Genomic DNA, 55,462 nt, shown 5'->3' with positions numbered 1-55,462 from the left:
AAAGATCAACAAACGGGGAAAAGATTCAAAAAAATCCCCCGACAATGTTGCCGGAGGATTTGTGTATAAGAGACAGCCCTGTGGGAGAGGGCCGGGGTGAGGGCATCAGGCCGCAGAGGAACTACTGCCCGTAATAGGCATTCGCTCCGTGTTTCCGCAGATAGTGCTTATCCAGCAGTTCAGACTGCATATCCGGCAGTTGCGGTGCCAGCTGGCGGGAGAACAGGCCCATGTAGGCGCACTCTTCCAGTACGACCGCGTTGTGTACCGCATCGTGCGCGTCTTTGCCCCAGGCAAAGGGACCGTGGGAGTGAACCAGTACAGCCGGAACCTGCATCGGGTTCAGGTCGCGCTCTTCGAAGGTTTTGATGATCACTTCGCCGGTTTCGTACTCGTACTCACCGTTAATCTCCGCAGTCGTCATCAGGCGCGTGCAGGGAATGGTGCCGTAGAAATAATCCGCATGGGTGGTGCCCCAGGCGGGCAGATCCAGACCGGCCTGCGACCAGATGGTGGCGTGGCGGGAATGGGTATGCACAATACCGCCAATCTCCGGGAAGCGACGATACAGCGCCAGATGCGTCGGCGTATCGGAAGAGGGCTTTTTGCTGCCTTCCACCACTTTGCCGCTGGCGATATCCACCACCACCATATCCTCGGCTTGCATCACGTCATACTCGACGCCGGAGGGTTTAATCACCATCAGTTTGCGGGTCTCATCGACCGCGCTGACGTTGCCCCAGGTGAAGGTCACCAGCCCGTGAGCGGGCAGCGCCAGGTTTGCCGCCAGTACTTCGGCTTTCAATTGTTCTAACATGCGAATCCTCCTTCCTGCATACGGGCTTCAATCCAGCGACGGGCCTGGATGATCTCCAGCACCGGCTCTTTGGCTTTTTCGGTCCACATTTCAATCAGAAATGCGCCGCGATAATTGAGATCCTGTAGCGTGCTGAAGACGTTAACGAAATCGACGCAGCCCTCGCCAAAGGGGACATCGCGGAACTGGCCTGGGCTGGTTTCCGTCACTGGCTGGGTATCTTTCAGGTGAATGGCGGCGATACGGTCGATACCGAGCGCCAGTTCGGCAGGGACATCATTGCCCCAGGCGCTGAGGTTGCCCACGTCCGGGTAGACGGTGAACCACGGAGACGCGAGCATCTCGTCCCACTTTTTCCATTTGCTGATGGAGTTCATAAACGCGGTATCCATGATCTCTACCGCCAGCATGACCTGTGCGCCAGCGGCCTGTTGCACCGCCCAGGCCAGACCTTCGGCAAAGCGTTGCTGGGTACCGGCGTCATGCTCTTCGTAATAGACGTCGTAACCGGCGAGCTGGATAGTACGAATACCCAAATCACGCGCCAGCCTGATGGCTTTGGTCATGATATCCCGCGCCCGTTCGCGCACGGCTTCATCGCGGCTGCCGAACGGGAAGCGGCGATGAGCGGACAGGCACATCGATGGGATCGCGACATTGGTTTCCAGCATCGCTTCTACGAGCGAGGCGCGCTGGGCGGTGCTCCATTCGAGTCTTGAGAGGCGCTCGTCGGTTTCGTCAACGGACATCTCCACGAAGTCGAACCCGCAGCTTTTAGCCAGAACCAGACGCTCCGGCCAGGATAAGTCTTTCGGTAGCGCTTTTTCATAAATACCTAATGGGTGATTACGCATGATCAGGCTCCCCAGATGTCGCGAATGCGGGCATGGAATTCCTCTGCGACCTGCTGCGGGTGAGCCGCGCCAGAAAGGGCGCGTCCGGCAATAAAGGCCTTCACGTTGATCTCTTTGAACAGCGGCAGGTCGGCCGGGGTGATGCCTCCGGTGACGGACAGCTCCAGACCGATATCCGACAGCGCTTTCATCCGCGCCAGATCCACTTCGCCCCACTGCTGACCGCTGGCCTGCGCGTCGCGACCACGGTGATAAATCGCCTGGCGAACGCCGGTGCTGTACCAGTCGCGGGCATCGTCGAACGTCCAGTTACCAAAGAGTTCGATCTGGATTTCACCCCCACGGGCTGCGGCAACCGCATGACCTTTTTCGATGGTCGCCAGCGGCGCGGCACAGATAATGGTCATCCAGTTGGCGCCTGCTTCCAGCGCCTGCTGAGCCAGGGTTTCTCCGGCGTCGGCGACTTTCCAGTCGGCCACGATGATTTTCTCCGGGCACTGCGCGCGCAGGGCGCGGACGGCATTCAGCCCTTCGCTCAGGCACAGAATGGTCCCTGCTTCCACGATATCGACGTGGTCCTGTAATAACGCAACATCGCGCTGGGCGGCGGCAAGGTCGGTGTGGTCGAGCGCCAGTTGCAGTAGTGGTCGGCTCATAAAGCGTGCTCCTTAATACGGGCGTGAAAGCCCTGAAGTGCGGCAATTAAAATCTGGTAACGGTGATATTTGCGCTGGTAGGCGGCATGGGCGTTCATGTCCGGCGTCAGGGTGTGCATCTCGTAATTGAGGGTCTGCTGGGCGTCGGTGAAGGTCTGATAAACGCCGGTGCCGACCAGTGCCGCGATGGCCGCGCCAAAGCAGCCGGTCTCTTCCACCTGCGGCAGTTCAACGGGCAGACCACTGACGTCCGCCAGCATCTGCATCCATACGCGGGAATGCGCCGGGCCGCCGGTGACGCGCAGGGCGCGGACCTCGGTAAAGCGCTCGCGCATGCGGTTGAGGTGCGTCATATGGCTGAACACCACCCCTTCGTAGACCGCCTGTAACAGATGCGCCCGGGTGTGCAGCGCCTGCATACCGTAGAAGCCGCTGGTCATGTCGAGTCCGGCGTTACTGCCGTACAGGAACGGCAGAAAGAAGACATCGCTGGCGGCTTTGGGCAGGCTGTCGACCAGCTGGTTTATCTCGGTAAAGCTGATGTCGCCCCACTGCGCGGTCAGCCATTCGAGGTTGCCGGAAGAGGTCGGGCTGGCTTCGTGCACGATGTACTGCCCGTCGTTGACGTAGCGCCCGTAGACGTATGGATGCGATTCGTTATCGCGCAGCCCATCGGCGATGCCGCTGGTGACCGCCCAGGTCCCCATCACGGCGTTAAGGGTGTACTCATCATCAAGTCCGGCGCAGAGAGCGGTAGAAACCACATCAAACAGACCGCCCACGACGGGGGTTCCCGCCGCGAGACCGGTAATGGCGGCTGCCTGAGAGGTGATTTCACCGCTAATTTGCGCTGAACCCACAATGGACGGCAGCGCAGCGTCGATTTCGCTGATGCCAAGCCACTGCGTCAGGCAGGGATCGTACTGCCCGGTGGTCATATGGTAGAGGTTGGATTCAGAGATATTGCTCTCTTCGCACCCCTTCACGCCGGTGAGGCACCAGCGCAGATAATCGTGGCCCATCATTACGCAGCCAATTTGCGCGTAACGCTGCGGCTCGTTCTCTTTAACCCAGCGCAGCAGCGAGGCCGGGTGCCCGGTCCATAAAGTCTGGCGCGTTAACGGGTAGAGTTTTTGTGGAATGCCATCCTGCTGCCAGCACTTCACAATGTTCATTGCGCGGCGGTCGGAGGACAGGATAGCGGTACTCAGCGGCTGGTCGTTTTTATCGAGTAAAAACAGCCCTTTGCCCTGAGCGGAAATCCCGACGCCTTTGATTTGTTCGCCGCGAATACCGGTACGTTGCAGCAGACGGGCAATGGTTGCCGCGCAGTGCTGCCATAGCTCCGCCATATCGCGCTCTGCCCAGCCCGGCTGCGGGCTGAGCGTACGCACCGACTGGCGTTCAATGTCGAATTCTTTACCCTGGCTGTTATACAGGCCTGCTTTCAGATAAGTACCGCCACAATCGATACCCAACCAGAAGGTCTCTCTTTCACTCATCTTTTTTTCCTGGTGTTGCCCCTCTCCTGAGTGGGTGAGGGGCCTAACTTGCTTTTGCTCCCTCTCCCGGTGGGAGAGGGCTGGGGTGGGGGCATCAGGCCGCACGTTTGGTCGCATTAACCGCACCAACAGACGACGCTTTGGCATCACACTTGGACGGCAGCAGCAGCGCCATCAGCGCGGCAATCGCCAGTGAAATCGCCAGGCAGTAGACGCCCGCATCTTTGCTGTACAGGGTGATCAACACGCCGACGGCATACGGGCCGCAGAAGCCGCCGAGGTTACCCAGGGCGTTAATCACACCGCGCGCGCCACCGGCCATTTCGGCACTAAACAGACGGGCTGGAATGGTCCAGAACACACCGGCTGCGGATTGCAGGAAGAAGCCGCAACCGACCAGCGCGGCATAGGACAGCCAGACGCTCTCTTTGAGTACGACCGAGAGGAACATGCAGGTCGCAAAACCAATCAGCGGCAGGGAGACGAACAGCTTACGTTTACCGGTGCGGTCAGACAGGGAAGAGAACAGGAACATGCCGGCAATCGCGCCAACATAGGGCAGGATGGCGAGCATCCCGACCTGACCCATATTGGTGTGAGTCAGCTCTTTCAGGATGGTTGGCAGCCACAGGGTGTAGCCGTAAATCCCGGTCTGGTAGAAGAAGTTCAGGGCGATCAGCTGCCACATGGTGCGGTCGGAGAGCACGGCGCTCAGCGAGGCGTTAACCACGGTTTTACCGGCGATGGCCTGCTGTTCGGCAGCCAGGGTTTCCACCAGGTATTTCTTCTCTGCTTCTGAAATCCAGCGCGCTTCCTGTGGGCGGTCATAGATGGTCAGCGCCCATAGCACCAGTACGACGATGGACATCAGACCTTCAATGATAAACAGCCAGCGCCAGTCCAGAGCGGTGATTATCCAGCCGGACAGCGGTGCGGTGATAATCCCGGCAATGGGCACGAACATAATCACGATGGCATTAGCGCGACCACGCTCAGCATCCGGGAACCAGTTACTGATCATGGTGAGCACCACCGGCAGCATGCCGCCTTCTGCCACACCGAGCAGGAAACGTAGCGCCAGCAGTTGATAATGGTTGGTGACAAGCCCGGTGAGTACGGAGATTACCGCCCATGCCACCAGTGACCAGCCAATGAATTTCTTGCCGCTGCCGTGGACGGCAATTTTGCCGCCAGGCACCTGTAAGAAGAGATAACCAAGGAAGAAAATACCGCCAGCCAGACCCGCCATAGTGGCGGTGATGCCTAACTCCTGATCCATCCCGCCGGGCATGGCAAAAGCGATATTAACGCGGTCCATATAAGAAATAATACAGGTGATAAGAATTGGCGGTATAATTCTTAACCAGCGTTGGCGCGGAATATCCGCAGATGTAGCGTAAGAGGAAGTGTTCATATTAATCTCTCGTTAAAAGTAACTGACTTTGCGATTAAAGTGACGCTTTATAGTTATTGTGTGGCTTTGTTTAACGCGTTAATGCCATCGCGTAATATGGCTATGCGATGATTCGCATCAGCATTAGCATCAATTTCCAGTAATTTAATACCGGCAAACTGTAGTTTTGCTGAGTCAGCCACATTAAATAATTCTTTTGCGCTTTCTATCGTTAACAAGCTTGCAGGGCAGAACGGCGCGAATGGCGTGTGCAGGTCAGTCCATTCGCCATACGGCCCCTCGGTTGCGGTGCCGGAGAACATCAGCGCCCCCAGTTTGCCCGCGGCTTTTACCGCCTGGGTGTGCGTCAGCGGCAGGGTGGTGTTTCGCCCTTCAATGGCGGAGCGCGCCCAGTTAATGCACACATCAATGTTGTAACCAGCAAGGCTCTCCAGCACGTTTTCCAGCGGCAGGAAACCTTTGCGCGGCGCGGGTTGGTTCATTGCATCGCAGTGTTCAAGCACCAGCGAGCATGACCAGTCCCAGCCGGCAATTTCTTTTACCGAGCGGGCGAAAGCATCGGTCGCCTGAGCCACGTTGCTATTACCTGCCAGTGGGGCCGCCTGCAGTTCAAGAGAGATAACCTTGCCAGCAAAGCGTTTGTTTACTGCATTGATTTTATTCAGTAAATGACGATGAAATTCGACGCAGGCCAGCCGTTGTTCTTCATCGCTGGAGGCCAGGCCAAAGGCGCCATTACCCCCGCCACGGCGGCGCATGGTTTCCGGGATAGCGGTGACCACCATCTCCCACTCCTGCGGCGTGTTCTGGAACAGCCACTCATCGCCATAAGGGTGAAAATTCTCGTGGCAGGGCTGTTCCAGCCCGCGGATGTGGGGCGTGTCCGCGAGTAAGCGCCAGAATTCCGTCTCTTCCTGTTCGCTTTTTTGGTGAAATGAAGGCGCACAAGGGTATGCGCCGATAATATAGCCGGCGTCATTTCTTTCCATTTTCAACTCCTTTTATTTATCGGTAAGCGATAAATAATTACGGATTAATTCAAAGCGGAAATCGCAACTTTAACCACTATTTTACGAATTGCAGTTTCCCGATGTTTATTACAGGCAGGGCGATGAACATCCTGCGGGAAAAATACGGCGTAGTTACCTGGCACCATTTCAATTAAGGATTCATTTTCACTGTCGTGATAAAAAATAATATCCCGTTGTTCCAGTAACTCTTCACTCACTACATTGTTTCCGGTATCGATAGCGACACCGATTTGCTCTTCGCCGGAATGTAAAAACTGAATATCCAGGTAACGGCGATGTACTTCCGGGCGCAGTTCATCGTGCGGACGGGTGGTCAGGTCAAGGATCTGTGCAAAGATGGTACGACCCTCAATTTCGACCACCCCCGGCTCCAGCTTGCTGAAGTCGGTGGTACGCAGAAAATCGAGCGCTTTCTCAATGGCCGCTGGATAGCGGCAGGCATTGGGTTGAGAAATGTGTCCATAAATCATGATGGCACTCCTTATAGCGACTTAATTTTCGCCCACACGCTGTCATCAACGGTAATGCCGTTGCGGCGGTTTTCTTCCAGCAGACGGGTAAATTCGTGGCCCGGCAGACGGATTGGCGCATCTTCATCGGCGCGTTCAGCGGTGGTGATGTAATCCATAATGCGTTGCAGCTTGGCATCACGGGTCGCGCCGTCGATCAGTTTGTCCACTTCGATGGCGATAAACACCTGCGAAATGTTGAACTCATCGCTGTTGTCTTCGGTAACGGCGGCCACGGAAGAGCCATCGGAAAGCAGGGTGGCAATCATGTCCAGCACGATGGACAGACCGGAGCCTTTCCAGTAGCCCATTGGCAGAATGCGACGGTTTTTCTCAATCGGTGCCGGGTCTTTGGTCAGGTTGCCTTCGTCGTCGAAACCACCGTCAACCGGCAGCTGACGACCCGCCAGGCGGTTCACTTCCAGCATGCCGTAGGAGAACATCGACATCGACATATCGACCATGGTGATCGGTGTCGACGGGATAGCAACGATCAGCGGGTTGGTGCCGATGCGGCACTCTTTCGCGCCCCACGGCGGCATAACGGCAATGGAGTTGGTCCAGCAGATGCCTATGTAGCCTTTTTCCGCCGCCTGCCAGCCATAGCTGCCGCCGCGCATCCAGTGGTTAGCGTTACGCACCGCCACCAGGCCAATACCGTGGTCGGAAGCCAGTTCAATCGCCCGATCCATCATTTTTTTCGCGGTCAGGTTGCCGATAGAACGCTGGGCATCCCACTGCTCAATCGCCCCCAGTGAGGTGATGCGTTTTGGCAGCGCCTCCGGGATGATGTCGCCGTTTTCCAGTTGCTGAATAAAGCGTGGGAAACGGTTTACGCCATGTGAATAGACGCCGGACTCGGTGGTACGGGCAAACATCTCCGCACAGGCGTCGGCGGTCTCTGCCGCTACACCGCGCGCCAGCAGGACACGGTTAAACTCATTTTTAAGGTCCGCAAAACTCAATAACATACCCTTTCTCCATTACGGCTTTTTTTCGTTTCATATAGTGAAATAACGTTCCACTAAATGATGTTGGGTTGCAAAAACGCGCCGACAGGAGCGGTGCGTTTTTGATGCATATTCGTGTTATTCCCGGTGACCGGGATGGCTGCTAACAACCTGTGAAAGGTTCTCCTGGTGTTGGCGCTGAGAACATTGTGCAACCTTTAAATTTCACTATGCGAAATCTGATTTCAAATATAACGATCATGATTTAACAAATCAATTGCTGCATAGTTTTTTGAATTTCAATAAAATCAATTAATTACAAAATTTCTGTTCAGATCGTGAAGTGAAACACACTTTGCGCTACCATCAGGTCGCCACAAAATGGAGAACGAAAGCGATGAACACAAAAGAGAGTGAAAACACGCAGGAGAAAGAGAGGCCGGCAGGAAGCCAGAGCTTGTTTCGCGGTTTGATGTTGATTGAAATATTGAGCAATTACCCGAACGGTTGCCCGCTTGCCCATCTGTCTGAACTTGCCGGGCTGAACAAAAGTACCGTGCACCGTTTGCTCCAGGGGCTGCAATCCTGTGGCTACGTTACCCCTGCGCCTGCTGCCGGAAGTTACCGCCTGACCACCAAATTTATCGCCGTTGGGCAAAAAGCCCTGACGTCGCTGAATATTATTCACGTTGCGGCCCCGCATCTGGAAGCCCTGAATATCGCCACAGGGGAGACCATCAACTTCTCCAGCCGTGAAGACGATCATGCCATCCTGATCTACAAGCTGGAGCCGACCACGGGCATGCTGCGTACCCGCGCCTATATTGGTCAGCATATGCCGCTGTACTGCTCGGCGATGGGTAAGATCTATATGGCGTTTGGTCAGCAGGAGTATGTGAAAGAGTACTGGGAGACGCATCAGGAGCAGATCCAGCCGCTGACCCGTAATACCATCACCGGACTGCCTGCGATGTATGACGAGCTGGCGCAGATACGCGAAGGCATTATGGCGATGGACCGCGAGGAGAACGAACTGGGCGTCTCCTGTATTGCGGTGCCGGTGTTTGATATTCACCATCGCGTGCCTTACGCCATTTCTATTTCGCTCTCCACTTCACGCCTGAAACAGATTGGCGAGAAAAACCTGCTCAAGCCGCTGCGCGATACCGCTCAGGCTATCTCTGAAGAGCTGGGCTTTACCCTGCGGGTGTAGGCAGAAGGCCAGATGTGCCTGGGCAAGTGACAGATCTGGCAACAATCCCGGCCAGGATCAAAGCATGAACGGTGCATTTTCTGGCACTCTGACGGCATTCAACGTCGGCGGAGTGGAAGATGAACCGTTTTATTATCGCGGATTCAGCCAAATGTATTGGCTGCCGTACCTGTGAAGTCGCCTGTGTGGTGTCGCACCAGCAAAACCAGGATTGCGCAGCCCTTTCCCCTGGCGCCTTCAGCGCCCGCATCCGGGTGGTGAAAACCGGGTCATTAACCACGGCGGTGACCTGCCATCATTGTGAAGATGCTCCCTGCGCCAACGTCTGCCCGGTGAGCGCCATCAGCCGGGTTAATGGTGCGGTTCAGGTTGAGCAATCTCTCTGTATTGGCTGTAAAAGCTGCATGATGGCCTGTCCGTTTGGGGCCATGGAAGTGACGCTGGAAAATGCCCGCGTTCAGGCGCTGAAATGCGATCTGTGCCTGCACCGTGAGAATGGACCAGCCTGTGTGGAAGCCTGCCCGACCAGCGCCCTGAACTGTATCGATCCCGTTAAACTGCGCCAGCAGCGACTGGAGAGCTACTTACTGTAAGTTATTGAAGTTCCATGTCACTGTCATGCTGTAGCGCCACTCGCGCTGGCGGCTGTCTGTGGGGACATCTCCCGTCGGACGCGCCGCTTCAAACGTCAGACTGTAGTGGCGATTATCGCCCAGCATCACGCCTGCGGCGACGGAGCTTAAGCGTTGATGGCGATAGCCGGGCTGGTTAAACCCGCTGCGTGCGGTGTCTGCCAGTACATAGGGCTGTACCGTTGCCAGCCATTGGCTCTCTTTTCGACTGTGCAAATAACGCAGCTCAACCTGACCACCATAGCCGTAATCCCCTTGCGCCTCGCCATCCTGATAGCCGCGACCAAAGCGTTGGGCACCGAAGCTTACTCGTTCTGCTTCAGGTAAATCATTATCTGACCATACCCCTTCCAGCGCACCGGAAAGGCGGACGTTTTCCGTAACCAGCCATGCGCCGTCGAGCTGGCCTTTCCAGCGGGTGAAATCGACATCGGTGCCCTGGGTTGGCGAGGCGTTTGCCCCCAGAGCATCCAGCCCCTGACGAACAGAAATACCACCGCCGAGGCGGGTGCCTGAATCCTCAAATGCCCGGATACCGTTGATGCCAAACTCCAGGGCCGGATAGCGTACCCGCTGGTTTTGCTCCGGCAACTCCTGGGTCTGACCAAATCCCCGGGCCCGCAGGCGGTAGTCGTTGCGTCGGTCGGTGTAATCCATGCCGCCAAAGAGGTTGACCTGTTTTTGCCGGGTCAGCAGCAGGGGATAGTTCAGACTCACGCCGCCGTTGTACTGGGTGGTTTTTTGCCGGGCATCCACCGAGATGCCATTAGGCAGGTAGAGTAAAGGGTCGTAGCTCTTTGGATCGTCGCGATAATAACTGCCTTTAAGCTGCACGCTCAGGCCTTCATCATTCACAAACTGCTGATAATTCATCCCGAAGTAATGCTTATCTGCGCCGTCACCCAGTGGGACAAAGGTCGCCACCCCGAGCTGATCGCCATAGCTGGTCAGGTTGCTCAGGGAGCCATTGACCAGCGCCAGACTCTGCCCGCGACGGGTGTCCAGCGTGGAGGAGATATCCCAGATATGCGGCTGTTGCGCGTTGACGCTCATGACTGCCGCGCCGTAGATATTCTTCGGCAGCTGGGCGCTAACGTCCACTTTGCTGCCTGGCGTGCGGGTCATTAACTGGCTGTAGCGATCAAAAAGCGCCTGTGACAGCGGCCGTGCCGCCATGATTTTTTCGGCAAGGCGTTTAAGACGCGCGGCAATCATGGCGTTATTACTGTTGATTTCACTGCGCGCCACATAACCTTCCACGAGGATAATTTTGATGGTTCCGTTGTGAAAATTATCGTCCGGTAGCCAGGCGTAAGAGAGAGGATAACCATCGGCCCGGTAGCGGGCGGTAATATCATTTGCCAGATTAATGATGGTTTTTAGCGGTACGGTTTTGCCGGCATAAGGGCGAAACGGCTGGAGCAGGGATTTCAGCGGATAGACGGTGCCGCCGATAAACTGAATATGTTTGACCTGCACCGGGGTGTCCGGCGTGAGCGCAGTGTCGGGTTTGGCTACCGTCACTTTGGGGGCAGGTAGCTGTCGGGTATCCGGTTCTTGTATCGTTCGCGAGGGCTTCGCCGGGTTAGCAGAGTCAACAATCGCCGGGAGGGTATCGGCGCGGGCAAGCGTCAGTACGCTGATGCAAAGCAGCACGGAGCAGAGTGGCAGTTTCATCGCTCAGTCCCTTTTTATTTTTCTGTCACCCGTCAGAGGGTGAAAACTGTTGCTGTGAAAACGTGCCCCCTGGCGGGGGCACAAAAGAAGGACTAATTATTAGGTTTTAGGATCCCGCCAACCGTGCTGGTCAGCCCGCTGAGCGGGTGGGTGTTTCCACTGGTGCTGGATGTGTTATTGGTTACTGAAGCATTGAGGTCGGCCGTCAGGGTGTTGACGGTTGCCCCTACGTTGGCGAGCAGTCCGCTTTTACTGGCATCGACGCTGGCATTGGCGGAAATACCGCCGTTACTGGTTGTGCCGCTACCCGTCGAGGTCGAGGCCGGTTTTACCAGTCCGCCCACATCGGTCACCGTCTGCCCCAGGGTTTGCACAACCTGACCGACGCCTGCGAGGTTCGGATTCGACGAACTTACATTGCTACCCACGCCGCTGACGCCATTGCCGACGGTAGTCAGCAGGTTATTCACCGGTGTACCCAGCCCGGTGGTGCTCCCCACGCCCTGGGTCAACTTCTCAACGCCTCCGGTGGTGTTGTTCACCAGCGTCGTTGCCCCCGTCGTCAGTTTACTGACCCCCTCGCTGGCAACCGCGGTGGTTAATGCATTCCCGGTGGTGCTGACCACCTGGCCGGTTCTGTCAACAATGGTGCCTGCAAGGTTGGTGACCGGCGCAAGGCCGGTGTTGGCGGTTGTGCTGGCAAGGTTGGTGCCAACGCCGGAGACGGTGTTCCCCAGCGCGGTTACCGAGGAGGTGACTCCCTGCACCGTGGTGCCCACGCCGTTGGGATTGTTCGAATCGCCAAGCCCGGTGCTGACGCCCGTTCCGGCGGTATTCAGTACGGTACCCAGCCCGCTGACGGTGGTTGCGACCGTGGAAGTGACCGGGTTATCGCTGGGTAGCTGGCTACCGAGGCCGTCCAGGGTGCCACCCACGCTTGATACCGCAGTGCCTGCATCGCTTACCAGAGTGCCGACTGCGGAGTTAGAGGTCGTGGTATCAACGCCGTCTGTTCCGCTGGTGCCGCCATCCGAACCACCGCCGTTGCTCCCGCCACTGCCGCCACCGCCTGTGCTGCCATCGGAACCGTTGCCTGCCGTCTGACCGTCCGCGCCTGACGTTTGCCCGTCTTTCAGTTTGGAATATGAGCCGCCGCTACTGCCGCTGCAGGCCGCTAAGGAGAATGCAAGAATAACCGCCACCGCGATTGTACTCAGGTGGTTAATTTTACAGGTAGCCATGATAATACCCTCTGAAATAAAACGCCGCCTGGCGTAATAATCAGTGTAAGAGGCTTTTGGATTCCCGGAGTGGATTGTTGGTGGTTATTTAATGATTTACTAAAAAATATGATTATTCCTAATTTCGTGTTATTTTGAAATTAAATAACCATTTAAAAACAATAAATTAAAACTATATTTAACAGTTTAGCTATGCTAAATGGTTAATAGTTGGTGTGGCTTTGGTTAACTTGATAATATATTTTTAAATCCACTGGAAAATATTAAAAAGTATGCATCTGAATATATCTATATTAAAACAGCAGGCTAATTAATTAACTATTTAATTAGTGTGGTTATTGTTTGGTATAAAAAGGCCTTCATGGCGAAGGCCTGATAATAGGCTACGGGTTTTCGCGCCAGGCGTTTTCAATTTCTTCCGCGAGAATTTTGACTCCGGCTTCGATTTTGTCCGGATCCGGAACATAGTTCATGCGCATACACTGGTGAGTATGCGGCCAGGGCTTATCGAGACCCGGGAAGAAGTAATCCCCCGGCACCATTAATACCCCACGTTTTTTCAGGCGCTGATAAAGCAGCTCGGTGCTGATGGGCAAATCTTTAAACCACAGCCAGAGGAAAATCGCCCCTTCCGGTTTATGGATCAGACAGCGCTCCGGCGACAAATAGCGGCGAATAGTGGCGATGGTTTCCTGCACGCGCTGGTAGTAGAAGGGTTTAATCACCGTTTCCGACAGGCGCAGCAGATCGTTACGCTTAATCATTTCGCACATCATGGCAGGCCCAATGCCGCCAGGGGCAAGACTGATAATGCCGTTCATATTACGGATAGCCGAAATCACTTTGTCGTTGGCGATAATAATGCCGCAGCGGCTGCCCGGCAGGCCCAGTTTCGACAAGCTCATGCAGAGGATGATATTCGGATTCCATAACGGACGCGCTTCGCTAAAGATGATTCCGGGGAAAGGCACGCCGTAGGCATTGTCGATGACCAGCGGAATCCCGTGCTGATTGGCCAGCGCATCGAGCTTAATCAACTCCTCGTCGGTGATGACGTTGCCGGTGGGGTTGGTCGGGCGTGAGACGCAAATCATTCCGGTCTCTTCGCCGATATGCAGATGCTCGAAATCGACATGGTATTTGAACTGGCCTTCCGGCAGCAGCTCAATATTCGGCCGGGCCGAGACAAACAGATCTTCTTCCAGGCCGGAATCGGCATAGCCAATGTACTCCGGCGCCAGCGGGAAGAGCACCTTACGGGTGCTTCCGTCGGCACGACGGCCTGCAAACAGATTGAATAAGTAGAAAAACGCGCTCTGGCTGCCGTTTGTCAGTGCGATATTCTGCGGTTCAATATCCCAGCCCAGCTCGTCACGCAGCATGCCTGCGAGCAACGTCAGCAGCTCAGTTTTGCCCTGCGGGCCGTCATAATTACATAGCGCATCAGTGGCTTTGCCGGTTTCCAGCATCTCAGTCAGTAAGTTCTGGAAGTAGTCGGTCATCGCCGGGATTTGTGCCGGATTACCGCCGCCGAGCATGATGGCGCCAGGGGTGCGTAAGCCGTCATTAAGATCTTCCATCAGGCGCGTGATGCCTGCATGGCGGGTGAATTTGTCGCCGAAAAGTGAAAATGTCATAGCAGCTGTTCTGTCGGTCTGATTTTAAAAATGGCTAACCATAGCGCTACATACTCTGCGGTGCAAATGCGATGAGATTGGCGTTGCTGGTGTTTTATGTTGTTAGTTTTATTTATGTTGGTTTTATATATCAGAGGAGGGAGTGTGTCGCCTGAGGAGAGACAGGCGACAGCAACCTTAGCGGCGGCCTGCCCAGACGACCATCACCTTATCATCGCCCTGTTCACGGATAAAACCGTACCCCTGTTGCAGGCTCAGCGTGGTGTGTTTGCCTGCGCCAATAGCCGGGTGGCGGGCACGAAATTGCCCCAGCGTTTGCCAGTGCTCCAGTGTTTGCGCCGACTGACCCTTGATGTCCTGCCAGTTCATTTGCGAACGCGTACCCTGAAGCGGGTCGGAGCCGGTTGGGCCGAACGGTCGACGGGTCTCGTCGCCGTAGTAAATCTGTACCGCGCCCGGCGCCAGCATCAGCAGCTGCGCTGCCTGCTGGTCGCCCTCGCGAAACAGACGCGTATCGTGGGAGGAGAGATAGCTGAGGACATTAAAGCTTTGCAGTTTTTCTGCCATCTGTTGCCAGACCAGATCCATATTCGCCAGGCAGTTGACCGCGCCTGCAGCCTGCTCCTGATAGTCGAAGTTGATCATCGCATCGAAGCCATGATTGTAGTAATCGCTGCGCATTACGCCGTGGCCCCAGGATTCACCGGTCATCCAGAAAGGGGCATCATCGAGTTTTTTCTGCGGATTGGCCTTTTTCCACTCGGCCAGGGCGGCGGTGGCCTGGGTTTTTAGCTGCTGCCAGGCGGCAAGCTCAACGTGCTTTGCGGTATCAACGCGAAAGCCGTCAATGCCGTAGTCCCTCACCCACTGGCTCAGCCAGTGAGTGAGGTAATCACGGGGCGTAAAGCCCGGGATTTCCCGCGCGGCGGTATCGGGTTTGTGGCGATAGAAAACCGGTAAGCCGGAGGCCGTGGTGGATTCGGTTTTGAGATCGGGCAGGAACGCCAGCGACATCGTTAAATCGTCAAAGCCAGGATTGTCATACTCGCCAATATCGGTGCGGATCCAGTTCTTCCCCCACCAGTTTTGCCAGGCGCTTTTATCGCTAAAGTTAATCAGATCGTTAAAGCTATGCCAGCTTTGCCCAGGACCGGGCCGCCAGTCGGTCCAGCGCTCACCGAGGATTTTTTTCCGTTCTTCCCCTTGTACATACAGCGCGCCAAACTGGTACTCCTGCATATCCGCAAGCGTCGCGTAGCCGGTGTGGTTCATCACCACGTCAAAGAGAATACGGATGCCGCGTTGATGGGCTTCATCGACCAGTTGACGTAAATCCGCGTCGTTGCCCATATTGGCATCCAGCCGTGTCCAGTCCTGGGTGTAGTAGCCGTGATAGGCGTAGTGGGGAAAATCGCCTTTTGTTCCACCGCCCACCCAGCCGTGGATCTGCTCCAGCGGGGAGCTTATCCACAGCGCATTGACTCCAAGCTGTTGCAGATAGTCGAGCTTGCTGGTGAGGCCTTTGAGATCGCCGCCGTGGAAGGTGCCAATTTCCTGCATGCCGTCTTTATGCCGCCCGTAGCTGTTGTCGTTTGTCGGGTCGCCATTAACAAAGCGGTCCGTCAGCACAAAGTAGAGAGTGGCGTTTTGACAGTTGAAGGGAGCGGCGGCCGTGGTTTGTGCACGCTCAATCAGCAACAGCCCGTCGCTGTTCGCCGCCGGTTGCAGGGTAATTTTGCCGTTCTGTACGGTTGCGGTGTTCTGGCTATAGAAATCCCGTACCTGACTACCTTCCGGGAAGGCATGGCTGACGTCGAGGGTGAGTGGTTGACCGTCCCACGTTGGGCACTGGCGCATCACATTGGCGGCTTTCTCCGCCGTCTCGCTTTTCACCGACAGCATCTGGTTGAGTTTGATCTCCCCACTGGGCTGCCAGCACTGTTGGCCACTCTGCAACGTCAGAGGCCAGGTTCCTTTTTGCAGTCGTGATTCACTCTTCCAGACGCCGCTGCCCGCATCCTCAAAGGCAGCAAGGCCTGGTGCAGACCAGTTGGCGCTGGCCGCAGCGGGTAACAGCAGGAGTAAAAGGGCGCGAAATTGCATCTGAATGCTTCCCGTATCGTCAGTTTCCTGCATCTTGCCATCGGCTGCATGCCGGCAACTCCTCCCGTGCGCGTTATCGCCAGGGAGGAGGCGTAAGGGTGAGTGATATTGCGCAAATTTTGTGCGGAATTTGCGATAATCGCCACAAATTTGCACTGTCGTTTTCGCTTTGTAGCAGGTTGCAGATGACAGCTTTTAAGAATTGGCTTATTTCTGTACGTGCTCTCAGAGGCTATTTTTGTTATGATTTGAGATTCCGCTCTCAAAATTGTGAAAAAAATAAGGTGTTGGAATGTTTATATCCGACCAGGAGACTTAATGATATCGACTCCCTTGCGACGACTTGGGGCTTCGATACTCATGTTTCTCACCATCATGTTTTCAGGTGAGGCGCTTGCACAAACGCACAGCAAAACAGTGAGTAAGAAGGCCCAAATCTCAAAGACGACCGGTACAAAACAGGCAATCAGTAAACAAGAGTATTCTCGCAATAGTGTAAATGGCAGTTCACTTCCTGATTTGCGAAAATACCCTTCCGGAGCACCAAGAAAGAAAGCGTTTCTCCGGACGGTTATGCCTTACATTACCCGTCAAAATGCAGCCATCACTGCCGATCGTAACTGGATGATGGAACGTCAATACAGCCAGCAGTGGTCAACTGCCGATCGTGCGCGTCTGAAGGATATTGCCAAACGCTACAAAGTGAGCTGGGCTGGCAATACCCGTCGTATTCCGTGGAATACGTTAATGGAGCGTGTGGACATTATCCCCGACAGCATGGTTGCCACCATGGCTGCAGCGGAAAGTGGCTGGGGCACCTCTACGCTGGCGCGTAACAATAACAACCTGTTTGGCATGAGATGCGGGAAAGGGCGTTGTACCAACGGCCCTGGCAAAGTGAAAGGTTATTCGCACTTTGAATCCGTTGAGGAGTCCGTGGGCGCGTACGTGGTGAACCTGAACACGCACCCGGCGTACTCTTCCTTCCGTAAGTCCCGTGCGCAGTTGCGTAAAGCGGATCAGGAAGTGACGGCCAGCAATATGATCCATAAGCTGAAGGGTTACTCCACCAAGGGTGCAAGCTATAACAACTATCTGTTTGCTATGTATCAGGACAACCGGCAGTTAATCGCTTCGCATATGTAATCCAGTCAACGCCTTCCAGCCGGAAGGCGTTTTTCATGGCTTAATTGCTGACATCCCCCGGCGGCAATAACACTTCCCCATGACGTTCGCGGTACTCCTTCGGCGTGCTGTCATACTCCTTGCGGAACACGGAGTAGAAATATTGCAGTGACGGGTAGCCGCACATCTGCGAGATCTCATTGATGGATAATGATGTGGAAACCAGCAGACTGCGGGCTTTTTCCAGCTTCTCGGCGTGGATCACCGCATGAATAGTTTCGCCCACTTCCTCTTTAAAGCGCTTTTCCAGATTGGAACGTGAAATACCAACGGCATCCAGTACCTGATCAACCTTGATACCTTTGCAGGCGTGGTTGCGAATGTAATGCATGGCCTGAATCACCGCCGGGTCGTTCAGGGAACGGTAATCCGTTGAGCGCCTAGCCACCACGCGTACCGGCGGCACCAGCAGGCGCTGGAGCGGCATGGATTCATTATCCAGCAGCCGATGCAGCAGTTTTGCCGCCTGATAGCCCATCTGCCGCGTGCCCTGCGCAACGGACGAAAGGGCAACCCGCGAGAGATAGCGGGTGAGTTCTTCGTTATCAATACCAATCACGCAGAGCTTTTCCGGCACCGGAATATGCAGGTGATCGCAGACCTGCAATACATGGCGTGCGCGGGCATCGGTGACCGCGATAATGCCCGTTTGCGGGGGCAGAGTTTGCAACCAGTCCGCCAGCCGGTTCTGCGCATGCTGCCAGTTCTCAGGCGCGGTGGTCAGCCCCTGATAAACCACGCCGCGGTATTTCTCCTGGGCGACAAGCTGGCAGAATGCATACTCACGCTCTGCGGCCCAGCGCTTGCCGCTGGACGCGGGCAGGCCATAGAACGCAAAACGGTTCACCCCTTTCTCTTTGAGATGCAAAAAGGCCTGCTCGACCAGCGCGAAATTGTCGGTAGCGATATAGTGCACCGGAGGGTAACGCCCTGGAGTATGGTAGGAGCCGCCGACGCCGACGATAGGCACATCCACATCGGCAAGCAGGCGTTCTATTTCCGGATCGTCGTAGTCAGCAATGACGCCATCGCCGAGCCACTCTTTGATGTTTTCAATGCGGGTGCGGAAATCTTCCTCGATAAAAATATCCCATTCTGATTGTGACGCCTGCAAATATTCCCCAACGCCTTCAACGACCTGGCGGTCATAGGCTTTGTTGGCATTGAATAACAACGTAATGCGGTGGCGCTTTTCAAACATGTCGATTCCGTCGTGAATGAATAATCAGTCCTGATTATCATATTCATCACACTGCCGGAGAAAAATCTTCCGGCAGTGTGACCGTTATTGCGATCATGCCCGGCGTTTGGTGGCCGAATCCATCCACACTGCCAGCAGCAAAATCGCGCCTTTAACAATGTATTGCCAGAACGTCGGCACATCCATCATGCTCATGCCGTTATCCAGCGAGGCCATGATAAAGGCCCCCATCACCGCCCCGGCGACGCTACCAATGCCGCCTGCCAGGCTGGTGCCGCCAATCACGCAGGCGGCAATGGCGTCCAGTTCCGCAATGTTGCCTGCGGAGGGAGACCCCGCCCCCAGGCGTGAGCTGAGGATCAACCCGGCAATCGCCACCATCAGGCCATTAATGGCAAAGACCGCCAGTTTGGTCCGTTCCACATTAATGCCGGAAAGCCGGGCCGCCTCAATATTGCCGCCAATCGCGTAGATGCGACGACCAAAGGCCGTGCGTGTGGCCATAAACATGCCCGCCAGCAGCAGGAAGACGAGGATCAGAACCGGAGTGGGCACCCCACGGTAATCGTTTAACAACCAGATAGCCCCCAACGCCAGCACCGCAATCAGCGCCTGACGGCCGACGACGGACGTGGAGGCGGGGGTGGCCAGTCCGAGCGACTGACGACGCATCCGTCCACGCCACTGCCACAGAACAAAGGCCACCAGACCCAGCGCCCCAACGCCAAAACCAATGCTGTCAGGAAGATAACTTTGGCCAATCTGCGACATCGCATTGCTGGTGGGCGACACCGTTGTGCCGTTGGTGATGCCGATCAGCACGCCGCGAAACGCCAGCATCCCTGCGAGGGTGACAATAAACGACGGCACTTTGCGATAGGCGACCCACCAGCCGTTCCACGCGCCTAACAGCAGGCCCAGCACCAGCGTCACCACAATCGTCAACGGCAGTGGCCAGCCCAGCCAGACGTCAAAAATAGCCGCCGCGCCGCCTAACAGGCCCATCATCGAACCAACGGAAAGGTCAATTTCCGCAGAGATAATGACAAAGACCATCCCCACCGCGAGGATGCCGGTGATCGCCGTCTGCCGCAGCAGGTTGGAGACATTGCGCGCGCTTAAGTAAGCGCCATCTGTCATCCAGGTGAAGAACATCATGATCACGGCAATGGCGGCAATCATGACAAAAACCTGCAAATTCAGGGATTTTAGCCCTGCGAATGCCCCTGGCTGCGGGGCGGATAGTTTCATTTCAGACGGGTTGCTTTTCGACATGATGTTCGCTCCTCAGCGCCGCTTCCATGACCTGCTCCTGGGTTAGTTGATGATTGATAAGGGAGGCTTTGAGCTTGCCTTCATGCATCACCAGGATGCGATCGCTCAGTCCCAGCACTTCGGGTAATTCCGACGAGATGACGATAACGGCAATACCCTGCTGGACCAGTTGATTGATTAACTTGTAGATTTCGTACTTCGCGCCGATATCAATGCCGCGCGTGGGCTCATCGAGGATCAAAATGCGCGGGTTGAGCAGCAGGCAGCGAGCGAGAATGGCTTTTTGTTGATTCCCCCCGCTCAGACGACCAATCGCCAGCTCGGGAGAGGAGGTTTTAACCTTCAGCCGCTGTAGCGACTGCAAAATACAGTGCTGCTCGGCGGCATCATCCAGCGCGCTGAGCTTGCCGGTAAACTGACCCAACGACGCCAGAGTGATATTTTTACCGACCGCCATCACCGGGACAATGCCATCTTTTTTGCGATCTTCCGGCACCATGGCGATGCCATTGGCAATCGCCTGCTGACAGTTGTTGATCTGCACCTGCTTGCCGTCGAGGTAAATTTGCCCCTCCCAGCGCCCCGGCCAGACGCCAAACAGGCACTGGACTGCCTCCGTCCGGCCCGCGCCGACCAGCCCGGCGATACCGAGGATTTCACCGCGTTTCAGGGAAAATGAGACGTCATTAACCCGTTTGATATGGCGATTAACCGGGTGCCAGGCGGTCAGATGCTCGACCCGCAGGATCTCCTCTCCGCTGGTGTGCGGCTCGTTTGGGTAAAGCGCCGTCAGCTCGCGACCGACCATCATAGTGATAATGTCATCCTCGCTCATACCGGCAGCGTCGCGGGTGCCAATGTGCTGCCCGTCGCGGATAACGCAGATAACGTCGGATATCGCTTTGACTTCATTGAGCTTGTGGGAAATGTAAATGCAGGCAATACCGTGATTTTGCAGATCGCGAATAATGTCCAGCAGCACGGCGGTCTCTTGTTCAGTCAGGGAGGCGGTGGGCTCGTCGAGGATCAACAAGCGCACTTGTTTATTCAGCGCCTTGGCAATTTCCACCAGTTGCTGCTGACCAAGACCCAAATCGCCCACCCGGGTGTCAGGGGAGATATTCAGGCTGACCTGGGCAAGTAATTTTTCGCACCTCAGCGTCATGGTGTCGTAATCCATTACGCCGTGGCGGGTAATTTCGGTCCCCAGAAAGATGTTTTCCAGCACCGTCAGGTGTTTTACCAGCGCCAGCTCCTGGTGGATGATGGCAATCCCTTTGCGTTCAGTGTCGCGAATATGGGCGGCCTGTAGCGTTTCGCCCGCAAACACAATGTCACCGTCGTAGCTGCCCCAGGGGTAAATACCGCAGAGAACCTTCATCAATGTGGATTTACCGGAACCGTTCTCGCCGCACAGGGACATAACCTCTCCCGCGTTAAGCCGCAGGCTGACGTTATCCACGGCTTTGACCACGCCAAAGGCCTTGGTGATGTTCTTCATTTCGAGTAAATAAGGCATAACGTGCTCCACGTAATCGGGGTATTCACAGTGCCTGAAGAGAGAATCCGGTATGCCTCCAGCGGGAGGCATACCTGAGGCTTACAGCTGGTCTTTCTGATGGAATCCGTCTTTGATAACCGTGACGTCGATGTTGTCTTTGGTCACTTCAATCGGCGTCAGCAAACGGGAAGGGACATCTTTCAGGCCATTGTTGAGGGTGGCGTCAGCTTTGGGCTCCTTGCCATTTCCCAGTTCAACAGCGATTTCGGCAGCGGTGTTGGCAAGCTGGGTGATTGGCTTGTACACCGTCATGGTCTGGCTGCCGTTAATCAGGCGTTTGATCCCGGCAAGGTCGGCATCCTGGCCCGAAATGGCCACTTTCCCGGCGAGACCCTGCGCACTCAGGGCCTGAATAGCCCCGCCCGCGGTGGCGTCGTTAGAGGCAACCACTGCATCAATCTTGTTGTTATTGGCGGTCAGGGCGTTTTCCATGATTTTCAGCGCATTTTCCGGCAGCCAGCCATCGACCCACTGATCGCCGACAATTTTTATTTTCCCACTGTCAATGTAGGGTTTTAATACTTTCATTTGGCCTGCGCGGAACAGCTTGGCGTTATTATCAACCGGGGAACCACCCATCAGGAAGTAATTACCCTGAGGGGCTTTGTTGACCAGGCTTTGCGCCTGTAATTCACCGACTTTTTCATTGTCAAAAGAGATATAAAAATCGATGTCGGCATTATTGATCATGCGATCGTAAGCCAGCACTTTAATCCCTTCCTGCTTTGCTTCTTTTACAACATTACTTAATACCTGACCGTTGTAAGGAATAATGACCAGCACATCAACGCCGCGATTTATCATATTTTCGATTTGCGACATTTGTGTTTCTTCATTCCCGTTAGCAGACTGCACAAACACCGTCGCGCCCAGTGATTCGGCCTTTTTCACGAAAATATCACGGTCTTTCTGCCAGCGCTCAAGGCGTAAGTCATCGATCGCCATACCAATTTTTACTTCTTTCGCATGACCCGCCATGCTGACAAGCAGCAATGAAGCACAGAGAGTAAGGCAAAGGTTCTTTATCTTCATAATAATAATACCTTTTGTAGGGTGATAACGTTGAGATAAAAGAAACATGCACTGCGTTGAACGTTGCAAATTTTTAACATGTCAGGCGGGGCTGGCAATTGCTGGTTTTTATCCGGCTATTATGTTTTTTGGTTTATTTGTGGAAGTTTGACCGTGATCTGATTTTAAAATAAGCGGAATCGGTTTTGCGCCAGCGAGAATAAATAGCAGAAGAAGTAATAAGCGTTGTTTTGGGATGTAGCGCACATTTGGGTATTCTCTTAATGGCAGAGTGAAATAACGTAATTGAGCAAGGCATCGAGAAAATCCAGTATTGATTCGAGAGTGAAACTTTGCCGCACACCTGATTATGGAGCTCAATATGCAAGCTTATTTCGACCAGCTCGAACGCGTTCGTTACGAAGGCCCGAAAACCACTAATCCCTTAGCATTTCGCCATTACAACCCGGATGAACTGGTGCTGGGTAAACGAATGGAAGACCACCTGCGTTTTGCCGCCTGCTACTGGCACACGTTCTGCTGGAATGGCGCGGATATGTTTGGCGTTGGCTCCTTCGACAGGCCATGGCAGAAGCCGGGCGATGCGCTTGAACTGGCCAAACGTAAGGCGGATGTCGCGTTTGAATTTTTCCATAAACTGAACGTGCCTTACTACTGCTTCCACGATGTGGATGTCTCGCCGGAAGGGGCTTCGCTCAAAGAGTACCTGAACAACTTTGCCCGTATGGAAGAGGTGCTGGCAGAAAAGCAGCAGCAGAGCGGCGTGAAACTGCTTTGGGGTACGGCGAACTGCTTTACCAACCCACGCTACGGCGCAGGCGCTGCCACTAACCCGGATCCGGACGTGTTCAGTTGGGCTGCCACCCAGGTGGTGACGGCGATGAACGCGACCCACAAACTGGGCGGCGAAAACTATGTGCTGTGGGGCGGGCGCGAAGGGTATGAAACCCTGCTCAACACCGACCTGCGCCAGGAGCGCGAACAGATCGGCCGCTTTATGCAGATGGTGGTTGAGCATAAACATAAAATCGGTTTCCAGGGGACGCTGCTGATTGAGCCAAAACCGCAGGAGCCGACCAAACACCAGTATGATTATGACGTGGCGACCGTGTACGGTTTCTTAAAACAGTTTGGCCTCGAAAAAGAGATCAAAGTGAATATTGAAGCTAACCACGCCACCCTGGCGGGCCACTCCTTCCATCATGAAATTGCCTCCGCCATTGCGCTGGGGATTTTCGGCTCGGTCGATGCCAACCGTGGCGATCCGCAGTTGGGCTGGGATACCGACCAGTTCCCGATTAGCGTCGAAGAGAATGCGCTGGTGATGTATGAAATCATCAAAGCGGGGGGCTTTACCACCGGCGGACTGAACTTTGACGCCAAAGTCCGTCGCCAGAGCACCGATAAATACGACTTGTTCTATGGCCATATCGGCGCGATGGACACCATGGCGCTGGCGCTGAAAGTCGCTGCCCGAATGACCGAAGAGGGCGAGCTGGATAAACGAGTTGCCCGACGTTATGCGGGCTGGAATGGTGAACTGGGCCAGCAAATTCTCCAGGGTCAGCTCACACTTGCTGAACTGGCGAAGTATGCTGAACAGCAAAATCTGGCGCCTTCTCATCAGAGTGGTCACCAGGAGCTGCTGGAAAACCTGGTCAATCACTACCTGTTCGACAAGTAATCGTTTATCACGCGCCTGTTTGCCCGGTCGGCAGCGCGCTACCGGGCATTTTCATTGAAAGGAGTTACCACTATGTATATCGGGATCGATCTTGGCACCTCCGGGGTAAAGGCCATTCTGCTCGATGAGCAGGGCAGCGTCCTGGCCTCGCAAACGGAAAAGCTCAGCGTCTCGCGGCCGCACCCCCTGTGGTCCGAGCAGGATCCCGCGCACTGGTGGCAGGCGACCGACCGCGCGATCCGTTCCCTTGGCGAACAGCATTCATTACAGCAGGTGAAGGCCATTGGCCTGGCCGGGCAGATGCACGGCGCCACCTTGCTGGATAAAGACGACCAGGTGCTACGCCCGGCGATTTTGTGGAATGACGGACGCTGCGCCAAAGAGTGCGCGTTGCTGGAAGCTGAGGTAAAAAACTCCCGGACGATAACCGGCAATCTGATGATGCCGGGTTTTACGGCGCCGAAATTATTGTGGGTCAAACACCACGAGCCTGAGGTGTTTGCCCGGGTGGCGAAAGTACTGCTGCCGAAGGATTTCCTGCGTCTGCAAATGACCGGCGCTTACGCCAGCGATATGTCAGATGCGGCCGGAACCATGTGGCTGGATGTGGCAAAACGCGACTGGAGCGACGAGATGCTCGCGGCCTGCGGACTTAACCGCGAGCAGATGCCCGCGCTGTTTGAAGGCAGTGACGTCACCGGAACTCTGCTGCCTGCGGTGGCAGAACGCTGGGGATTGCCGCCGGTGCCGGTGGTGGCGGTCGGCGGCGACAATGCCGCAGGCGCGGTGGGGGTCGGTATGGCTGATGCCGGTCAGGCGATGCTCTCTCTTGGCACCTCCGGGGTCTATTTTGCGGTCAGCGAAGGGTTTCTCAGCAAGCCTGAAAGTGCGGTGCACAGTTTCTGCCATGCGCTCCCTGGGCGCTGGCACTTAATGTCGGTGATGCTCAGTGCCGCCTCTTGCCTGGACTGGGCGGCAAAACTTACCGGCCAGGAATCGGTTCAGGCGCTGATTGCGGCGGCGGAGCAGGCGGATGATAGCGCTGGCGAGCTGTGGTTCTTACCCTACTTGTCCGGTGAGCGTACACCGCACAATAATCCGCATGCCAAAGGCGTATTCTTTGGCCTGACCCATCAGCACGGCCCTAATGAACTGGCGAAATCGGTCCTGGAAGGGGTCGGCTATGCGCTGGCGGACGGCATGGATGTGGTGCACTCCTGTGGCGTGAAGCCGCAGAGCATCACCCTGATTGGCGGCGGGGCTCGTAGCGGCTACTGGCGACAAATGCTGGCGGATATTAGCGGTCTGCAACTGGATTATCGCACCGGCGGTGACGTTGGTCCGGCGCTTGGCGCAGCCCGACTGGCGCAAATCGCGGTCAACCCGCAGGTTCCGGCGACCAGCCTGCTGCCGCAGCTGGCGATTGAACAACAGCACCTGCCGGACACCTCCCGTCATGCCGTTTATCAGCCGCGCCGCGAGACCTTCCGGCGCATCTATCAGCAACTGCTGCCTTTAATGTCATAAAAATGACCATCAGAGCCGCATGTTCCCCTCACCCTAACCCTCTCCCAAAATGGGAGAGGGGACTGTCCGTGCGGGTATTTTTCTGGGGATCACTCAGCTCTGCTTCGGCGGAGGGTGCAGTGGTCCGTAATCGGCCTGAAGATGTCCTTTTTTGGTCTTAGCAAACGTATCTTGCCTTGTCAGAATGGTGTTACACCCACTGAGAAAGGCGTCCTGAAATGACTCGTACTGCACTGATCAATATCGATACCCAGCTCTCTTTCCTGCACCGTGAGTTCTGGCAGGAAGAGCATTTACCCGCATTCTGTGACGCGATGACGACCCTGATTACCGGCTGTGCGTCGCGCGGTGTGCCGGTCGTGGACATTTTCCATGTGAATGACACCAGCGGCGGTCCCTTTTCGCTGGCGAGCGGCTATGTTGCGCCGATGGCTTTTCTGACCCACCAGCCTGCGGTCACGTTCTACAAGCATGTGCATAATGCCTTTACCGATACCGGGCTGGATTACTGGCTGCGGGCGCGTGATATTAACCATGTGATTATCTGCGGGATGCGTACCGAACAATGCTGTGAAACCACCGCACGGGTGGCCTCGGATCTCGGTTATCAGGTGACCTTTGTCAGTGAAGCCACATTAACCTTCCCGATGACCCACAAAGGCATTACGCTGGATTGCGCTATGCTTCGTCATCGCACGGAAACGGTGCTGGAAGGCCGCTTTGCCACGGTGAAAACCGTCAGTGAAACCCTGGAATCGATATGAAAACAGATGTCTGGTTTGTGATGCTGCCTGGCCTGCTGGCGCTGGATATGAGCGGCCCGGCGGAGACCTTCGTGCTGACGAAGGGAGCTTTTCGGCTGCATTATATTGGACCAGACGCCGAGATCTCCACCTCGATAGGCCTGACGGTGGGAGGCATTTCTCCCCTGCCGGACACCCTGCCGGAAGGCAGTCTGCTGGTGCTGCCCGGCGTTACCGACTCGGCAAACGCCTTTGCCACGCCGCAGGCTGATAAAGTGCGCCACTGGCTGATGCGCCTGCAACCGCTGATCCATAGCCAAAAAATTCGTCTGATGTGCGTCTGTTCAGGGGCATTACTGGCGGCGACGTCGGGATTACTGACCGGGATCCAGTGCACCACTCACCATCATCTTATCGGCAGGCTTAAAGCCGCAGCCCCTGCGGCTATGGTCAAAGAAAATCGCATCTTTATTGAGGATCGTGGCATCTGGACCAGCGCCGGGATCACCTCCGGCATTGATCTGGCGTTGCACCTGATTAACCGCATTTGCGGGGCTGAAGTAGCCCTGGCGGTGGCGCGGGAGATGGTGGTCTGGTTTCGTCGCTCAGGCGATGATCCCCAGCTTTCGCCCTGGTTACGCTATCGCAACCATCTGCATCCGGCGGTTCACCGGGTACAGGACCTGCTGACCGCCGCGCCGCAGAAGAGCTGGCAGCTGGCCGATATCGCCGACCAGGTGCATATCAGCCCACGTCATCTGACGCGCCTTTTTCAGCAGCATCTTGGCATCAGCGTACGCGATTATCTTGAGCAGCTGCGTCTGGCGGTTGCCGAACAGTGGCTGCTGCAGGGACGAGGGATGGAGCAGGCCGCAATGGCGGCGGGTTTTTCCTCCCCGCGCCAGCTACATCGGGCCCGCCAGCGTCTGGCTAGCTGACGTAGCGCCGGGTATCAATGCGCTGTAACAGCATCGACAGCCCCAGGCTTATCAGCAGCGTGGCGCTGAATATCCAGACAATATCCAGCACCGGCCAGCTTTGAATTTCAACCCCACGGGTACGCAGCGCATGAATGATCAGCGCGTGAAAACCGTAAATCCCCAGCGAGTGTTGCGAGATAATCTTTAATCCGGGTAAGACCCGGCTATTCAGGGTGTTTTTCACCAGCGTTAACAGTGAGATAGCACAGATAAAGACCAGCGGCCCGCAGTACAGATACCAGGTGTCGGCGAAATTGCCGCGCCATTTCAGCTCATGCAATGTGCCGCGTGAAATCGCCCAGACCGCCAGCACGAAGACGACGGCGCTGATTACGCTGAGATGTTTTTTGTTGGTGTCCATCATCCCGAGTGCGCGTCCCAGCAGGCCGTAAATCACATAGTAAAAGGTGTCGCCGTTGATGTAGAGGTTGATGGGGAGCCACGTGAAGCCATCGATTTTTTGCGAAACCGTATTGGGATTAGCGATGACGCCAATCACCAGCATCAGTGCCAGCAGCATTTTCCCGCTGACCGTTTTCACCTGAATCAGCGGTGATACAAGGTAGATGACGATAATGGCGAAGAAGAACCACAGATGGTAGAACACCGGTTTTTGCAGCAGGTTTTTCAGCGACAGGTCGCTGTTGATCGAGGTGAAGAAAAAAATCCAGGCAAAGGCGAGGCTGCTGTAGAACAGTAAACACAGGCCAATGCGTAGAAAATGCCGTGGCTGAGCGCTACGTTCACCAAAGAAGAGATAGCCTGAAATCATAAAAAAAAGCGGAACGCTAACGCGCGATGCCGAGTTCAGGAGGTTGGCGATCCCCCAGTCGAAGGTGCTGATACTTGCCGCATTGGTAATGTACCAGGTGGTGGTGTGAATCATCACCACCATCAGACAGGCTATCCCGCGCAGGTTTTCAATCCAGTCAATTTTTGCCGGCATCAGTTCCTCAGTTTTCCCGTTAAATAGCCTCAGACTTACGATTTACTCCACTTTTTCACTGGATAATTCTGAGTTTTCCTGCCGCTGCTTGTGCTGACGGAGCGAGATTTGCAAAATCCCCCCTCGAACACTTCTCTTCTATTAAAAATAACAGCAGGTTAGCCTGGCGGTGAAAAAATGATTTACAAAGGTATGGCGCTGGTGCTTTTGCTGCTTTTAGCCAGTTGCACGGCACCGCAGGAGAGAGTGGCGCAGAAGGCGCAAAAAGCCAAAGTCAGTCCTTCACTCTCGCTGGAAATGGAACAACTTTGCAGGCAGAGTGCGGCATACCGCTATAACACCCAGACGCAAAAAATAGCCGTCACCGGATTTGAACAATTCCAGAGTAGTTATGAAATGCGGGGCTTTACCCCTCTGAAGGAGCGTTTTGTCTGCGCTTTCGACGCAGAAGGGCAGTTTTTGCATCTCTCTATGCGTTAGTACTTCTATTTTCCTTAATCAGGCCTGTTTCATACTGTATATCTTGCACTCAGCGGGTATACTGAGCCCTTCCTTTAAATCCACACGTATCCAGCACGAAATAATATGCAAAAGTTTGATACCAGGACCTTCCAGGGCCTGATCCTGACCTTACAGGATTACTGGGCTCGTCAGGGCTGCACCATTGTTCAACCACTGGACATGGAAGTCGGCGCCGGCACCTCCCATCCGATGACCTGTCTGCGCGCGTTAGGCCCGGAGCCGATGGCAACCGCCTATGTGCAGCCTTCCCGCCGCCCAACTGACGGTCGTTATGGCGAAAACCCGAACCGCTTACAGCACTACTACCAGTTCCAGGTGGTCATTAAGCCATCGCCGGACAACATTCAGGAGCTGTACCTGGGTTCGCTGAAAGAGCTCGGTATGGATCCGACCATCCACGATATCCGCTTTGTGGAAGATAACTGGGAAAACCCGACGCTGGGCGCCTGGGGTCTGGGCTGGGAAGTGTGGCTGAACGGCATGGAAGTGACGCAGTTTACTTACTTCCAACAGGTCGGCGGGCTGGAATGTAAACCTGTTACCGGCGAGATCACTTACGGTCTGGAACGCCTGGCGATGTACATTCAGGGCGTGGACAGCGTTTACGATCTGGTCTGGAGCGACGGCCCGCTTGGCAAAACCACCTACGGCGACGTGTTCCATCAGAACGAAGTGGAGCAGTCCACGTACAACTTTGAATATGCGGATGTCGACTTCCTGTTCTCCTGCTTCGAGCAGTATGAGAAAGAAGCCCAGCAGCTGCTGGCGCTGGAAAATCCGCTGCCGCTGCCTGCCTATGAGCGCATTCTGAAGGCCGCCCATAGCTTCAACCTGCTGGATGCGCGTAAAGCCATCTCCATCACCGAACGTCAGCGCTATATTCTGCGCATTCGTACCCTGACCAAAGCAGTAGCTGAAGCTTACTATGCTTCCCGTGAAGCCCTCGGCTTCCCGATGTGCAACAGAACGAAATAAGAGGCGGCCATGTCTGAGAATACTTTCCTGGTGGAGATCGGCACCGAAGAGCTGCCACCAAAAGCCCTGCGCAGCCTGGCGGAGTCCTTTGCTGCCAACGTGACGGCAGAACTCGATGCCGCTGGCCTTGCCCATGGCAAGGTTGAATGGTTTGCGGCACCGCGTCGCCTGGCGCTGAAAGTCGCGGCGCTCGCGGCATCCCAGCCCGATCGTGAAGTTGAAAAACGCGGCCCGGCTATTGCCCAGGCCTTTGATGCTGAAGGTAAACCGAGCAAAGCGGCTGAAGGCTGGGCGCGCGGTTGCGGTATCACCGTTGAGCAGGCTGAGCGTCTGACTACCGATAAAGGCGAGTGGCTGCTGTACCGTGCGCATGTGAAAGGCGAAAGCGCGCAGGTTCTGCTGCCAGCCATGATCGCGACTTCGCTGGCGAAGCTGCCGATCCCGAAACTGATGCGCTGGGGCGCAAGCGACGTGCAGTTTGTTCGCCCGGTTCACACCGTTACCCTGCTGTTGGGTGATGAGCTTATCCCGGCAACTATTCTGGGGGTGAACGCCGATCGCGTAATTCGCGGTCACCGTTTTATGGGTGAGCCAGAATTCACTATCGACCATGCCGATCAGTATCCGCAGATCCTGCTGGAGCGCGGCAAAGTCATTGCTGACTACGAAACGCGTAAAGCCAAAATCAAGGCAGATGCCGAAGAGGCCGCCCGTAAGATTGGCGGCAACGCTGACCTGAGCGAAAGCCTGCTGGAAGAGGTGGCTTCGCTGGTGGAATGGCCGGTGGTGCTGACCGCGAAGTTTGAAGAGAAATTCCTCGCGGTACCGGCAGAAGCGCTGGTTTACACCATGAAAGGCGACCAGAAATACTTCCCGGTCTATGCCGCTGACGGCAAACTGCTGCCGAACTTTATCTTCGTGGCCAATATCGAGTCGAAGGACCCGCAGCAAATTATCTCCGGTAATGAGAAGGTTGTGCGCCCACGTCTGGCTGATGCGGAATTCTTCTTTAATACCGACCGTAAAAAACGCCTTGAAGACCACCTGCCGCGTCTGCAAACCGTGCTGTTCCAGCAACAGCTGGGTACTCTGCACGATAAGACGAAGCGTATCGAAGCGCTGGCTGGCTGGATTGCGCCACAGATTGGAGCCGATGTTGACCACGCCAAACGCGCAGGTCTGCTCTCCAAATGTGACCTGATGACCAATATGGTCTTCGAATTCACCGACACCCAGGGCGTGATGGGCATGCACTATGCGCGTCACGACGGCGAAGCTGAAGACGTCGCTGTCGCGTTGAACGAGCAGTATCAGCCGCGCTTTGCCGGCGATGAGCTGCCGTCTAACGCTGTTGCCTGCGCGGTGGCGATTGCCGACAAGATGGACAGCCTCGCGGGTATCTTCGGTATTGGTCAGCATCCGAAAGGCGACAAAGATCCGTTTGCTCTGCGTCGCGCCGCCCTTGGCGTGCTGCGTATCATCGTTGAAAAGAACCTCGCTTTGGATCTGCAAACGCTGACCGAAGAAGCGGCGCGTCTGTACGGCGATAAGCTGACTAACGCGAAGGTTGTCGACGATGTTATCGACTTTATGCTCGGTCGTTTCCGTGCATGGTACCAGGATGAAGGTTACACCGTTGACACCATCCAGGCCGTGCTGGCACGTCGCCCGACGCGTCCGGCTGATTTTGATGCGCGCATGAAGGCGGTATCTCACTTCCGCACTCTGGATGAAGCCGCAGCGCTGGCCGCCGCCAACAAGCGTGTCTCCAATATCCTCGCCAAATCAGATGAAACCCTGAATGAAGACGTTCAGGCTTCGCTCCTGAAAGACGATGCTGAAATTCGCCTGGCGCTGCAGGTTGGCGGTATGCGTGACAAACTTCAGCAGCTCTTTGCAGAAGGTCGCTATCAGGAAGCATTGATTGAGCTGGCGGCGCTGCGTGAGCCGGTCGATGAGTTCTTTGAAAACGTGATGGTCAACGCTGAAGAGAAAGAGGTGCGTCTGAACCGTCTGACTCTGCTCGCTAAACTACGCGAGTTGTTCCTGCAGGTTGCGGATATTTCGCTGTTGCAGTAACGGTTGCGCTGAGTAATAAAAAAACCTGCCGCCTGGCGGGTTTTTTATTGCCTTAAGAAAATGATGGCCCAAGAGGGCACTGGCAGCCCCTCGCCCCTTTGGGGATCCCTCCGGAGTTATCCCATCATTTTTAACCTTGAAATGCGGGCTGTTCTCCGGCTATTCTTTGCCACGACGAAGCCCTCGTCATTCCGGAGCGCACACCAAAAATGAACAAACACGACTGATGAATTTCACGCCTTGCAACGCACTCAGTGCGCGCAGGGAGGTTTTGATTTCAATCAGGAGTGCTTATGGCTCATTGCGCCCAATCCCCTGCTTTAATTTTGCATCAACTCACCTGTCAGTTTGCGACGGGCGAAACTCTTTTTGGTCCGTTAACCTTATCGCTTGAATCTGCGCTATGCGCTCTCGTGGGCCGCAACGGCAGTGGCAAAACCTGTCTGTTACGCCTGCTGGCCGGTCTGGATATGCCCGCTTATGGGCATGTCGAACGCTTTGGTTCGCTGGCCTTCGTGGCACAGCAACACCAGATCTCTCATGAGACGACGCTTGCGGAAATGCTGGGCTATGGCGATATTTTTGCTGCCCGTAAACGTATTGAACAGGGTGACTACCAACCCGATGACCTGGAGCGTCTGGAGGGGTTCTGGGATCTGCAGGAGCGCCTGGAAGCCGCTTTTGCCCAGGCCCGGTTGCCCGCGTTCTCTGCTCACCGTCCCGCCGCACAGCTCAGCGGCGGCGAACGGATGCGGGCGCTGTTGTGCGCCGCGTTTATGCAGGAAGCGGATTATCTGCTGCTGGATGAACCGACAAACCATCTCGACCGTCAGGGGCGTGAGTGGTTTTATGCCATGCTCACCCGTCGGCGCGGCGGAACCCTGGTGGCGACCCACGATCGTGAACTGCTGGCGCTGATGCCACGTATTCTGGATCTCACGCCTTCAGGATTACGCAGCTACGGCGGAAACTATGCCGACTACCAGCGCCAGCGAGACGCGGAGCAACAGGCAGCCCAGGCCGCGCTGGAGCATGCCGCCACCGAACGTCGCCGTACCCGTCTTCGGCTGCAAAAAGAGCATGACGCCAGCCAGCGGCGCTCTGCTCAGACCTTAGGCACCGTTGATACTCTCAATATCGCCTCGTTTGAGCGGGTGAAATACAAAGGTGCGGCAAAGGAACGCCTGGGTATTTTTCGCCATCAACATCGTGAGCAGAACGAGGCGCTCAATGCTGCGGTTAACCGGGCGCGGGAACGTGTAGAGGAAAACGCCTCCGTGCTTTTTACGCTACCGGGCAGCCAGATTGCCGAGGGGAAACAGGTGCTGGTGATGGAAAAACTGGTCCTGCCGCATGTGCCGCGCTTCCCGCTAACCTGGCGAATGGATGGGCCGATGCGTGTGGCGCTGCGTGGGCCAAACGGCTGTGGCAAATCGACGCTGCTAAAGGCGATCCTCGGTGAAATAGCGCCGCTCTCTGGCGATTGCTCAGTGTCGGTCACCACCGCGTATCTTGATCAGCATCTTTCCTGTCTGGATCTCTCGCTGTCTGTACTGGCGCATTTAAGCCTTGAAGATACGCCGCTTGAGGAAGGGGTATTGCGTATGCGTCTGGCGCAGCTCCAGCTGAGTGCCGATAAAGTGACGCTGCCGCTGTCGGCATTAAGCGGCGGAGAGCGTTTGAAAGCGGCGCTGGCCTGCGTTCTCTGGCGGCGCGAGGCAACCCAACTGTTGCTCCTTGATGAGCCCACGAACCATCTGGATCTGGCTTCTGCACAGGCGATTGAAGCGGCGCTGGCGTCGTTTCCAGGGGCCTTGATGGTGGTATCGCATGATGAGGCGTTTCTGGGGGAATTAGGGCTGACACATTGTCTGGAGTGGCGTGAATCTGAGATTAGCTGCGAGCGACTGTCTTAACTGCATAAACCCCCGATTGTTCGGGGGTTACAAAATTAACGTTTTATTCCATTAACTGTTTACTGAGTGTCGGATTCGAGTGAATCAGGCGCATCAGTTTCATTTCGGTTGCAGAGGGACGCACGCGTTTTGATTCCCACTCCTGTACCGTCGAGACGCTGACACCCATTGCGCAGGCGAAATCGTCAATCTTTAACCCCGTGCCACGGCGTAATTGTTCGAACTCATTGAATGAATTCGTTTTTTGAGCGAGGGTTACCGTCTGCGTTACATCTTTAAAGACAATCTGTTCCAGACTGCTAAGCAGCTCATACATCGGATCTTTATATTCCATTGAGAACTCCTCTTAAATCACACAGCGGATAGTGATACAGCAAGACTAAGAATAGTCGTTAAAAAACCGCGTTGTAAGGGGCTCCGGAGATATATCGCAGGGTAAGTAATTTTTGATGCTGTCAGAATGCATAATCAAACGTTTCGCTGCCTCTTAATTGCTTGATTACGCACAGTCTGGCCGTCGTGCGTATTTTTTTGTAAATCGTTAGAAGAAAGTTGTATGACGAAACGGGGGAGGCCTCTGTACTTCGCCTGGGGTTACCTCGTTAAGAAACCAAGGAAAAGGGTATCCTCTGACGCCGACCTGGACTATCCTTGTCAGCGTCAGGCACGTGGTGCCGCTGTATGTTTTTTATGGGTTAAAGGAGTTTAAAATGGCGACAGGAACGTCCTGTTCTCGCTGGTTTGCGCCACTTGCGGCGCTACTAATGGTAGTTGGCCTGAGCGGGTGTTTTGACAAAGAAGGCGATCAGCGTAAAGCGTTTATCGATTTCCTGCAAAATACGGCGATGCGCAGTAGCGAACGTCTCCCCGCACTGACGGCTGACCAGAAAAAACAGTTTGGCCCCTTCGTGTCCGATTACGCGATCCTGTATGGCTATTCCCAGCAGGTGAATCAGGCGATGGATTCCGGCCTGCGCCCGGTCGTTGATAGCGTGAACGCCATTCGTGTGCCTCAGGATTATATGACCCAGCGCGAACCGTTGCGCCAGGCAAACGGTGCTTTGGGTGTTCTGAGCCAGCAGTTGCAGAACGCAAAAATGCAGGCGGATGCCGCCCATTCGGCGCTGAAACAGGCTGACGATCTTAAGCCGGTATTCGAGCAGATCTTCTCGAAGGTGGTGACCAGCCCGGCTAACGCGCTGCAACCGCTGATCCCGGCCGCACAGATTTTCACTCAGCAACTGGTGCAGGTTGGCGATTTCATTTCGCAGCAGGGAACCCAGGTGAGCTTTGTCGCCAACGGCATTCAGTTCCCGACCTCTCAGCAGGCAAGCCAGTATAATGCGCTGATTGGGCCGCTGGCGGCGCAGCATCAGGCATTTACCCAGGCGTGGGGCGCGACGGTAAATTCGATGCAGTAAGCATGTGCGAATAAAGAAAAGAGGCGACAGTAATGTGGCCTCTTTTTTTGTCTGTGGTACTGGAATTTACGGTGCGACTTGCGGATTAACGCAGTTTTTCTCAACCCGGCCGTTAAGGGCATCAATAAGATTTTCCACCGCGCAGGCCGCCATACCGTAACGGGTCTCGTGGGTGGCCGAGCCAATGTGCGGCACGGCTACCACGTTAGGCAGTGTGAGCAAAGGGGAGTCTACCGACAGCGGTTCCTGCTCAAACACATCCAGCCCGGCGGCGTGAATTTCGCCATTTTTCAGGGCGTCAATCATGGCGTTTTCATCCACCACGGCACCCCGCCCGGCATTAATGAAAATGGCGGACGACTTCATGATGGCAAATTTCTCTGCATTGATCAGATGGTGCGTCTGCTCGGAATAAGGCAGTACCAGCACCACAAAGTCAGACTCTTTGAGCAGGCTGTCAAGGTCGCAGTAACGCGCCTGGAAGCGGGTTTCCGCTTCTTCATGCTGACGACGTGCGTTATAGAGAATCGGCATGCCGAAACCAAAATGGGCGCGCTGGGCCACCGCCAGGCCGATGCGTCCCATCCCGATGATCCCCAGCGTTTTATGGTGCACATCGACCCCGAACCAGTCCGGGCCGATGCCTTTCGTCCATTCGCCTTTTTTCACCCGCTCTGCGACTTCAACGACCCGTCGCGCGGAGCTGAGTACCAGCGCCATAATGGTGTCGGCCACGGTTTCCGTCAGTACGGTGGGAGTGTGCATCAGCAGGATTTTTTTGGCGTTCAGCGCATCCACATCAAAGGCGTCATAACCGACGGAGATGGTCGATGCTGCACGCAGCTTCGGCATCTTCGCCAGCAGCTCGCTTCCCACTTGCTCAGTGGATCCCAGCAGACCCTCGGCATTGGCAAACGCATCAGCATATTGTTCCACCGTTTCAGGCTGCAGGTTTGGTACCTGAGTAACCGTGAAGTGTTCTGTCAGACGATGCGCTAAATCTTCGGGCAGTGCTTTATACAGGATGATGGACGGCTTCATGGATTCTCCCTTGTTTTAAATCAGGCGCGACGTGGGCCTGTCGGAATTGTTTTATCGTTAGCAGGCTAAGACCTTACCATTCAAGTAAGCCATATGGCTGTAAAAAGCGCCACTCCCATAAAAATGTACGAGGCAGGCGGCGCGCTAAAGCCGGGCTTATCTCTGGTCGTACCGCCTCATACCGTTTAATTCTTTGCCAATTGCGCGCCACTGTGGATGATAGAGCGCGACTTTCATACTTTCATAAGGTAGCGATATATACGCTGCCACCACCTGCATGCACCAGGAGCGCGCTTTGGCAAACTCTGTAGTTAAAACAATACTTACGGCTGCCCACTGGGGGCCGATGCTGGTCGAAACCGACGGCGAAACCGTTTTCTCCTCCCGTGGCGCGATCCCCACCAGCCACCCGAATTCACTGCAAACGGTCGTGCGCGATCAGGTGCATAGTAAAACCCGTGTCCGTTTTCCGATGGTGCGTAAAGGCTTTCTGGCTTCGCCTGACAGCCCTCAGGGCGTTCGCGGACAGGATGAGTTTGTCCGTGTCTCCTGGGACGACGCGCTGAACCTTATTCATCAGCAACATAAGCGTATTCGTGAGCAGCATGGCCCGGCGTCAATCTTTGCGGGGTCTTATGGCTGGCGTTCTAACGGCGTGTTGCACAAAGCGGCCACGCTATTGCAGCGTTATATGAGCCTGGCGGGCGGTTATACCGGCCATCTGGGGGATTATTCCACCGGCGCGGCGCAGGCGATTATGCCCTACGTGGTGGGCGGCAATGAGGTTTACCAACAGCAGACCAGCTGGCCGCTGGTGCTGGAACATGCCGAAGTGGTGGTGCTGTGGAGCGCCAACCCGCTCAATACGTTAAAAATTGCCTGGAACGCCACCGACGAGCAAGGCATTCCGTATTTCGATGCCCTGCGCAAAAGCGGTAAACGGGTGATCTGCATCGATCCCATGCGATCGGAGACGGTCGATTTCCTCGGCGATAGCGTGGAATGGCTGGCCCCCCATATGGGCACCGATGTGGCGATGATGCTCGGCATTGCCCACACGCTGGTGGAAAATGGCTGGCAGGATGAAGCGTTTCTGAGTCGTTGCACTGAAGGATATGCCGTTTTTGCCGCTTATCTGACCGGCAAGAGCGACGGCGTGGCGAAAACCGCGGAGTGGGCGGCAGACATCTGTGGTATTCCGGCGGCGAAAATTCGCGAACTGGCGCAACTTTTCCACGAAAATAACACCATGCTGATGTCCGGCTGGGGCATGCAACGTCAGCAGTTTGGCGAGCAAAAACACTGGATGCTGGTGACGCTTGCCGCCATGCTCGGCCAGATTGGCCTGCCGGGAACCGGGTTTGGCCTCTCGTATCACTTTGCCAACGGCGGCAACCCAACGCGTCGTGCGGCGGTACTGGCTTCCATGCAGGGGGCGGTCAAAGACGGTATTGAAGCTGTCGAAAAAATCCCGGTGGCGCGCATTATCGAAGCCCTGGAAAAGCCGGGTGCGTTTTACCAGCACAATGGTATGGACCGCCATTTCCCGGATATCAAGTTTATCTGGTGGGCGGGCGGAGCCAACTTCACCCATCATCAGGATACCAACCGTCTGATTCGGGCGTGGCAAAAGCCGGAACTGATTGTGATTTCCGAATGCTTCTGGACGGCGGCGGCGAAACACGCCGATATCGTATTGCCAGCCACCACCTCGTTTGAGCGTAACGATCTGACCATGACCGGCGACTACAGTAACCAGCATATGGTGCCTATGAAGCGGGTTGTGGCCCCACGCGACGAAGCACGGGATGACTTTGACGTCTTTGCCTGCCTCAGCGAACTTTGGGAGCCGGGAGGGCGTGAGCGCTTCACCGAGGGGAAAACCGATCTGCAATGGCTGGAAACCTTCTACGATATTGCCGCTGAACGTGGGGCTGCCCAGGGGGTGAGTCTGCCGCCGTTTGCTGAGTTCTGGGAAGCTAACGCCATTTTTGAAATGCCGGAAAGCGAGCAGAATGCGCAGTTTGTTCGCTTTGCTGATTTCCGCCGCGACCCGCAGGCGCATCCGCTGAAAACCGACAGCGGTAAAATCGAGATTTATTCCGCCCGCATTGCCGGATTTGGCTATGCTGATTGCCCGCCGCACCCGATGTGGCTTGAGCCGGACGAATGGCACGGCAACGCTGAAGCGGAGCAGCTCCAGGTGCTTTCTGCTCATCCGGCGCATCGTCTGCATAGTCAGCTTAATTACTCGTCTCTGCGTGATAATTACGCCGTCGCCGGGCGTGAGCCGGTGACCCTGCATCCTGTCGACGCCAAAGCGCGTGGCATTGCGGATGGCGACCTGGTGCGTGTGTGGAATGCGCGCGGACAGGTGCTTGCCGGTGCGGTGGTCAGTGAGGGGATCAAACCCGGCGTTATCTGTATTCATCAGGGCGCATGGCCGGATTTGGCCCTTGATGAAGGGGGGATCTGCAAAAACGGCGCGGTAAACGTGTTGACCAAAGATCTTCCCAGCTCGAAGTTGGGAAATGGCTGTGCGGGCAACACCGCGCTGGCATGGATGGAGAAATACACCGGGCCTGCGCTTACGCTGACGGCATTTGATCCACCTGCCAGTTCATGATCCACGTCGGGTACCGGGTGTCATCCTGCCAGGCGCTGTCTTCAATACGAAAGCCCTGAGCATGGTAGAAATGCACTGCCCGTTCGTTGTTCTGGTATACCTCCAGGCTTAGGGCGCTAAAGCGCTGCTTGACGTGATCGAGCAGCGCTTTACCAATACCACGCCTCACCGCTGCCGGGCGCACGAACAGCGCGCCGACAAACTGTGTTTCCATCACGCTAATAAAGCCCTGCGGTTTTCCCTGCGCTTCCCAGACCCAGGTTTGCGCGGCGGGAAGATAGACTTCGCGCACCAGTTTTTCGCTATCCCGCCAGTATTTCTCGGTGATAAAGGGATGGGCGAAGGTGGTGCTTTCCAGCCACAGCGTCAGCAGTGGCGAAATATCTTTATTTTTCCAGATGTGGATCATGTTGACCTCCGGGATGACAAATACAGCCCGCGATATGGTCATTCACCAGACCACAGGCCTGCATAAAGGAGTAACAAATGGTGGTGCCAACGAATTTAAAGCCACGTTTTTTCAGTGCCTTTGACAGGGCATCAGAGGCCGGCGTTGAGGTGGGCAGTTCACTCAGCGAAGCGGCTTGCGTCAGCTGGGGTTCATTATTCACAAATGACCAGACAAATGCCCCGAAGGGTTCGCCATTTTGCGCCATGGTCAGAAAGGCGCGCGCATTGCCGATAATCGCTTCGATCTTGCCCCGGTGACGAATAATGCCGGCGTCGAGCACCAGCCGTTCGACATCTTCTGGCCCCATTGCCGCAACGCGCTCAGGATCAAAGTTATGGAAGCATTTTCGGTAGTTTTCGCGTTTTTTAAGCACCGTAATCCAGGATAATCCTGCCTGTTGTCCTTCCAGACAGATCATCTCAAACAGCGCGTTTTCGTCCCGTTGCGGGACTCCCCACTCTTCATCGTGGTAGGCAAGATAAAGCGGGTCCTGAGTCACCCAACCGCAGCGTTGCATATCCTTCTCCGTTGCTGATTATGATCAAAATAATATGACTGCACATCTTGACGTGCCGGTTAAAAAGACAATATTTATGTAAGGGATTTACGTCCCAAAAAAAACGATAACAAATATGCCGAATTCGGCTCTTTTCTGGAGTCGCATTGATGAAAATAACATACAGTGGCCGTTTGCTGGCGATAGTGCCTGCGTGTCTTCTTTTTAGCCATGCGGCTTTGGCCTGGCAGCAAGAATATATCGCGCCCGACCGGCAGAATAATATGTCTGAACGCTATACATGGGATAGCGATCACCAACCACGTTATAACGATATTCTGGAAGAACGAATTCGATCGTCGCAGAATTCCCCCGGCGTGGCGTTTAATCTTCCGGATACCACTCCGATGGATGCCGTCAGCACCATGAGCATCGGTTTTAATATCCCGGTGCTGAAAGGCGTGATGACCGGGCCGGTGGCGGTGTGGCATTACGACGGCTCAACCCCCTCAACGAACGGCGAATACAGTGATGGCGGTACGGGCAATCGCTACAGCGACCCGCTCTGGCATGCCAGCGTCAGTACCCTTGGCTGGCGGGTTGATACCCTGATTGGCGATGTCCGACCCTGGGCGCAAATCAGCTATAACCAGCAGTTTGGTGAGAATGTCTGGAAAATCCAGTCCGGTCTGAATCGCCTTTCTGCGGCCAATCAGTATGGCAACTGGATGGATGTCACTCTCGGCGCCGATATGCTGCTTAATCAGCACATTGCGGCCTATGCGTCGATGTCACAATCGGAAAACTGGGTTCTCGGACAGAATTATCTCTACAGCATGGGCGTCAGCGCGCGTTTTTAAGCAGCAATAATACATTTTGTTTACAAGTCATACACAATAATCATCGGCGCTGGGATGATAGTATGTACTAACTCACCTGATAAATTCGCGGCAATGAAATTTAGCGATGTCATTCATTCCCGCTCTGATGCATTTCATTCCCGCTTAACTGCATTTCATGCCTTTTTTACCCTGGCATGAAATGCACTTCGTTATCGTTGTCCGCAGTGAATTCCTTTAATTTCTTCTGCAGGACAACTGCCATGAATACTTCATCCTCTAATCGCACTCGCTGGCTAACCCTGGTCGGCACCATTATTACGCAATTTGCATTGGGATCTGTTTATACCTGGAGTCTGTTCAACAGCGCCCTGGCGGATAAGCTCGATGAGCCTGTCAGCCAGGTGGCATTTTCCTTCGGCTTGTTAAGCCTGGGTCTGGCGCTCTCTTCTTCCGTTGCCGGGAAATTACAGGAACGTTTCGGCGTGAAACGCGTCACCATGGCTTCCGGCATTATGCTGGGCGTGGGTTTCTTCCTCACCGCGCACTCCAGTAACCTGATGATGCTGTGGCTGAGCGCTGGCTTACTGGTTGGCCTGGCCGATGGCGCGGGTTACCTGCTTACCCTTTCCAACTGCGTGAAGTGGTTCCCGGAACGCAAAGGGCTGATTTCCGCCATTGCCATTGGTTCGTATGGCCTGGGCAGCCTCGGTTTCAAATTTATCGACAGCCATCTGCTGTCCACCGTCGGTCTGGAAAAAACCTTTATGATCTGGGGCGCGATAGCACTGGTGATGATCGTCGGTGGCGCAACCCTGATGACTGATGCGCCGCAGCAAAAAGCGGGGACGGTAAACGGAGTCGTAGAAAACGACTTTACCCTCGCCCAGTCGATGCGTCAGCCGCAGTACTGGATGCTGGCAGTGATGTTCCTGACAGCCTGCATGAGTGGTCTGTATGTTATTGGCGTGGCGAAAGATATTGCTCAGGGCATGGTGCATCTCGACGTTGCAACCGCCGCTAACGCCGTCACCGTGATTGCCATTGCCAATCTGACCGGTCGCCTGGTGCTTGGCATTCTGTCCGACAAAATTGCCCGCATCCGGGTGATTACCATTGGTCAGGTTATTTCACTGGTTGGCATGGCTGCACTGCTGTTCGCCCCGCTGAATGCAACCACCTTCTTTGCCGCCATTGCCTGCGTTGCCTTTAACTTTGGCGGCACCATCACCGTGTTCCCGTCACTGGTGAGCGAGTTCTTCGGCCTTAACAACCTGGCGAAAAACTACGGCGTAATTTACTTAGGTTTTGGTATCGGCAGTATTTGCGGGTCGATTATTGCTTCGCTGTTCGGCGGCTTCTACGTGACCTTCTGCGTGATTTTCGCTCTGCTGATCCTCTCTCTTGCGCTCTCAACCACGATTCGTCAGCCGCAGCGTAGTGTCTATAAACACAAACATGCTCATGCCTGATAGTCAGTAATCAGTTATTGATACCCTCTGAAACCGCCGTCATCGGCGGTTTTTTTGTCTTTTAGCCGCAAGTCGCAGGATTGATGCGAAATTGCCCGTTATGTCGCCTCAATGGCGTCAGGCGGCTAAACATCAGGCTGAGAGCGATAAATTTTTGTAAATATCTGACTGGATCACACTGTTGGGTGACACTTTTCTTTGCCCTTGTGGTCTACTTAGCCACGCATTAGAAGTTCCTGAATCAACTTCCCGCGTTTTTTCACCTGTAGACGTTAAAACACCAATGTTGTACCGGTTTCGTTGTCCCCTTTTTCCAGGGTTGTGTGCATGAGTTATATAAAATCAATGACTCAGCAGAGGCTAAGTTTTCTGCTGGCGTTGTATATCGGCTTGTTTATGAATAGCGCAGTTTTCTACCGTCGGTTTGACGGTTATGCGCAAGCGTTCACCGTCTGGAAAGGAATCTCTGCGGTAGTGGAACTGGTTGGCACTGTACTGGTGACCTTCTTTTTATTACGTATGCTCTCATTGTGCGGACGCCGCGCCTGGCGCGTGCTTGCGTCGCTGGTGGTGGTCTTTTCTGCGGCAGCCAGCTATTACATGACATTCCTGAATGTCGTGATTGGCTACGGGATTATCGCGTCGGTGATGACGACCGATATCGATCTGTCTAAAGAGGTGGTGGGCTGGCAACTGGTTGCCTGGGTGGCGATAGTCAGCCTCGTACCTTTGCTCTCTATCTGGAATAACCGCTCCCGCTACACGCTCCTGCGCCAGCTTCGAACCCCCGGGCAACGCTTTAAAAGCGTTTCACTGGTTGTGGTCGCCGCGTTGATGGTCTGGGGGCCGATTCGCCTGCTGGATTTGCAGCAGAAGCATGAAGAGCGGACTTCGGGCGTGGATATGCCAAGCTACGGCGGGGTGGTGGCGAACTCTTATCTGCCTTCTAACTGGCTTTCCGCCCTTGGCCTGTATGCCTGGGCGCAGGTGGATGAGTCATCGGATTACAAATCGCTGATTAACCCGGCCACCAAATACACCTATGTGCCGCCCAAAGGGCTCGACGATACCTTTGTGGTGTTTGTGATTGGTGAAACGACGCGCTGGGATCATATGGGGTTGCTGGGGTATTCCCGCAATACCACGCCGAAGCTGTCGCAGGAGAAAAACCTCGTCGCTTTCCGTGGCTATTCCTGTGATACCGCCACCAAGCTGTCGTTGCGCTGTATGTTTGTGCGTGAGGGCGGGGCGGACGACAATCCTCAGCGGACGCTGAAAGAACAGAACGTCTTTGCGGTACTCAAGCAGCTGGGCTTCTCTACTGACCTGTATGCCATGCAGAGCGAGATGTGGTTCTACAGCAATACCATGGCGGACAATATTGCCTACCGCGAACAGATTGGCGCAGAGCCGCGTAACCGTGGCAAAAACGTCGATGACATGCTGCTGATTGACGAAATGCAGCGCTCGCTGGATAACAATATTGGCGGTAAGCACCTGATTATCATGCACACCAAAGGGTCGCATTTTAACTACACCCAGCGTTATCCGCGCAGTTTTGCGCAGTGGAAACCAGAGTGTGTCAGCGTGGATGACAAGTGCAGTAAAGAGGAGCTTATCAACTCGTTTGATAACTCTGTGACCTATGTGGATCACTTTATCGACAGCGTTATTGATAAAGTGCGTGACAGGAAAGCGATTGTTTTCTATGCCGCAGACCATGGCGAGTCCATTAATGAGAAGGAACACCTGCACGGTACGCCGCGTAAAATGGCGCCGCCAGAACAGTTCCGTGTGCCAATGATGGTCTGGATGTCGGACAAATACCTGCAAGATCTGGATAAAGCCAAAATGTTCGCCCACCTGAAACAGCAGGCGGATATGAAGGTGCCGCGTCGCCATGTTGAGCTGTACGACACCATTATGGGCTGCCTGGGTTATACCTCGCCGGATGGCGGAATTAATGAAAATAACAACTGGTGCCGATTGCCTGCTGAGCCAGCAAAATAAGGCCTGGCGGCTTTCTCACCAGTCAGTTTGCTTTTTTACATTAAGGGATTGACGATCGGGGTTCGCGGCAGTAAGATGCGCCCCGCATTCGGTGATTGGCGCAGCCTGGTAGCGCACTTCGTTCGGGACGAAGGGGTCGGAGGTTCGAATCCTCTATCACCGACCAAATTCGAAAAGCCTGCTCCTGAGCAGGCTTTTTTGCATCCGGAGTCCGGAGAGGATGAGCGTTTTTCCGTCCTGAGTAATGGCTCCGTTCACCTTAAGTTCACTGGTTCTATGACGCCTCACTCCCCTCCGACTCCGGGGTAATCACCTTCACCGAGCCGTTACGGCAGAGCGCCATATAATCCGTTGGCAGCGGCCTGTCGCTAATCAGCACATCAAAGGCTGATATCGGGCCAATGCTGGCGGGGGCGACATCATCAAACAGCGCGTGGCGGGCCAGCAGGATCTTGCGTAAACCACGCTCCATGGCCTTGCGTTTGGTGGCCAGATCGTCCGGGTTAAACCAGCTGACGCCGAAGTTTTCATGCACCCCGCTGGCGGAAATAAACACTTTGCGGGGATTGAGCGAGTCCAGGGGCGAAGGATTGCTGGCATCGTAAAATGCATCACTTTTAGCCCGATAAGTCCCACCGCACAGCACGGCAGTGGCCTTCGATTTTGCATTCAGCGCCATAAATACCCGATGGGAATAGCAAATGCCGGTGAAGGTGACGTCATCCGGGATCATACTGACGACCAGCGGCATTTCGGGCCCGTTATCAAAAAATACCAGATCGTTTTCGCTCACCAGTCCGGCGGCCAGAATGGCGACAGGCAGGTCGTCACGATGGTGCGTACTGTTTGCCGCAGGCGAGGCGCTAACAGAAGGCGCTGCGGGCTTATTCACCATCACGATATAGCCACCGAGCAGGGTGAGCGGCAGCGGTTCATCATCCTGACTGAGATCGCGGCGAATAGTCATCACCGAGACCTCCAGCATGCGGGCGGCCTCTTTGAGGTGGATCCTGTCCGTCTTCTTCAGCAGTTCCATCAGACGCCGGATGCGTTCTTTTTGCTTGGTTTCCATTCACTCTCTCCGCAACTCACCGTACAAATGTTCCATTGTTAACATTCGTGTGTCTTAAGGAACATCGCTTTATTGCATCACTATACTGCCCGGACGTAGGAATTAAAAGCGCTGTTCTGTTTGTTTTTATGGATTTTAAATTCTTTTAATTCAATTGGTTATTTTTATTTGCAGAGTTGATTATGTGATTTTTATCGCAAATATCGCCCGTTTTATGAGCAAAAAAATGATCCTGCAATCGCGATCATAGTCACAAATGATACTAAAGTAACATGATAATGTTATTTAAATATCATTGTTATGTGATTGTTTCTGAGAGGTAGTAAAAATGGATATCGCGGTAATTGGCTCCAATATGGTGGATCTCATCACTTATACCAACCAGATGCCTAAAGAGGGGGAGACGCTGGAAGCGCCCGCTTTTAAGATAGGCTGTGGCGGGAAGGGGGCAAACCAGGCCGTTGCGGCAGCCAAGCTCAACTCAAAGGTGTTGATGCTGACTAAAGTCGGGGATGATATCTTCGCCGATAACACCATTCGCAATCTCGAATCCTGGGGGATCAATACCACCTATGTTGAGAAAGTCCCCTGCACCAGCAGTGGCGTGGCGCCGATCTTTGTTAATGCTAATTCCAGTAACAGTATTCTTATTATCAAAGGGGCGAATAAATTTCTCTCTCCGGAAGATATTGATCGGGCGGCGGAAGATTTAAAAAAATGCCAGCTGATTGTCCTGCAACTTGAAGTACAGCTGGAGACGGTATATCACGCGATTGAATTTGGCAAAAAACACGGTATTGAAGTGTTATTAAATCCGGCGCCCGCATTACGGGAATTAGATATGTCCTATGCCTGTAAATGTGATTTTTTTGTGCCGAATGAAACTGAACTTGAAATATTAACCGGGATGCCTGTTGATTCTTACGACAATATTCGTGCAGCCGCCCGCAGTCTGCTTGATAAAGGCCTGAACAATATTATTGTCACCATGGGAGAAAAAGGGGCGTTATGGATGACCCGCGACCAGGAAGTCCACGTACCGGCATTCAGGGTCAATGCCATTGATACCAGTGGTGCCGGTGATGCGTTTATCGGTTGCTTTGCCCACTATTACGTCCAGAGCGGCAATGTTGAAGCCGCCATGAAAAAAGCGGTTCTCTTCGCTGCATTTAGCGTGACCGGAAAAGGTACCCAGTCGTCTTATCCAAGTATTGAACAATTTAATGAGTTTTTAACGCTAAACGAATAATTCCCTGCATCCGTATTACAGTAAAAGGTAGCGCTATGAACAATAAAAACATCATCCAGATGCCTGACGGCTATCTGAATAAGACCCCTCTGTTCCAGTTTATTTTGTTATCCTGCTTATTTCCGTTATGGGGATGCGCAGCGGCTTTAAATGATATTCTGATTACGCAGTTTAAAAGTGTATTTTCACTCAGCAACTTTGCCTCCGCATTAGTGCAGAGCGCATTTTATGGCGGCTATTTCTTAATTGCGATCCCGGCCTCACTGGTGATTAAGAAAACCAGTTATAAAGTGGCAATCTTAACGGGTCTGACGCTGTATATCGGCGGCTGTATGCTCTTTTTCCCGGCATCGCATATGGCAACCTACACCATGTTCCTTGCCGCGATTTTCGCGATTGCCATCGGCCTGAGTTTCCTGGAAACCGCAGCGAACACCTACAGTTCGATGATCGGCCCGAAATCCCACGCCACGCTGCGCCTGAATATCAGCCAGACCTTTTACCCGATTGGCGCGGTCGTCGGTATTTTGTTGGGTAAATATCTGGTCTTTTCCGAGGGCGAAAGCCTGGAAAAACAGATGGCTGGCATGAATGCGGAGCAGATCCATAACTTCAAAGTGCTGATGCTGGAAAACACCCTTGAGCCGTACAAGTACATGATTATGGTGCTGGTGGTCGTCATGGTGCTGTTCCTGGTGACCCGCTTCCCGACCTGCAAAGTGGCGCAAACCGCGAACCACAAGCGCCCGTCAGCGATGGATACGCTGCGTTATCTGGCCGGGAACAGCCGTTTTCGTCGCGGCATTGTGGCGCAGTTCCTGTATGTCGGCATGCAGGTGGCGGTCTGGTCATTCACCATCCGTCTGGCGCTGGAACTTGGGGATATCAACGAACGCGATGCCTCCAACTTTATGGTCTACAGCTTCGTTTGTTTCTTTATCGGTAAATTTATCGCCAACATTTTGATGACCCGCTTTAACCCGGAGAAGGTGCTGATCCTCTACTCCGTGATTGGCGCGCTGTTCCTGGCCTGGGTGGCGCTGGCCCCTGGTTTTAGCGCGGTGTATGTCGCGGTGATGGTGAGCGTACTGTTTGGCCCCTGCTGGGCGACCATTTACGCCAGAACCCTGGACACGGTCGATAATCAACATACCGAGATGGCGGGCGCAGTGATTGTGATGGCGATTGTGGGGGCAGCGGTGGTGCCGGCGATTCAGGGTTATGTTGCTGATATGCTCCACTCATTACAGCTCTCGTTCCTGGTCTCCATGCTGTGCTTTGTTTACGTCGGCCTCTACTTCTGGCGTGAAAGCAAAGTGCGCGATGAACTGGCCGCCGCCACGGCATCTTGAGGAGAGTTATCATGGCAACACGTATCGCTTTATGGCGGACGCTTTTTACGGAGCAACCGCGAACAATAGTGGAAAACAGCGATTTCACGGTGACTGCCTTTCGCTACGCCAGCGGTGTGGAAGGGCTGAAGGTCGAAAACAGTCGTGGTCATCTCGTCATTCTGCCCTGGATGGGGCAGATGATTTGGGACGCGCAGTTTGATGGTCATGACCTGACCATGCGCAATATGTTTAGCCAGCCGAAACCGGCAAGCGAAGTGGTGGCGACCTACGGCTGCTTTGCTTTCCATTCCGGGCTGCTGGCGAACGGCTGCCCGTCTGCGGAAGATACCCATCCGCTGCACGGTGAAATGGCCTGTGCGGCGATGGACGAGGCCTGGCTGGAGCTTGACGGCGACAGCCTGCGCATCAGCGGGAGCTACGAGTATGTGATGGGCTTTGGTCATCATTATCAGGCACGGCCTGCGGTGGTCATGCATAAGGCCAGCGCGCTTTTTGATATTCATATGGCGGTGACCAACCTGGCCTCGGTGGCAATGCCGTTACAGTACATGTGCCATATGAACTACGCGTATGTGCCGGACGCCACCTTTAGCCAGAATATCCCGGATACGGCGTTAAAACTGCGTGAGTCGGTACCGGCCCATGTAAAACCGACCGAACAGTGGCTGGCGTTCAATCAGCGCATATTGCAGGGGGAGGCGACTCTGGCAACGCTTAATCAGGCGGCGTTTTATGACCCGGAAATCGTCTTCTTTGCCGACAAACTGTCTGATTATACCGACAGGCCTGAATTTCGTATGATCTCGCCGGATGGCACCACCTTTGTCACTCGCTTCTCCAGTGCGGAGCTGAACTATGTGACCCGCTGGATCTTATATAATGGCGATCAACAGGTTGCCGCATTTGCCTTGCCGGCAACCTGCCGTCCGGAAGGTTATCTTGCCGCCCGGCGTAACGGCACGTTAATCGACCTGGCGCCACAGGCGACTCGCTCCTTTACGGTGACGACTGGTATTGCCTGAGTCGCTGTGAATGTTGTCTCACGATGCCCGGTGAATGTTATTCTTCTCACATCGCCGGGCAAAAAAAGTCCCGATTTTTAACCCAGATTTAACCTTACTTCGCCCTGCCAACTCCCTGTTCTGTGACATATTCCATTGTATTTTTTATATATAGATAAATCTTTTTTCGCGTTGCTTATGGATAAGGTCAGCATTTTACGCTGTGCGTTTTAATGTTCCCGGTATTTATCGCTCAGATATTCAGCATTTCGTCAGAAATTTTTCATAATCTGTTCAAACGATAAACACTATGTTCAGTTTATTCTTAAGGGAATTATTCTGCCATGTGGCGAGTAGCACAAATTTACCTGCTGAAAATAGCGCCTTGAAGTTTTTTTTCACTTTGTTTGTTGATTCTCATCAGTGATGTAAATCCCCGTTACCTGTATTGACGTTTTGACATTCTATTGACAGATTGTAGGGCATGAGGGGCATTTCATGGAGAATCTGCACTGCAACTCAGTCAACCCGTGAAAGGATTTCCCATCTCTCATAATTGCCGATAAGTCCAGGTAAAAATCTAATAAAGGCCTGTCGGATAGCCCAGCGCAAGGGTAACAACACATATCACATTGGAGCAGAATAATGAGTATTTCCTTGAAGAAGTCAGGGATGCTGAAGCTCGGTCTTAGCCTGGTGGCGATGACTGTGGCGGCAAGCGTGCAGGCAAAAACCCTGGTTTACTGTTCAGAAGGTTCGCCCGAGGGCTTTAACCCACAGCTTTTCACCTCTGGTACTACTTACGACGCAAGCTCTGTACCGATCTACAATCGTCTGGTTGAGTTCAAAACAGGGACCACTGAAGTTATTCCTGGCCTGGCTGAGAAATGGGAAGTCAGCGCTGATGGTAAAACCTACACCTTCCACCTGCGTAAAGGCGTGAAGTGGCAGGACAACAAAGAGTTCAAACCGACGCGTGAATTCAACGCTGATGACGTTGTGTTCTCCTTCGATCGTCAGAAAAATGCTGACAACCCGTACCACAAAGTCTCTGGCGGTAGCTACGAATACTTCGAAGGTATGGGCTTACCAGACCTGATCAGCGAAGTGAAGAAGGTTGACGACAATACCGTTCAGTTCGTGTTGACTCGCCCGGAATCACCGTTCCTTGCTGATCTCGCAATGGACTTTGCCTCTATTCTCTCTAAAGAATATGCAGACAACATGCTGAAAGCCGGTACGCCGGACAAAGTTGACCTGGATCCGATCGGTACCGGTCCGTTCCAGCTGCTGCAATACCAGAAAGACTCCCGCATTCTGTACAAAGCCTTTGAAGGCTACTGGGGCACCAAGCCGCAGATCGATCGTCTGGTCTTCTCCATCACGCCTGACGCCTCTGTACGTTATGCCAAACTGCAGAAAAACGAGTGCCAGGTTATGCCGTACCCGAACCCGGCTGACATCGCGCGTATGAAGCAGGACAAAAACATCAACCTGCTGGAGCAGGCGGGTCTGAACGTCGGTTATCTGTCCTTCAACACCGAGAAAAAACCGTTTGACGACGTGAAAGTACGTCAGGCGCTGACCTACGCGGTGAACAAAGACGCGATCATCAAAGCGGTTTACCAGGGTGCAGGTACTGCGGCGAAAAACCTGATCCCGCCAACCATGTGGGGCTACAACGACGACGTTAAGGATTACACCTATGACGTTGAGAAAGCGAAGCAACTGCTGAAAGAATCCGGCCACGAGAAAGGCTTTACCGTTGAGCTGTGGGCAATGCCTGTTCAGCGTCCGTACAACCCGAACGCACGCCGTATGGCTGAAATGGTTCAGGCTGACTGGGCAAAAATCGGCGTACAGGCCAAAATCGTGACCTACGAGTGGGGCGAGTACCTGAAACGTGCTAAAGCAGGCGAACACCAGGCTGTGATGATGGGCTGGACCGGGGACAATGGGGATCCGGACAACTTCTTCGCAACCCTGTTCAGCTGCGATGCGGCAAAACAAGGTTCCAACTACTCTCGCTGGTGCTACAAGCCGTTTGAAGATCTGATTCAACCGGCACGTTCTACCGACGACCACAACAAGCGTATTGAACTGTACAAACAGGCTCAGGTTGTGATGCATGATCAGGCTCCGGCGCTGATCGTGGCTCACTCCACCGTATATGAGCCAGTGCGTAAAGAAGTCAAAGGCTATGTGGTTGATCCGCTCGGCAAACACCACTTCGAAAATGTGTCAGTAGAATAATCAAAAAAGCACTACGCTTTATTCCCTCTCCTTTGGGAGAGAGGGTCAGGGTGGGGGACTCAGGCGATGCCTCCCTCACCCCGGCCCTCTTCCTGAGGGAGAGGGAGAACTTATTTGTGAGCAATAAAGACGTCTCGCGAGCTTCGTGAAGCGTCACTACAGAGAATCCGGGTTATGTTGCAGTTCATCCTCCGACGTTTAGGGCTTGTCATCCCTACGTTTATCGGTATCACCCTTCTCACCTTTGCCTTCGTCCATATGATCCCTGGCGATCCGGTGATGATCATGGCAGGTGAGCGTGGGCTCTCTCCTGAGCGTCATGCTCAGTTACTGGCTGAGCTTGGCCTGAACAAGCCGCTGTGGGAGCAGTACGTCAACTATGTTTGGGGTGTGTTGCACGGTGATTTAGGCATCTCTCTTAAGAGCCGTCTTCCGGTGTGGGACGAGTTCGTGCCGCGCTTTCAGGCGACAATGGAACTTGGTGTCTGCGCCATGATTTTTGCCGTCGCCGTGGGTATTCCGGTGGGCGTGCTGGCCGCGGTAAAACGTGGATCCATCTTCGACCATACCGCTGTCAGTATCGCACTGACCGGTTACTCCATGCCTATCTTCTGGTGGGGCATGATGCTGATTATGCTGGTGTCGGTGCACTGGAACCTGACGCCGGTCTCCGGGCGTGTCAGCGATATGGTGTTCCTTGACGACAGCAAGCCTCTGACCGGCTTTATGCTGATAGATACCGCCATCTGGGGCGAGGAAGGCAACTTTATCGATGCCGTCGCGCATATGATCCTGCCGGCCATTGTGCTGGGGACTATCCCGCTGGCGGTGATTGTCCGTATGACCCGCTCCTCAATGCTGGAAGTCCTGGGTGAAGATTACATTCGTACCGCCCGTGCCAAGGGTCTGACCCGGATGCGCGTTATCATCGTGCATGCGCTGCGTAACGCTATGCTGCCGGTGGTCACGGTTATCGGTTTGCAAGTGGGGACACTGCTGGCAGGGGCGATCCTGACGGAAACTATCTTCTCGTGGCCGGGCCTTGGGCGCTGGCTGATTGACGCACTGCAACGCCGTGATTATCCGGTGGTGCAGGGTGGGGTATTGCTGGTCGCGACGATGATTATTGTCGTCAACCTGTTGGTCGACCTGCTTTACGGCGTGGTGAACCCGCGTATTCGGCATAAGAAGTAAGGGGCCATCATGTCACAAACCACTGAAACTAAAGTTATCTCTGCACCGGTGCCTATGACTCCGTTGCAGGAGTTCTGGCACTATTTCAAACGTAACAAAGGCGCAGTTGTTGGCCTGGTCTACGTTGTTATCATGCTGCTGATTGCGATTTTTGCGAACGTTCTCGCACCGCACAACCCGGCAGAACAGTTCCGCGATGCGCTGCTGGCGCCGCCGGTATGGCAGGATGGCGGCACATGGTCGCATATCCTCGGCACCGATGATGTGGGCCGCGATACCTTATCGCGCCTGATGTTCGGCGCACGCCTGTCTCTGCTGGTCGGCTGCCTGGTGGTGGTGCTGTCGCTGGTGATGGGGATTATTCTGGGCCTGGTTGCCGGTTACTTCGGCGGCCTGGCTGATACCATCATTATGCGTATTGTCGACATCATGCTGGCGCTGCCAAGTCTGCTGCTGGCTCTGGTGCTGGTGGCCATTTTTGGTCCCTCGATAGTCAACGCCTCGCTTGCCCTGACCTTTGTCGCCTTGCCGCACTACGTGCGACTAACCCGCGCCGCCGTGCTGGTGGAAGTTAACCGCGACTACGTTACCGCCTCGCGCGTGGCGGGTGCAGGGGCGATGCGCCAGATGTTCGTCAATATCTTCCCTAACTGCCTTGCGCCGCTGATTGTTCAGGCGTCGCTCGGTTTCTCGAACGCCATTCTCGACATGGCCGCCCTCGGCTTTCTTGGCATGGGCGCGCAGCCGCCAACACCGGAGTGGGGCACCATGCTCTCCGACGTGTTGCAGTTCGCGCAAAGTGCCTGGTGGGTCGTGACCTTCCCGGGTCTGGCGATCCTGCTGACGGTGCTGGCATTTAACCTGATGGGTGACGGCCTGCGTGATGCGCTCGATCCTAAACTGAAGCAGTAAGGGGTTCGAGATGGCGTTATTAAATGTAGATAAATTGTCGGTGCACTTCGGTGATGAAGGGGCCGCGTTCCGCGCTGTAGATCGCGTAAGCTACAGCGTAAATCAGGGCGAAGTTGTCGGTATCGTCGGTGAATCCGGCTCAGGTAAGTCGGTCAGCTCACTGGCGATCATGGGGCTGATTGATTATCCGGGCCGTGTGATGGCGGAGAGCCTGGAATTCAACGGTCAGGATCTGAAACTCATTTCGGAAAAAGAGCGCCGCAGTCTGGTGGGCTCCGAAGTGGCGATGATTTTCCAGGATCCGATGACCAGCCTCAACCCCTGCTATACCGTCGGTTTCCAGATTATGGAAGCGATTAAGGTACACCAGGGTGGCAACAAGAAAACCCGTCGCCAGCGTGCGATTGACCTGCTCAACCAGGTCGGTATTCCGGATCCGGCATCGCGTCTGGATGTTTATCCGCACCAGCTCTCTGGTGGGATGAGCCAGCGTGTGATGATTGCTATGGCGATTGCCTGTCAGCCAAAACTGCTGATTGCCGATGAACCAACCACCGCGCTGGATGTGACCATCCAGGCGCAAATCATCGAGCTGCTGCTCGAATTGCAGCAAAAAGAGAATATGGCGCTGATCCTGATTACTCACGATCTGGCGCTGGTGGCCGAAGCTGCGCATAAAATTATTGTGATGTATGCCGGTCAGGTAGTGGAAACGGGTGCTGCGACGGATATCTTCCGCGCGCCGCGTCATCCTTACACCCAGGCTCTGCTGCGTGCGCTGCCGGAGTTTGCCCAGGATAAAGCCCGTCTGGCGTCGCTGCCAGGTGTGGTACCGGGTAAGTACGACCGTCCGAACGGCTGTTTGCTTAATCCGCGCTGCCCCTATGCAACCGACAAATGCCGTACTGAAGAGCCTGAACTGAACAACCTTGCTGGCGCACGCCAGTCGAAATGCCACTATCCACTCGATGATGCCGGGAGGCCGACCCTATGAGTACGCATGAGGCCGCCACGCAACACTTGTTGCAGGCCATTGATTTGAAAAAGCACTACCCGGTGAAAAAGGGCATGTTTGCCCCAGAACGTCTGGTAAAAGCGCTGGATGGCGTCTCCTTCACCTTAGAGCGCGGTAAAACGCTGGCAGTGGTGGGTGAGTCAGGCTGTGGTAAATCGACGCTGGGTCGTTTGTTGACGATGATTGAAACCCCGACCGGGGGTGAGCTTTACTACCAGGGTCAGGATCTGCTCAAGCACGATCCGCACGCGCAAAAACTGCGTCGGCAGAAAATCCAGATTGTGTTCCAGAACCCCTATGGTTCACTGAACCCGCGTAAAAAAGTGGGGCAGATTCTGGAAGAGCCGCTGCAAATTAACTCGACTCTGAGTAAGGCTGAGCGTCGAGAGAAAGCGCTGGAGATGATGGCGAAGGTCGGCCTCAAAACCGAACATTATGATCGCTATCCGCATATGTTCTCCGGCGGTCAACGCCAGCGTATTGCCATTGCCCGCGGTCTGATGCTCGACCCGGACGTGGTGATAGCCGATGAACCTGTCTCCGCGCTGGACGTCTCCGTGCGTGCGCAGGTGCTGAACCTGATGATGGACTTACAGCAGGATTTAGGCCTGTCTTATGTCTTCATCTCTCACGATCTGTCGGTGGTTGAGCATATTGCTGATGAAGTGATGGTGATGTATCTGGGCCGTTGCGTGGAGAAAGGCACCAAGGATCAGATCTTCTCTAACCCGCGTCATCCGTACACCCAGGCGTTGCTCTCTGCGACGCCGCGTCTGAACCCGGATGAGCGTCGCGAGCGTATCAAGCTGACCGGCGAGCTGCCAAGCCCGTTGAGCCCGCCGCCGGGATGTGCGTTCAACGCCCGTTGCCGTCGTCGCTTCGGCCCTTGCACTCAGTTGCAGCCGGAACTGAAAGAGTACGATGGTCAACTGGTGGCCTGCTTTGCCGTCGATCAGGACGTGAATGGCGAGAAACCGCGCGCGTAAATGCGGATGCGTGATAAAAAAAACCGGTGCAGATGCGCCGGTTTTTTTATGGGGGCGAGGGAGAAAAGCGAGCCCGCACGATCGGTTCCCTCTCCCGGTGGGAGAGCAGCTGTGTTTAAAGTCAATGGGCGGCAGCTAACCTGCCGCCCATTTTGTATTGTCACGCACCATGGCGTTCAGGATGGTCACCAGCTTCCTGACGCAGGC

At 54.6% G+C, this 55,462-nt stretch carries 46 protein-coding genes and 1 tRNA gene; 25 read left to right on the top strand and 22 right to left on the bottom strand.

The genetic code is table 11. The features are described 5' to 3' along the window. Positions 1-121 precede the first annotated feature (121 nt). The 8 genes from araD to yiaK all read right to left on the bottom strand — a co-directional run bounded on the left by araD (position 122) and on the right by yiaK (position 7,754). The gene (araD, locus tag ACSZO4_RS05420; RefSeq protein WP_437887851.1) at positions 122-817 is read right to left on the bottom strand and encodes an L-ribulose-5-phosphate 4-epimerase; all 696 of its coding nucleotides are present in this window, start codon (positions 815-817) and stop codon (positions 122-124) included. Next, positions 811-1,671 (bottom strand): L-ribulose-5-phosphate 3-epimerase, encoded by an 861-nt coding sequence (locus ACSZO4_RS05415; RefSeq protein ID WP_437887850.1) that lies wholly within the window; start codon positions 1,669-1,671, stop codon positions 811-813. The genes araD and ACSZO4_RS05415 overlap by 7 nt, the downstream gene beginning before the upstream one ends. Before the next feature lie 2 nt (positions 1,672-1,673). Further along, positions 1,674-2,327 (bottom strand): 3-keto-L-gulonate-6-phosphate decarboxylase UlaD, encoded by a 654-nt coding sequence (ulaD, locus tag ACSZO4_RS05410; protein WP_437887849.1) that lies wholly within the window; start codon positions 2,325-2,327, stop codon positions 1,674-1,676. Continuing rightward, positions 2,324-3,829, bottom strand: a complete 1,506-nt coding sequence (locus ACSZO4_RS05405; protein ID WP_437887848.1) for an FGGY-family carbohydrate kinase — start codon at positions 3,827-3,829, stop codon at positions 2,324-2,326. The genes ulaD and ACSZO4_RS05405 overlap by 4 nt, the downstream gene beginning before the upstream one ends. Before the next feature lie 94 nt (positions 3,830-3,923). Beyond that, entirely contained in the window at positions 3,924-5,243 is a 1,320-nt protein-coding gene (locus tag ACSZO4_RS05400) for an MFS transporter (protein WP_437887847.1), read from the bottom strand. 53 nt (positions 5,244-5,296) lie between these two features. Continuing rightward, entirely contained in the window at positions 5,297-6,232 is a 936-nt protein-coding gene (locus ACSZO4_RS05395; protein ID WP_437887846.1) for a DUF4862 family protein, read from the bottom strand. Between the two features lie 44 nt (positions 6,233-6,276). Next, positions 6,277-6,744, bottom strand: coding sequence for a YhcH/YjgK/YiaL family protein (locus ACSZO4_RS05390; RefSeq protein WP_437887845.1), 468 nt, complete (start codon positions 6,742-6,744; stop codon positions 6,277-6,279). An 11-nt stretch (positions 6,745-6,755) separates the two neighbouring features. Then, positions 6,756-7,754, bottom strand: a complete 999-nt coding sequence (gene yiaK, locus ACSZO4_RS05385; RefSeq protein WP_437887844.1) for a 3-dehydro-L-gulonate 2-dehydrogenase — start codon at positions 7,752-7,754, stop codon at positions 6,756-6,758. 376 nt (positions 7,755-8,130) lie between these two features. Between yiaK and yiaJ the strand changes: the two genes are divergently transcribed. Both yiaJ and ACSZO4_RS05375 read left to right on the top strand, forming a co-directional pair. Further along, on the top strand, positions 8,131-8,946 hold the full coding sequence (gene yiaJ, locus ACSZO4_RS05380; RefSeq protein ID WP_437887843.1) for an IclR family transcriptional regulator YiaJ: 816 nt from the start codon (positions 8,131-8,133) through the stop codon (positions 8,944-8,946). A 119-nt stretch (positions 8,947-9,065) separates the two neighbouring features. Then, a complete protein-coding gene (locus ACSZO4_RS05375; RefSeq protein WP_437887842.1) occupies positions 9,066-9,539 on the top strand; it encodes a 4Fe-4S dicluster domain-containing protein in 474 nt (157 codons plus the stop codon). Here the strand turns inward: ACSZO4_RS05375 and ACSZO4_RS05370 are convergent. From ACSZO4_RS05370 to ACSZO4_RS05355, 4 genes are all read right to left on the bottom strand, one after another. After that, positions 9,531-11,255, bottom strand: a complete 1,725-nt coding sequence (locus tag ACSZO4_RS05370; protein ID WP_437887841.1) for a ShlB/FhaC/HecB family hemolysin secretion/activation protein — start codon at positions 11,253-11,255, stop codon at positions 9,531-9,533. The genes ACSZO4_RS05375 and ACSZO4_RS05370 overlap by 9 nt on opposite strands. 92 nt (positions 11,256-11,347) lie before the next feature. Then, the gene (locus ACSZO4_RS05365; protein ID WP_437887840.1) at positions 11,348-12,496 is read right to left on the bottom strand and encodes a collagen-like triple helix repeat-containing protein; all 1,149 of its coding nucleotides are present in this window, start codon (positions 12,494-12,496) and stop codon (positions 11,348-11,350) included. 383 nt (positions 12,497-12,879) lie between these two features. Beyond that, the gene (gene avtA, locus ACSZO4_RS05360; protein ID WP_437887839.1) at positions 12,880-14,133 is read right to left on the bottom strand and encodes a valine--pyruvate transaminase; all 1,254 of its coding nucleotides are present in this window, start codon (positions 14,131-14,133) and stop codon (positions 12,880-12,882) included. A gap of 177 nt (positions 14,134-14,310) precedes the next feature. Beyond that, the gene (locus ACSZO4_RS05355; RefSeq protein WP_437887838.1) at positions 14,311-16,236 is read right to left on the bottom strand and encodes an alpha-amylase; all 1,926 of its coding nucleotides are present in this window, start codon (positions 16,234-16,236) and stop codon (positions 14,311-14,313) included. 318 nt (positions 16,237-16,554) lie between these two features. On the opposite strand from ACSZO4_RS05355, the gene ACSZO4_RS05350 reads away from it, so the two are divergent. Continuing rightward, positions 16,555-17,382, top strand: a complete 828-nt coding sequence (locus ACSZO4_RS05350; protein ID WP_437887837.1) for a protein bax — start codon at positions 16,555-16,557, stop codon at positions 17,380-17,382. 40 nt (positions 17,383-17,422) lie between these two features. On the opposite strand, the gene xylR is transcribed toward ACSZO4_RS05350, so the two are convergent. From xylR to xylF, 4 genes are all read right to left on the bottom strand, one after another. Beyond that, positions 17,423-18,622 carry a D-xylose utilization transcriptional activator XylR gene (xylR, locus tag ACSZO4_RS05345; RefSeq protein WP_437887836.1) on the bottom strand — a complete coding sequence of 400 codons (1,200 nt, stop codon included), beginning with the start codon at positions 18,620-18,622 and terminating at the stop codon, positions 17,423-17,425. Positions 18,623-18,715: 93 nt separating this feature from the next. Beyond that, the gene (xylH, locus tag ACSZO4_RS05340) at positions 18,716-19,897 is read right to left on the bottom strand and encodes a xylose ABC transporter permease XylH (RefSeq protein ID WP_437887835.1); all 1,182 of its coding nucleotides are present in this window, start codon (positions 19,895-19,897) and stop codon (positions 18,716-18,718) included. After that, on the bottom strand, positions 19,875-21,416 hold the full coding sequence (locus ACSZO4_RS05335) for a xylose ABC transporter ATP-binding protein (RefSeq protein WP_437887834.1): 1,542 nt from the start codon (positions 21,414-21,416) through the stop codon (positions 19,875-19,877). Before ACSZO4_RS05335 ends, xylH begins: the two co-directional genes overlap by 23 nt. A gap of 81 nt (positions 21,417-21,497) precedes the next feature. After that, entirely contained in the window at positions 21,498-22,490 is a 993-nt protein-coding gene (xylF, locus tag ACSZO4_RS05330; RefSeq protein WP_437887833.1) for a D-xylose ABC transporter substrate-binding protein, read from the bottom strand. A gap of 361 nt (positions 22,491-22,851) precedes the next feature. On the opposite strand from xylF, the gene xylA reads away from it, so the two are divergent. The 4 genes from xylA to ACSZO4_RS05310 all read left to right on the top strand — a co-directional run bounded on the left by xylA (position 22,852) and on the right by ACSZO4_RS05310 (position 27,382). Beyond that, positions 22,852-24,174 (top strand): xylose isomerase, encoded by a 1,323-nt coding sequence (gene xylA, locus ACSZO4_RS05325; protein ID WP_437887832.1) that lies wholly within the window; start codon positions 22,852-22,854, stop codon positions 24,172-24,174. A gap of 72 nt (positions 24,175-24,246) precedes the next feature. Then, on the top strand, positions 24,247-25,701 hold the full coding sequence (gene xylB, locus ACSZO4_RS05320; protein ID WP_437887831.1) for a xylulokinase: 1,455 nt from the start codon (positions 24,247-24,249) through the stop codon (positions 25,699-25,701). A 218-nt stretch (positions 25,702-25,919) separates the two neighbouring features. Then, complete coding sequence (locus ACSZO4_RS05315) at positions 25,920-26,465, top strand: isochorismatase family protein (RefSeq protein WP_437887830.1); 546 nt, start codon at positions 25,920-25,922, stop codon at positions 26,463-26,465. After that, a complete protein-coding gene (locus ACSZO4_RS05310; RefSeq protein ID WP_437887829.1) occupies positions 26,462-27,382 on the top strand; it encodes a GlxA family transcriptional regulator in 921 nt (306 codons plus the stop codon). The genes ACSZO4_RS05315 and ACSZO4_RS05310 overlap by 4 nt, the downstream gene beginning before the upstream one ends. Here the strand turns inward: ACSZO4_RS05310 and ACSZO4_RS05305 are convergent. Then, on the bottom strand, positions 27,375-28,370 hold the full coding sequence (locus tag ACSZO4_RS05305; protein WP_437887828.1) for an acyltransferase: 996 nt from the start codon (positions 28,368-28,370) through the stop codon (positions 27,375-27,377). The two genes, ACSZO4_RS05310 and ACSZO4_RS05305, sit on opposite strands and share 8 nt — an antisense overlap. Before the next feature lie 177 nt (positions 28,371-28,547). On the opposite strand from ACSZO4_RS05305, the gene ACSZO4_RS05300 reads away from it, so the two are divergent. From ACSZO4_RS05300 to ACSZO4_RS05285, 4 genes are all read left to right on the top strand, one after another. Then, on the top strand, positions 28,548-28,850 hold the full coding sequence (locus tag ACSZO4_RS05300; RefSeq protein ID WP_437887827.1) for a YsaB family lipoprotein: 303 nt from the start codon (positions 28,548-28,550) through the stop codon (positions 28,848-28,850). A 105-nt stretch (positions 28,851-28,955) separates the two neighbouring features. Next, the gene (gene glyQ / locus ACSZO4_RS05295) at positions 28,956-29,867 is read left to right on the top strand and encodes a glycine--tRNA ligase subunit alpha (RefSeq protein ID WP_437887826.1); all 912 of its coding nucleotides are present in this window, start codon (positions 28,956-28,958) and stop codon (positions 29,865-29,867) included. A gap of 9 nt (positions 29,868-29,876) precedes the next feature. Next, on the top strand, positions 29,877-31,946 hold the full coding sequence (glyS, locus tag ACSZO4_RS05290) for a glycine--tRNA ligase subunit beta (RefSeq protein WP_437887825.1): 2,070 nt from the start codon (positions 29,877-29,879) through the stop codon (positions 31,944-31,946). Positions 31,947-32,239: 293 nt separating this feature from the next. Next, the gene (locus tag ACSZO4_RS05285; protein ID WP_437887824.1) at positions 32,240-33,862 is read left to right on the top strand and encodes an ABC-F family ATP-binding cassette domain-containing protein; all 1,623 of its coding nucleotides are present in this window, start codon (positions 32,240-32,242) and stop codon (positions 33,860-33,862) included. Positions 33,863-33,905: 43 nt separating this feature from the next. Here ACSZO4_RS05285 and ACSZO4_RS05280 read toward each other — a convergent pair whose 3' ends face one another. Next, on the bottom strand, positions 33,906-34,196 hold the full coding sequence (locus ACSZO4_RS05280) for an HTH-type transcriptional regulator (RefSeq protein WP_437887823.1): 291 nt from the start codon (positions 34,194-34,196) through the stop codon (positions 33,906-33,908). A 376-nt stretch (positions 34,197-34,572) separates the two neighbouring features. Between ACSZO4_RS05280 and ACSZO4_RS05275 the strand changes: the two genes are divergently transcribed. Beyond that, the gene (locus tag ACSZO4_RS05275) at positions 34,573-35,283 is read left to right on the top strand and encodes a DUF3053 domain-containing protein (protein WP_437887822.1); all 711 of its coding nucleotides are present in this window, start codon (positions 34,573-34,575) and stop codon (positions 35,281-35,283) included. 66 nt (positions 35,284-35,349) lie between these two features. On the opposite strand, the gene ghrB is transcribed toward ACSZO4_RS05275, so the two are convergent. Then, the gene (ghrB, locus tag ACSZO4_RS05270) at positions 35,350-36,324 is read right to left on the bottom strand and encodes a glyoxylate/hydroxypyruvate reductase GhrB (protein ID WP_437887821.1); all 975 of its coding nucleotides are present in this window, start codon (positions 36,322-36,324) and stop codon (positions 35,350-35,352) included. 295 nt (positions 36,325-36,619) lie between these two features. On the opposite strand from ghrB, the gene ACSZO4_RS05265 reads away from it, so the two are divergent. Further along, on the top strand, positions 36,620-38,950 hold the full coding sequence (locus ACSZO4_RS05265; protein WP_437887820.1) for a molybdopterin guanine dinucleotide-containing S/N-oxide reductase: 2,331 nt from the start codon (positions 36,620-36,622) through the stop codon (positions 38,948-38,950). Here the strand turns inward: ACSZO4_RS05265 and ACSZO4_RS05260 are convergent. Both ACSZO4_RS05260 and tag read right to left on the bottom strand, forming a co-directional pair. Further along, a complete protein-coding gene (locus ACSZO4_RS05260) occupies positions 38,913-39,359 on the bottom strand; it encodes an N-acetyltransferase (protein WP_437887819.1) in 447 nt (148 codons plus the stop codon). The two genes, ACSZO4_RS05265 and ACSZO4_RS05260, sit on opposite strands and share 38 nt — an antisense overlap. Next, the gene (gene tag, locus ACSZO4_RS05255) at positions 39,337-39,918 is read right to left on the bottom strand and encodes a DNA-3-methyladenine glycosylase I (protein ID WP_437887818.1); all 582 of its coding nucleotides are present in this window, start codon (positions 39,916-39,918) and stop codon (positions 39,337-39,339) included. Before tag ends, ACSZO4_RS05260 begins: the two co-directional genes overlap by 23 nt. A gap of 149 nt (positions 39,919-40,067) precedes the next feature. Here tag and ACSZO4_RS05250 point away from each other — a divergent pair, with 149 nt between their 5' ends. The 4 genes from ACSZO4_RS05250 (at position 40,068) to ACSZO4_RS05235 (ending at position 44,384) form a co-directional block, all read left to right on the top strand. Further along, positions 40,068-40,757, top strand: coding sequence for an autotransporter domain-containing protein (locus ACSZO4_RS05250; protein ID WP_437887817.1), 690 nt, complete (start codon positions 40,068-40,070; stop codon positions 40,755-40,757). A 242-nt stretch (positions 40,758-40,999) separates the two neighbouring features. Then, a complete protein-coding gene (locus ACSZO4_RS05245; RefSeq protein WP_437887816.1) occupies positions 41,000-42,208 on the top strand; it encodes an L-lactate MFS transporter in 1,209 nt (402 codons plus the stop codon). Between the two features lie 327 nt (positions 42,209-42,535). Next, positions 42,536-44,218 (top strand): kdo(2)-lipid A phosphoethanolamine 7''-transferase, encoded by a 1,683-nt coding sequence (gene eptB, locus ACSZO4_RS05240; protein WP_437887815.1) that lies wholly within the window; start codon positions 42,536-42,538, stop codon positions 44,216-44,218. An 89-nt stretch (positions 44,219-44,307) separates the two neighbouring features. After that, positions 44,308-44,384: transfer RNA gene (locus ACSZO4_RS05235), tRNA-Pro, on the top strand. 108 nt (positions 44,385-44,492) lie between these two features. On the opposite strand, the gene ACSZO4_RS05230 is transcribed toward ACSZO4_RS05235, so the two are convergent. Further along, the gene (locus ACSZO4_RS05230) at positions 44,493-45,290 is read right to left on the bottom strand and encodes a DeoR family transcriptional regulator (RefSeq protein ID WP_437887814.1); all 798 of its coding nucleotides are present in this window, start codon (positions 45,288-45,290) and stop codon (positions 44,493-44,495) included. 328 nt (positions 45,291-45,618) lie between these two features. Here ACSZO4_RS05230 and rbsK point away from each other — a divergent pair, with 328 nt between their 5' ends. From rbsK to dppF, 8 genes are all read left to right on the top strand, one after another. Continuing rightward, the gene (rbsK, locus tag ACSZO4_RS05225; RefSeq protein WP_437887813.1) at positions 45,619-46,539 is read left to right on the top strand and encodes a ribokinase; all 921 of its coding nucleotides are present in this window, start codon (positions 45,619-45,621) and stop codon (positions 46,537-46,539) included. Positions 46,540-46,574: 35 nt separating this feature from the next. Then, positions 46,575-47,891, top strand: coding sequence for an L-fucose:H+ symporter permease (fucP, locus tag ACSZO4_RS05220; protein WP_437887812.1), 1,317 nt, complete (start codon positions 46,575-46,577; stop codon positions 47,889-47,891). Between the two features lie 11 nt (positions 47,892-47,902). After that, on the top strand, positions 47,903-48,916 hold the full coding sequence (locus tag ACSZO4_RS05215; RefSeq protein WP_437887811.1) for an aldose 1-epimerase family protein: 1,014 nt from the start codon (positions 47,903-47,905) through the stop codon (positions 48,914-48,916). A 624-nt stretch (positions 48,917-49,540) separates the two neighbouring features. Further along, positions 49,541-51,148 carry a dipeptide ABC transporter periplasmic-binding protein DppA gene (gene dppA / locus ACSZO4_RS05210; RefSeq protein ID WP_437887810.1) on the top strand — a complete coding sequence of 536 codons (1,608 nt, stop codon included), beginning with the start codon at positions 49,541-49,543 and terminating at the stop codon, positions 51,146-51,148. A 174-nt stretch (positions 51,149-51,322) separates the two neighbouring features. Further along, positions 51,323-52,342, top strand: a complete 1,020-nt coding sequence (gene dppB, locus ACSZO4_RS05205; RefSeq protein WP_437887809.1) for a dipeptide ABC transporter permease DppB — start codon at positions 51,323-51,325, stop codon at positions 52,340-52,342. 9 nt (positions 52,343-52,351) lie between these two features. Next, complete coding sequence (dppC, locus tag ACSZO4_RS05200; RefSeq protein ID WP_437887808.1) at positions 52,352-53,254, top strand: dipeptide ABC transporter permease DppC; 903 nt, start codon at positions 52,352-52,354, stop codon at positions 53,252-53,254. A 10-nt stretch (positions 53,255-53,264) separates the two neighbouring features. Next, positions 53,265-54,248, top strand: a complete 984-nt coding sequence (dppD, locus tag ACSZO4_RS05195) for a dipeptide ABC transporter ATP-binding protein (protein WP_437887807.1) — start codon at positions 53,265-53,267, stop codon at positions 54,246-54,248. After that, positions 54,245-55,255, top strand: coding sequence for a dipeptide ABC transporter ATP-binding subunit DppF (gene dppF, locus ACSZO4_RS05190; RefSeq protein ID WP_437887806.1), 1,011 nt, complete (start codon positions 54,245-54,247; stop codon positions 55,253-55,255). The genes dppD and dppF overlap by 4 nt, the downstream gene beginning before the upstream one ends. The last annotated feature ends 207 nt before the right edge of the window (positions 55,256-55,462 follow it).

Source organism: Phytobacter sp. V91, from assembly GCF_965644225.1.
Lineage (GTDB): Bacteria > Pseudomonadota > Gammaproteobacteria > Enterobacterales > Enterobacteriaceae > CBFFRJ01.
The sequence above is the reverse complement of the archived record's forward strand: the minus strand, read 5'-3'. Positions and strand labels throughout refer to the sequence as shown.

What these genes read in the sequence shown, in the direction of transcription:
- araD (WP_437887851.1), bottom strand. Translation starts at nt 817, where the DNA reads ATGTTAGAACAATTGAAAGCCGAAGTACTGGCGGCAAACCTGGCGCTG.
- ACSZO4_RS05415 (WP_437887850.1), bottom strand. Translation starts at nt 1,671, where the DNA reads ATGCGTAATCACCCATTAGGTATTTATGAAAAAGCGCTACCGAAAGAC.
- ulaD (WP_437887849.1), bottom strand. Translation starts at nt 2,327, where the DNA reads ATGAGCCGACCACTACTGCAACTGGCGCTCGACCACACCGACCTTGCC.
- ACSZO4_RS05405 (WP_437887848.1), bottom strand. Translation starts at nt 3,829, where the DNA reads ATGAGTGAAAGAGAGACCTTCTGGTTGGGTATCGATTGTGGCGGTACT.
- ACSZO4_RS05400 (WP_437887847.1), bottom strand. Translation starts at nt 5,243, where the DNA reads ATGAACACTTCCTCTTACGCTACATCTGCGGATATTCCGCGCCAACGC.
- ACSZO4_RS05395 (WP_437887846.1), bottom strand. Translation starts at nt 6,232, where the DNA reads ATGGAAAGAAATGACGCCGGCTATATTATCGGCGCATACCCTTGTGCG.
- ACSZO4_RS05390 (WP_437887845.1), bottom strand. Translation starts at nt 6,744, where the DNA reads ATGATTTATGGACACATTTCTCAACCCAATGCCTGCCGCTATCCAGCG.
- yiaK (WP_437887844.1), bottom strand. Translation starts at nt 7,754, where the DNA reads ATGTTATTGAGTTTTGCGGACCTTAAAAATGAGTTTAACCGTGTCCTG.
- yiaJ (WP_437887843.1), top strand. Translation starts at nt 8,131, where the DNA reads ATGAACACAAAAGAGAGTGAAAACACGCAGGAGAAAGAGAGGCCGGCA.
- ACSZO4_RS05375 (WP_437887842.1), top strand. Translation starts at nt 9,066, where the DNA reads ATGAACCGTTTTATTATCGCGGATTCAGCCAAATGTATTGGCTGCCGT.
- ACSZO4_RS05370 (WP_437887841.1), bottom strand. Translation starts at nt 11,255, where the DNA reads ATGAAACTGCCACTCTGCTCCGTGCTGCTTTGCATCAGCGTACTGACG.
- ACSZO4_RS05365 (WP_437887840.1), bottom strand. Translation starts at nt 12,496, where the DNA reads ATGGCTACCTGTAAAATTAACCACCTGAGTACAATCGCGGTGGCGGTT.
- avtA (WP_437887839.1), bottom strand. Translation starts at nt 14,133, where the DNA reads ATGACATTTTCACTTTTCGGCGACAAATTCACCCGCCATGCAGGCATC.
- ACSZO4_RS05355 (WP_437887838.1), bottom strand. Translation starts at nt 16,236, where the DNA reads ATGCAATTTCGCGCCCTTTTACTCCTGCTGTTACCCGCTGCGGCCAGC.
- ACSZO4_RS05350 (WP_437887837.1), top strand. Translation starts at nt 16,555, where the DNA reads ATGATATCGACTCCCTTGCGACGACTTGGGGCTTCGATACTCATGTTT.
- xylR (WP_437887836.1), bottom strand. Translation starts at nt 18,622, where the DNA reads ATGTTTGAAAAGCGCCACCGCATTACGTTGTTATTCAATGCCAACAAA.
- xylH (WP_437887835.1), bottom strand. Translation starts at nt 19,897, where the DNA reads ATGTCGAAAAGCAACCCGTCTGAAATGAAACTATCCGCCCCGCAGCCA.
- ACSZO4_RS05335 (WP_437887834.1), bottom strand. Translation starts at nt 21,416, where the DNA reads ATGCCTTATTTACTCGAAATGAAGAACATCACCAAGGCCTTTGGCGTG.
- xylF (WP_437887833.1), bottom strand. Translation starts at nt 22,490, where the DNA reads ATGAAGATAAAGAACCTTTGCCTTACTCTCTGTGCTTCATTGCTGCTT.
- xylA (WP_437887832.1), top strand. Translation starts at nt 22,852, where the DNA reads ATGCAAGCTTATTTCGACCAGCTCGAACGCGTTCGTTACGAAGGCCCG.
- xylB (WP_437887831.1), top strand. Translation starts at nt 24,247, where the DNA reads ATGTATATCGGGATCGATCTTGGCACCTCCGGGGTAAAGGCCATTCTG.
- ACSZO4_RS05315 (WP_437887830.1), top strand. Translation starts at nt 25,920, where the DNA reads ATGACTCGTACTGCACTGATCAATATCGATACCCAGCTCTCTTTCCTG.
- ACSZO4_RS05310 (WP_437887829.1), top strand. Translation starts at nt 26,462, where the DNA reads ATGAAAACAGATGTCTGGTTTGTGATGCTGCCTGGCCTGCTGGCGCTG.
- ACSZO4_RS05305 (WP_437887828.1), bottom strand. Translation starts at nt 28,370, where the DNA reads ATGCCGGCAAAAATTGACTGGATTGAAAACCTGCGCGGGATAGCCTGT.
- ACSZO4_RS05300 (WP_437887827.1), top strand. Translation starts at nt 28,548, where the DNA reads ATGATTTACAAAGGTATGGCGCTGGTGCTTTTGCTGCTTTTAGCCAGT.
- glyQ (WP_437887826.1), top strand. Translation starts at nt 28,956, where the DNA reads ATGCAAAAGTTTGATACCAGGACCTTCCAGGGCCTGATCCTGACCTTA.
- glyS (WP_437887825.1), top strand. Translation starts at nt 29,877, where the DNA reads ATGTCTGAGAATACTTTCCTGGTGGAGATCGGCACCGAAGAGCTGCCA.
- ACSZO4_RS05285 (WP_437887824.1), top strand. Translation starts at nt 32,240, where the DNA reads ATGGCTCATTGCGCCCAATCCCCTGCTTTAATTTTGCATCAACTCACC.
- ACSZO4_RS05280 (WP_437887823.1), bottom strand. Translation starts at nt 34,196, where the DNA reads ATGGAATATAAAGATCCGATGTATGAGCTGCTTAGCAGTCTGGAACAG.
- ACSZO4_RS05275 (WP_437887822.1), top strand. Translation starts at nt 34,573, where the DNA reads ATGGCGACAGGAACGTCCTGTTCTCGCTGGTTTGCGCCACTTGCGGCG.
- ghrB (WP_437887821.1), bottom strand. Translation starts at nt 36,324, where the DNA reads ATGAAGCCGTCCATCATCCTGTATAAAGCACTGCCCGAAGATTTAGCG.
- ACSZO4_RS05260 (WP_437887819.1), bottom strand. Translation starts at nt 39,359, where the DNA reads ATGATCCACATCTGGAAAAATAAAGATATTTCGCCACTGCTGACGCTG.
- tag (WP_437887818.1), bottom strand. Translation starts at nt 39,918, where the DNA reads ATGCAACGCTGCGGTTGGGTGACTCAGGACCCGCTTTATCTTGCCTAC.
- ACSZO4_RS05250 (WP_437887817.1), top strand. Translation starts at nt 40,068, where the DNA reads ATGAAAATAACATACAGTGGCCGTTTGCTGGCGATAGTGCCTGCGTGT.
- ACSZO4_RS05245 (WP_437887816.1), top strand. Translation starts at nt 41,000, where the DNA reads ATGAATACTTCATCCTCTAATCGCACTCGCTGGCTAACCCTGGTCGGC.
- eptB (WP_437887815.1), top strand. Translation starts at nt 42,536, where the DNA reads ATGAGTTATATAAAATCAATGACTCAGCAGAGGCTAAGTTTTCTGCTG.
- ACSZO4_RS05230 (WP_437887814.1), bottom strand. Translation starts at nt 45,290, where the DNA reads ATGGAAACCAAGCAAAAAGAACGCATCCGGCGTCTGATGGAACTGCTG.
- rbsK (WP_437887813.1), top strand. Translation starts at nt 45,619, where the DNA reads ATGGATATCGCGGTAATTGGCTCCAATATGGTGGATCTCATCACTTAT.
- fucP (WP_437887812.1), top strand. Translation starts at nt 46,575, where the DNA reads ATGAACAATAAAAACATCATCCAGATGCCTGACGGCTATCTGAATAAG.
- ACSZO4_RS05215 (WP_437887811.1), top strand. Translation starts at nt 47,903, where the DNA reads ATGGCAACACGTATCGCTTTATGGCGGACGCTTTTTACGGAGCAACCG.
- dppA (WP_437887810.1), top strand. Translation starts at nt 49,541, where the DNA reads ATGAGTATTTCCTTGAAGAAGTCAGGGATGCTGAAGCTCGGTCTTAGC.
- dppB (WP_437887809.1), top strand. Translation starts at nt 51,323, where the DNA reads ATGTTGCAGTTCATCCTCCGACGTTTAGGGCTTGTCATCCCTACGTTT.
- dppC (WP_437887808.1), top strand. Translation starts at nt 52,352, where the DNA reads ATGTCACAAACCACTGAAACTAAAGTTATCTCTGCACCGGTGCCTATG.
- dppD (WP_437887807.1), top strand. Translation starts at nt 53,265, where the DNA reads ATGGCGTTATTAAATGTAGATAAATTGTCGGTGCACTTCGGTGATGAA.
- dppF (WP_437887806.1), top strand. Translation starts at nt 54,245, where the DNA reads ATGAGTACGCATGAGGCCGCCACGCAACACTTGTTGCAGGCCATTGAT.